The organism is Heliorestis convoluta (genome assembly GCF_009649955.1).
GTDB lineage: Bacteria > Bacillota > Desulfitobacteriia > Heliobacteriales > Heliobacteriaceae > Heliorestis > Heliorestis convoluta.
Window position 1 is genome coordinate 2,229,285 of record NZ_CP045875.1, and the last position, 57,671, is coordinate 2,286,955.

Consider the following 57,671-nt stretch of genomic DNA (forward strand, 5'->3'; position numbering starts at 1 on the left):
TTCCGGCTGTAAAAGGCCTTTATGGCCAGCCGACGGTACTGAACAATGTAGAGACTTATGCCAACATTCCTATTATCCTCAGGCGCGGTGCTTCTTGGTTTTCTTCTTTTGGAACAGAAAAAAGCAAAGGGACAAAAGTCTTTGCTTTAGGTGGCAATATCCATCATACCGGTTTAATTGAAGTTGTCATGGGAACGCCACTGCGCCATGTAATCTATGATCTCGGTGGCGGAATACCGGGAGGAAAGAAGTTTAAAGCAGCGCAAACGGGAGGACCATCTGGTGGTTGCATTCCCGCTGCCTATATTGACACAGCCATTGACTATGAAAACTTGCTAGAACTGGGATCCATGATGGGCTCTGGTGGACTCATAGTAATGGATGAAGAAACTTGTATGGTCGATGTGGCACGTTTTTTCTTAGAATTTACCGTTGATGAATCTTGCGGAAAATGCCCTCCTTGTCGTATCGGTACCAAACGAATGCTAGAACTACTAGAGCGCATTACCAGCAACAAAGGAGAAAAAGGTGATCTAGAAAAGTTAGAGCAGCTTGCAAAAACCATTCAGGCCGCTTCTCTCTGTGGTCTCGGCCAAACAGCCCCCAATCCTGTGATGAGTACCCTGCGTTATTTTCGCGCGGAATATGAAGCCCACATTGAGGAAAGAAAATGTCCTGCAGGCGTCTGTAAAGCCTTTTTGGAGTATACCATCATTGAAGAAAAATGTCGCAAATGTAGCCTCTGTGCTCGTACTTGTCCTGTCGGTGCTATTACTGGAAAAATTAAAAAGCCTCATCGCATCGATACAGAGAAGTGTACCCAATGTGGCCTCTGTATGAGCAAATGCCCTGTCAAAGCCATTGCCAAAAGGCCAAAGCAGTAAGGAGTGGTTAAGGCCTATGGATACTGTCAACTTGACGATTGATGGCCGAAAGGTAACGGTCCCAGCCAACACCACGGTCCTTGAAGCTGCTAAGAAATTAAAAATTAAAATTCCTACGTTATGTTATGTTAAAGAAATCAATGCCATTGGCGCTTGTCGAATGTGCCTGGTAGAGGTTAAAGGAAACCGTTCTTTACAGGCCTCCTGTGTTTTACCTGTAACAGAAGGTATGGAGATTAAAACGAACAGCCCACTGGTACGCACAACAAGACGAACCGTTCTAGAGTTAATCTTATCGAACCACAATCGAGAATGTACTTTCTGTGCTCGCAATAGCAAATGTGAGTTGCAAAAGCTAGCTATGGAATTGGGAGTCCGCGAAATATCTTTCCCAGGGGAAGCAGCGAATCAACCCATTGACGAAGGCTCGCCAGCCCTTCATCGAGACGGTAGCAAATGCATTCTTTGTCGGCGCTGTGTCGCCGTCTGTCATCAAATCCAGACTGTCGGTGTTATCCAAGCAACGGAACGAGGATTCAAAACGACGATAGAACCTGCTTTTGGGAAAAGTCTTGATGAAGTAGCTTGTATTCTCTGTGGTCAATGTATCCATGCTTGCCCTGTGGCAGCCTTGCAAGAAAAAGATGATCGAGAAAAAGTATGGAAAGCCTTGTCTGATCCGGCGCTTCATGTGGTTGTTCAGACGGCACCGGCGGTACGTATTGCTTTGGGAGAAGAATTTGGATTGGAAGAAGGGTCTCCAGTCACCGGTAAAATGGTAGCCGCTCTTCGCCTTCTAGGCTTTCATCGCGTCTTTGACACAGATTTTGCCGCTGATTTGACCATTATGGAAGAAGGTCATGAGCTTCTTCATCGTCTGCAAAAAGGTGGCACTTTGCCTATGATCACCTCATGCAGTCCCGGTTGGGTAAAGTTTGTAGAACATCACTATCCCAACTTGCTACCGCATCTTTCAAGCTGTAAGTCACCGCAGCAAATGATGGGTGCCATTGTAAAAACCTACTATGCACAACAAGCTGCCATCGATCCAGGCAAAATCTATCTAGTTTCTATTATGCCTTGTATCGCCAAAAAGTACGAATGCAATCGCCCTGAAATGAACGCTTCAGGCTATCAAGACGTAGATGTTGTTTTAACGACAAGAGAATTGGCTCAGATGATTCGACAGGCCGGTATCTGTTTTACTGACTTGCCAGAGGAAGACTTTGACTCTCCCTTGGGTGAATCAACGGGAGCTGGCCTTATCTTCGGTGCCTCTGGTGGAGTAACCGAAGCAGCATTGCGAACGGTTGTTGAAATTGTTACAGGGCAAGAGATGGAGACCTTAGACTATGAAGAAGTGCGAGGTCTTGAAGGAATTAAAGAAAGTACAGTAACAGCGGGGGAGCAACAGCTCCAAGTAGCCGTAGCTCATGGAACAGGCAATGCCAGGAAACTGTTAGATCAAATTCAAAAAGGAGAAAAGAAATATCACTTCATCGAGGTTATGGCTTGTCCCGGCGGTTGTATCGGCGGTGGTGGACAGCCAATTGCTCCAGTAGGATTCAATGAAAAGAGAGAAGTTCTATTAAAACGAAGTGAAGCCCTATATCAAGATGATAAAAGAAAAAAAATAAGAAAGGCCCACGAAAACGAAATGATTCAAAAACTCTATCGAGATTTTCTGGGCTCACCCAATAGCAAAAAAGCGAAAGAATTGCTTCATACACAATACTGCAAGCGGTCTCTAGTGCCAAGTGATTCGGAATAGAGGTTTATTGTAAAGCTTTGCAGTGGGGCTCAAAAGCTTTGCGTAGATTGGAATCTGAGAAGGCGATTTCCCAGCGACAAGGAAATTGCCTTCTTTATATCGAAACTATTCACTTGTCTTGATGAATGTGGCATACTTCAAGTAGAGTATATTCGCCAAAAATACATTATAACTTTATAGTAAATCGTAAGGATGGTGTCAATGAGTAAAAAAGAAGACTTAGTTGATGTTTCACTTTTATTGAAAGAACTGAAGAAAGCAAACGGTCAGATGGGGCAAGTGGTCAAGACAATTGATCAGATTACCAAAAAAACCAATCTGCTCGCATTAAATTCAGCCATTGAAGCAGCTAGAGCGGGAGAAGCGGGACGAGGCTTTCGAGTCGTTGCCGATGAGATCAAGAAATTAGCCGATCAAAGCTTTTCTTCTACGAAAGTGAGTCATGATCTCATCGAAAATATTCAGAAAAAAGCCAATGAAGTGATCGCCGTTCGTACAGCTGACGTAGCCTACGATACGATTGACAAAATCGATCGCAACCTCTTTGAACGGAACTGCGACGTGCAAGCCTGGGCCACTTTTGACAAAATTAAGAGATGCTTGGAAAATGAAAAAGCCGAATGCGCACCTGCTACAGAATTACTTCGAAAAATTATTGATGTTTATGAAGTATACTATGATCTATTCGTACTGGATCGAAATGGCACTATTGTTGCAGCGGGACATTCCCGAGATGTTGTCGGTCAGGATATGTCGCAAAGAGAGTGGTTTCGGGAAACAATGCGAACCCAAGGTGTCTATGTAACAGACCTTTATTACTCAGAGTCCTTAAAAGGCTATACGGTTGCCTATTCTTGCCCGATTCGAGATGATCAGGGCAAAATACTTGGTGTTTTTTCAACGCGCTTTAATTGGGATTACATATATGATATTCTTGACAGTGCTCGCATTGGAAGCACTGGTGATATTGTTGTCGTCAACCAATCGGGCACGGTCATTGCATCGCGAGATCGTACCGGTATACTTACAAGAGAGCTAAAGGGACTGCAAGCTGTACAAAAAGCCATTGCAGGAGAGCACTATGGTTATACCATAGAAAATGACGAAATGGGTCGAACACAGATTTTTGGCTATGCTCATACGAGGGGTTACAATGCGTACCAAGGGAAAAACTGGTCTGTCATCGTTACAGAACTGCTAGAAAATCGTCATAAGTAACAAAACTTTGGACCTTTCATAGCTTGATCTTTTGCAACGGGATCATTAGGTCTTATCATCTTTGGTTGTGCCCCCCCAGGCATGACTGGTTAGTCCGAAAATAGCTACCCTGTGGTGGGGTCAGGCGTTATGAATTCCTTCCGAACGGACTCATCCCACGCCATGAGCGGCAGCAAGCTGCCGATGGCTGAGGTCTGAAGTCCTCTCTCCAGGAAGTCATAACGCCTGACCCAGATACATCTTGCTGATTGTGACTGAGTTTTGGCCTATTGCATTGCAAATACAATAGGTAGTTGCGGATAGAAGAAAGTTTCGCCAAGCTATTCCAACGGAAGTAACAATCAGCAAAAACCTTCTGGGACTGGGCATCACGCTTTCCGCAGCGGGACTTGGGACCTCAGCTGTCGCCAGCTTGCTGGCGGTAACAGCGTGGGACCAGTCCAGAGCGGAGGAAAGCGTGATGACCTGGCCCCTCTATGAAGTAACCCCAACGTAATCAGGAAAAATTGGCCGACTCTCAAAGCGAATTCCCTAACAAATACCATATAGAAAAACTCTAAACTAGAATAGTTCCTCTAGATTCCACTGAAACTTTCAGTAAGACAAATGACAATTTGCGAATACAAGGGGGAATCAAGAAGTTATGACTTTTAGTCGCCCCAACCGCTCTGAGGCCATTCTTGCACGAAATCGTACGCCCAATTCGATTACTACCATTAGTGGGCTTTGTGCCACCTGTACCAGAGAGTGCCCTGGCCTTTGCGAAGTGGGCAAAGCCGCCTATCGTGGCAAAGAGGTTCTTTATCCACAGCCTTTTGGTGCTGTAACAGCAGGCTCTGAGAAAGACTATCCCATTGACTATTCTCACTTTAACGTGATGGGCACAGCTACTGGTGCCTGGGGTATTCAAGAAGATAGCGATCAAGCGATTTTCCCCAACGTTTCCACCAGTACATCGATTGGCGTGACGATGAATCAGATTCCTATGGAGTTACCTTTGGTGATCGGTGGTATGGGTTCTACGAAAATTGCTGCTGATTTCTGGGCTGGTATGGCTACGGGCGCGGCCATTACAGGGACAGGCATTGTAATAGGTGAAAATGTCTGCGGTATGGATCCAGAACTTGAAGTGAAAAAGGGCCGTGTTGTTCGCTCCCCTGATCTGGATCGACGGATTCGAGATTTTCTCGACTATGACGAAGGCCAAGGCTTTATTGCTGTGCAAGCCAATGTAGAAGATACTCGCTTGGGTGTACAAGAGTATGCCATTGAAAAACTGGGCGTAAAAGTGGTAGAACTCAAATGGGGACAAGGGGCCAAAAATATTGGGGGTGAAGTAAAGCTTAACTCCTTAGAACGAGCTTTACAGCTTAAATCTCGTGGCTACGTAGTGTTGCCCGATCCTGAAGACCCTAAAATCCAAGAAGCTTATAAAAAAGGCGCTTTCAAAGAATTCGAAAGACACTCTCGCGTTGGTATGGTTACAGAGGAAAGCTTCCATCGACGTGTCAAGGAACTGCGTCAAGCAGGTGCTCAATACATCTTCTTAAAAACAGGGGCCTATCGTCCCGCCGACTTGGCGCGAGCGCTGCGCTTTGCTTCCGATGCAAAGATCGATCTACTGACCGTAGACGGTGCTGGTGGCGGTACTGGCATGAGCCCCTGGCGCATGATGAACGAATGGGGTATGCCTGTTGTAGAACTTCACAGCCTTACCTATCAGTACGCGCACAAACTAAAAAGCATGGGCAAACACGTACCAGCCCTGGCTTTTGCCGGTGGCTTTAGTTCTGAGGACATGATCCTGAAAGGATTGGCGCTGGGCGCACCTTATTCGAAGCTGATAGGAATTTCTCGTCCTGCTATTATTGCTTCTTTTGTAGGACAAAATATATACGATGCTTTAAAAGCAGGCAAAGACATCAAAGCCTACAGCACCTACGGTCAAAGCTTGGACGAAGTCTTTATCTACGCCACAGAGTTACAGCAACGTTTTGGCAAAGACTTTGACAAACTTCCACCAGGGGCTATTGGCCTATACTCCTATTATCAAAAACTCAAACAAGGCCTCCAGCAATTTCTCTGTGGCTTACGCAAGTTCAACTTAGATTACGTCAGTCGCGACGACATTGCCGCTTTAACCAAAAAAGCTTCCAAAGTAAGTGGTATACCCTATATCATGGATATGGACAAAGAAGAAGCCGAGAAGATCTTGACGCATTAAAATAAATCATAAAAAAAGGTAGATGGAATTAAAAAATATCGAAAAGCTAGGAACTGAGACGCCCTTACTTCCACGATGCCTCAGTTCCTTTCTCATCCACTATCATTTCTCAAAGCACCCCGGCGGCTGAACTGAAGAGGTGATTCAGGTTGGATCAAACTCTTTTTTACATAGAATACTTTTTTTTAAGCTTCTCCTGTTGCTATAATAGAAATTAGGAGGAGGCAGCAGGAATGGAGAAAATAAAACAAGGAATTGTCGCTTTCTTCAAGCATTCTATATCCGGCACAATAGGCATGGCCGGTTTTCTTTTTTCTTTAATCGCTTTCGAGCTGGGCGTTCTACTCTCGTTGTTAAGCGGTGCTCTACTTTACGGTGGCACCCTCTATGCATTGCGTGTCCCTGCACGGATGGCTCTCCAGGCAAAGAATGCAAACCCCTATGGCCTTGAGCCAGCGTATGTAAAGCAAACATTGCGAGAAGGACAGCAAAAGCTGCGCCAAATTGGTCGACTGCGAAGAAAAATCAAAGGTTGGTTCATACGACGCAAAGTGAATCACATTCATCGGCTCGGTACCGAGATTTTAGACGTTCTACACAAAGATCCGAAGCGTATTAAGTTGGCCCGTTCTTTTTTTACCCATTATTTAGATAGCACCATCAACATTTTGGAAAAATACATTTTCTTATCATCAAAGCCCATTCATGATGCAGAGATTCGAGCCGCTTTACGAAAAACAGAAGATACACTCAATCGGTTGCGAGAAGCCTACGAAAAAGAACTGGCCCAAATATTATCAGACGATGTATTAGATTTGGATGTGGAACTTGAAGTACTCAAAAAATCCCTTCACCAAGAAGATCCAAAGAAAAAACCGTAGTTAAAAGAAACCTTGCTAGAAAGAACCATAGATGGATTCTCAGTCCTAGGGAAAGGAGACGGGAAAGACATGAATCGTGACGATGTAAACAAAGAAGGCTTTCTTCTACTAACAGAGGAGAAGGCACCGCAGTGGGAGCAAAAAGCAGCGCCCCCTTCGCCGCCTCATGAAATTGTATCACTCGAAGCTTTGCCAGCGGAACAAAAAGCAAAGGCCAAAGAACTGTCCCAACAGCTCAACCCGGCTGATCCGCAAACGCTTTTGCAATATGGTCTACCGGTACAGTCAGAACTCTCTCGCTTTGCCGACACCATTTTGGATCACATACGAACGAAAGACACGGGTCCCGTTGGCGAAGTCCTCAGCGATTTGATGGTCAAGCTCAAGGGCATTGATCCCGATCAACTTGACAAACCAAAAAGCTTTTTCTCCAAGCTACCGTTCTTCGGCTCTGCCGTCAAGTCCACAGAAAAAATCATGGCCAGTTATCAAAAAGTAGGCCACGAAGTAGAACAAATCTCACATCTTCTCGATAAAAAAAGAGTCCAACTGCTCAAAGACGTAACCTTATTAGAAAGCCTTTTTCACAAGAACAAAGAGTACTTCCAAGCCCTCAATTTACACATTGCCGGCGCAAGGCACAAACTAGAAGAACTTCGACAAACCATAATCCCACAGATGCAACAAAAAGTAGCCGCAAGCGGTGACGCCCAGGCTGTACAAGATCTAAATGATTTGATTCAATTTACCGATCGCCTGGAAAAGAAAGTCCACGACCTCCTCTTAAGTCGTACCATCACCATGCAAACAGCACCGCAGATTCGTCTAATTCAGAATAACAACCAGGTCTTAATCGAAAAAATACAATCTTCCATCATGATGACCATTCCACTATGGAAAAATCAACTCGTTCTAACCCTCTCCCTTTTCCACCAACAAAAAGCCTTAGAAGCACAACGGCACGTCACCGATACAACGAATGAACTCCTCCTGCGCAACGCTGAAATGCTACGCAGCAATAGCATTCAAGTAGCTCGAGAAAACGAACGAGGCATTGTCGATCTAGATACTTTGAAAAAGACACAAGAACATCTCATAGCCACCTTAGACGAAACCCTAAAAATCCAGCAAGAAGGTCGGACACAGCGACAAGCGGCAGAACGAGAGCTTGTACTAATGGAGCAAGAGCTTAAAGAAAAGCTACTTTCTGTGAAGAGATAATCTAGAGGCAGAAGCATAGGTTCAATACGCAAAAAAGGTGAGTCTTCATTCTCTATATAGAAGACCCACCTTTTTTCTCATGTTAAGCCGATGAACTAACCGTCTCAGGCTTCTTGTCCACTTTTTGCCTGTTCATAGCCCATAAAGCAGCTAAAATAACAAAGCCCAAAAGATCAAGCCACGTATGATGCGTCACTAGCAATAGAGCAGCCGCAAAGAGCAAAGCCCGTTGCCAAGGATTGGCCGAACCAAAGTACCAACCTTGTACAGCCGAAGAAAGAGCAAAAATCCCAATCAAAGCCGTAGCCGCACGGATGGCTACATCAACATAGGTATAACCGTAGATCTCCATTAGATTGCTGTTCATCAAAATTTCAGGGGCGTAAAAGAACATAAAAGGCACGATATAGGCTGCAATGCCCAAACGGAAAGAAGTATAGCCTGTTTTCATCGGATCAGAACCACTAATGGCCGATGCAGCATAAGAAGCCAACGCCACAGGTGGTGTAATCGCTGAAACACAAGCAAAATAGAAAACGAAGAAGTGAGCGAGAAGCGGTTGAATGCCCATTTGAATCAAGCCCGGTGCAACGACAGAAGCTGCCACTGCATAGGCTGCTGTCGTAGGCATCCCCATCCCCAATACAATGGCAATGAGCATGGCAAAGACAAGGGCTAAGAATTCACTGGTACCAGCAATACCCAGTAAAAGAGATGAGAATTTCAAGCCAATACCAGTCAGGGCGATAACACCCATAATAATACCAGCCGCTGCACAAACAGCCATGAGCTGAATAGCACCTTTCGCACCCATCTCAAGAGCCCGTAAGGTCTTCGCAAAGCCCATCCGTGAATCTTTGTTCAACCAGCTAATAACCAGGGCAGCCAATATCGCATAGAAACCGGACTTAATAACCGATTGCCCCATCATAAGCATCCCGAAAAGGATGAGAACAGGGAAAAACATATAAGCACGGCGCATTACTTCGCCAAGTGGTGGCAGTTGATCTCTTGGTACACCATACAAGCCTAGCTTGCTTGCTTCTTTATCAACCATGAAGTAAGTAGAAGCAAAGTAGAGAATCGCTGGAATAATACCGGCAATCATCAAAGTCTGATAGGGAATGCCTGTCATTTCAGCCATAATAAAGACGCCTGCTCCCATAATGGGCGGCATAATCTGGCCACCTGTTGAAGCGACTGCTTCTGTGGCCGCTGCAAAGCGAGGATTATAACCAACTCGCTTCATCAAAGGAATGGTCAAACTGCCTGTGGCCACAGCATTGCCTGCAGAAGTTCCATTCATGGTGCCCATCAAGGCACTGGCTAAAATGGCAACTTTGGCCGGCCCACCACGTAAGTGACCGCTTACAGAAAAGGCCCATTGCACAAAGTACTTGCCCACACCCGAGACAGTTAAAAAGGAGCTAAAAATAATAAATAGGATAATATACTTCGATGATATATTAATCGGAACACTAAAAATTCCGTCAAGACCATAGATATAGGTAAAGAAGCGCTCCGGCGAATAGCCTCTATGTTCAAAAATGCCTGGTAAGTAGGGCCCCAGAAAAGCATAGGCAATAAAAACCATGCTTAGAATCGGCAAGGCCCAACCACTGGCACGACGAGCAATTTCTAAGACGAGAATGGTCCCAGCTAAAGCCACATAAAAGTCCATCTGTGTCGGCATAACGCCCATGCGGAACATCAATACTTTATAGTTCAGTATGATGTAAAGCGCCACTACAATCGAAGCGGCTGCCAAAAGCCAGTCTGACCAATGGGGGTTGGTTTTACAAGCTTTCGTCCAACCGGGTAGTAAAAGAAAGCCAAGTACAGAGAGGGTCATCACGTGAATCGTTCGAAAGACCCAGGGATCTAGAGGATAGAAGACGAGACTGCCAATGTGAAAAAGAGCCGTTAAAGCAGCCATCAAAGCAATGGCTTTCCCGAGCCACCCTTCGGGCTTTCGCTGCGCTTTCAATTCGATTTCATCATCTACATCAAAATTGATTTTGCCTTTCTTCTGTTCCGCAGAGTCATTCTTCTTCAAAGCATCTTTATCTAGGCTTTTTATGTCTTTATTCTCTTCTGTCAATTGCGGAACCCCTTTCTTCGCACCGTATCTTACTAAAGAAGTCGTATAAAAAAGGTTAAAATTTTGGAGATGCCCCATGATAACGGGAACATCTCCAAAGAATCCTATTGGATTTTACACCTTTTTATTTCTTATATTCAGGTGGATAAACATTGGGGTTCAGCTCAATGCCTTGCTCTTCAAAATAGCGAATGGCGCCTGGATGCATCCACATCCAAGTATTCTTGTCAATGTTCTCAATCGCTGTCTCAGAAGCGGCACTGTGTACTTGCTGTAAGGTATTAACATTGTCAAAAATACCTTTTACAATGTCATAGACCAGATCATCATCTAAATCTTTATGAGCCACAGCCATATTCCAGACTCCAATGGTTTCTACATCTTTTTGCAAGAAGTCATAGGAGCTAGCAGGGATAACAGCAGGTGTAAAATAAGGGAATTGGGCAATAACTTTGTCTCTATCTTCTCCATCAATTCCAAACATCACAATTCTACGCTGATTGGACATTTCCAAGACACTTGCAACAGGTAGGCCCGCCGCAAAACTATTGGCATGCAATTGGCCATCTAAGTGCTGACTTACAAGATCACTGATGCCGGCATGACGAACTGTTGCATTAACACCTAGCAACTCTAAGATACGAGGATGGTATGTACCAGCTGTTCCACCTTGTGGCCCTACGCCGACAATTCTTCCTTCTAGATCACGAACAGTTGTTATGCCGGAATTTTCCGTAGCCCACCATTGTGAATAGGTATTGTACATGGGGAAAATAACGCGTACGTTGCGATGTTCCACGCCATTGGTCCAATCGCCTTCGCCATGCCAAGCTTCGTAGGCAGGACCCATCGTAACAAGACCTAATTCAAGTTGACCATTATGAATCAAGGTCATATTGTGATTGGGACCACCCGTTACTTCAACGCCCGTTGGGATTCCTGTAGCTCTCTCAATAATCTGAGACATGCCACCAGCATAAACATAGTAGGTTCCACCGATGGAAGCCGATCCAATGGTCATTGAAGAGGGTCTACCATCAATCTGGCCGCTTGTATCGCCGCATCCTGTAAGTAGCAAAGACGTTGATAGAACGGCAGCTGCAAAAAGTGTGACTGTTTTCTTCTTTAGCTGGTTGAACAAAAGCCAAACCTCCTCAAATAGTTAAAAAGTCCTAAAAGCAGAAGTGAAAAAATTTGAAATTAACAGAAAATAAAAACCCTGCTGTCCCTACTCCCCCCCTTTTTGTAGCCACTGTCATTTTTTATAAACCTGTACACTTTGAGACATGAAAAGCTACTGTTAAGTATGTCAAGTTTACCATTATCACACTTTTTAGCACAAGGTTATATGCTCCATTACTGGGTTATATAGTCACAAAATGTCGATTTTGTTGTTATTTTGTCAAATCATATTGTAACTACATTTTAATATAGGCATACCCTTCTTGTTGACGCTCTATCATTTCTACGATAGAAGAGTCCACAAGAGTAAAAATTGATTCAATCATTTCTTCTGTAATAAAATGTTTCTCCAATGCATTACGGCAAGCTACAAAAGTAACACCTCGAGCATGCAATTCGCGCGCTTGCACCATCAGATTCTCTGGTCGATTGGAACCGCATTTGGCCAAAGCTTGGGCATTGCTTTCAAGGGTGTTAGCTGTAGGACAACCACAAACACCAGGACCGTTGACAATCACTCGTACTTCTGCCTTTTCTTCTCCTACTACATTGAGAAAGTGACCGAGACCATTAAAAGCTTTCATCCAACCTACCATATCGTTGATGTGAATTAAGACTTTTTTCTTTTCCAATTTACTGCACTCCTCGCTTTTGTATTGTTATCTCTTTTTCAATCCTACTTGGATGCTTTCAGTGCCAAGAATTCTGTTCTGCCAGAAGAAGATCTACAACCCTGTGATTCCTTGGTCCTTTTGGTTTTTTTGTCCATGCATCAAATTATAGCATATCCTCGCGTGAACTTACTACAATCTGCTTTGATTCTTTTCTTCTCTCTTTGTGTTTTCTTTCCTTGAGCCTGATGCCTTGCTGTTATAAAATTGAACTTGTACTTTATGTTGGGGAGGAAAAAAATATGACCCGTATTGTTGTTGAACTGGTTCCGCGAACAGAAGAAGTGCTCCGCGGGGAGCTTGAAACGATTCAGAATCACTTCCCCATCGTGGAAGGAATCAATATTCCAGAGCTGCTTCGTTTTGATATTCGCAGTTGGGATGCCTGTGCTATCGTCAAAGACTTTTATCAAAAGGCCATTCCTCATATCCGCTCCATCGATATTAACCCCCAAGAACCACTGCCTATGGCCGAGCGCTTGGTAGATCTAGCGATTCAAGAAGTTCTTGTTGTTACAGGCGATCCACCGGCCGATATGCGCAGCAAAGTCTATCCTTGCAATTCTATCGACATGATTAAGAAGTTTAAGAGGGAATTGCCTCACATCAAAGTGTACGCTGCCATCGATCCCTATCGAAAAAGCATCTCTAAAGAAGCCGATTACATTAAACGCAAAATTGATGCTGGTGCCGATGGCTTCTTTACGCAGCCTTTTTTTGACCTTCGTTTGATGGAGATCTACGGTGAGTTATTCCAAGATACAGAAGTCTACTGGGGCTTGTCACCGGTTACTTCAGAAAAATCAGTAAGCTACTGGGAAACAAAAAACCACGTCGTCTTCCCACGGGACTTTGCGCCCACACTGGAATGGAACGTGGATTTCGCTCGAAAAGCTCTTCAGTTTGCGCGCCAACAAGGTGGTCATGTCTATTTCATGCCCATACGCCTAGACGTTAAAAGTTATTTGCAAGGCGTTTTTGCATAGACACTTTTTAGGGAGACGATTCTACTTCTTTTATTCTACTTTAACGGTTCGACCTGCTTTTTGTTGATAGCGTCGATAAGCTTCTGTAAAAAGCTTCAGATGATGTTGTTCGTCTTTGATAATTCTTCGCAAGATGGCTTTTACATAGGGATCGTCAATTTGATCAATCAAACGGCGATACTGTAATATAGCGCTTCTTTCTGCTTCCATATCAGCTGCTAACATATCTAAGACATGACGACCATAGTAGACAAAGGACGCATTGTAAGAACAGTTCTTGCTGTCTACATAGCGTGGATCGCCACCTAATTTTAAGATGAGTTCCGCTAATATTTCCATGTGGTACATTTCTACGATTGAAATTCCTTCTTCTAGTTCTGCAATGTCTTTCAGGCAAGCATGATCAAAGCGAAAGTAATGGTACAAATACTGGTTGATAGCATTGACTTCGCTTACATTGGAAGCGTAGGGATCAAGAAGCAGTTGCGCATAGAATATGTTTTTTCCGGCTACCTTGATTTCTGGATAGGGTTCCGGAATGGCAAAGCGCCCTCGAATATCGTGCAAAGACATAGCAACACCTCTCTTTCTTATTTACATCCTATGAGCAGGCTTTTGATGAATATGTTATGGAGCTAGGAATGGAAAAAAGAGGTGGTTCTTTCGAACCACCTCTTTTTTTACGAAACCACTTGCACAGTGCCTCCAGCTTTTCTAATCTGATCGACTAGGTTGTTGACATCGTTGTGGCCAAAGAGATTGCCTAAAGCAGGAATTCTTACCAATAAGCAAATACCGGCAGGAGAACTAACTTCAAGGAAGAGTAAATTAATTACAGCACCTGCTGGAATAAAAATTCTCAATAAGGTACCTGGAAGTTTCGGACAAGGTTCTACAGGTACGTGTTTGCCGGTACCACAAGCAATTGTGCTTGTCGGTAGATAATGAAAGCAACGTTTCACTTTTTTCGTTTTTTTCTTACACATTTTTGTTAACCCCCTTTCTTATTAGGTAGTTCATCCTATGTTTCCTCTTTTGAAGTCGTTACCATTTTTTCCATTTTAAGGCTTTGTCGCTGTGGATTTTCCAAGTATTTTGCTCTTGTTTGTCAAAGGAGGACTTTTTTTGGCAAGTTCATTTTTTGAAGGGGTTATTACAGGCACTTTTATTGATAGACCCAACCGTTTTATTGTCCATTGCCTCGTAGAAGGCAAAAAAAAGAGAGCCTATCTACAATCCTGGGCGGCTCTGGGAGCTTTTGTTTCCCCATCGAATTCTCTATCTCACCCCAAACCGCGCTGGCCAAAAGACAGAGTATACGGTTGTTGCGGTGGAGCGAGAAGGGCTGCCTATTATGCTTCATACCCATGTAACCAACAAAGTTGTTCAACACCTTCTTGAGACAAATCGAGTGCCCGGTCTTGAAGGCGCCACGATCACGAAGGCAGAAGCGACAGTAGGCCATCATCGCTTTGATTTTTTACTTCATCATCAGGGACGGCCTTATATGCTGGAGGTTAAGTCCTGCACTCTCTTTGAAGGTGCTATTGCCATGTTTCCCGATGCTGTTACAGAGCGAGGGCGCAGCCATTTGGAGAGCCTTGCTCAATTGGCGCAAAGCGAAGATATGGGCTGTGGGGTTCTGTTTTTGGTACAGTGGCCGAAGGGACGTTTTTTCTTGCCTGATTACCATTCTGATCTGGCTTTTTCTCAGACCTTTTACGCTTTACGAGACAAAATTGACTATAAAGCCTTGGCTGTGACCTGGAATCATGATTTAACTTTAGCGGAAGGTCAAGCTGAATTGGCTATACCCTGGGAGTTTCTATCGGAAGAAATTCAAGATGGCGGGACTTATCTTGTTATACTGCATGTTCCTGAACCATTGACGCTGTCTATTGGTAGCCTTGGTCAAAGAACCTTTCAACCCGCCTATTATGTTTATACAGGTACAGCCAAAAAGCATCTTACCCAGCGTATCAACCGTCATTTGCGCAAAAAGAAAACCCTGCGGTGGCACGTTGACTACCTCAGGGAAAAAGCAGCTTCCTGCCAGGCTCTCCCCATTCGAACGACGGAGCGCATTGAGCATGTACTTGCCCAGCGGCTCTCACCCCTTGCTGACTGGGTCGTACCTGGCTTTGGTTGCTCTGACTGTAATTGCACCAGTCATCTTTTTGCGTTTCGTGATAATCCTGTTCGTTCCCAACCTTTTATGGAAGTTTTGCAATACTTCCGCATGGGTCGAGTAGAAGAGCGGTTGTTTGCACCGATTAATCCGGAGTGCTCTGCCGATTAAAGGCTGAGTCATCGTCAAAATCTTGCGGGTTAATGCTCGATGTAGTAAAAACAGCTGTGTTGTCAGGCTTTTCCATATCCTTATTCATGGCAGGATCCAGCGCCGGAAAAGGTTCCTTGGGTTCTTCTTCGCAGGGGTTGAGCCCGATTTTTTTCTCTTTCTCCATATAATTCGCTCCTTATTTTTGCTTTCATTATTGCCTGGAATAGCGCTAAGCTATTCATAGAGCAAAAGATAGACAGTGGCAACAACATAGCCCATGAGGGTCCCCCAGTAAATGCCGTAAAGAGGATAGGCATAGGTTACTGTAAAGGAGTAAAAAGCAAGAGAAGAAAAACCAATCGGTGCCCCTTTAATAAAAGTATGGATGTACCTAGTTCCCCAGGCCATGTGCTTTTTCTTTAAGCAGCCTTTCAGCTAACTTCACCGCAGCGACAGCGTCAGGCGCATAACCGTCTGCTCCCGCTTCGTCAGCATACTCTTCTGTAACAACAGCACCACCTACAATGGTGATACAAGGTACGCCCTCTTCTTTCAGAGCTGCAATGGTTACATCGATTTCTGGCAGTGTCGTTGTCATGAGAGCACAAAGGCCTACAATATCGACTTCTTGTGCTTTTGCTTCGGCTACGACTTTTTCAGCAGGCACATCTTTGCCGAGATCGATAACTGTAAAGCCATTGTTTTCTAGCAATGCTGAAACAATATTCTTTCCAAGGTCGTGTACGTCTCCTTTAACGGTGGCCATTAAGACTTTGCCTTTGCTTGTCATCGCTTGGGCTGGGATTTCTTGTTTCAGCGTCTGGAAAGCAGCACGCATCGTCTCTGCCGCTAGCATAACCTGTGGCAAGAAACAGCGTCCGCTGCCGTAGGCTTCACCAATCTCTGTCATGGCCGCGGTGAGTCCTTCTTCGGTAAGGCGCAAAGGTTCGATCTCTTGACGCAAAGCTTCTTGGATCAGTGGAATAATGCTTTCTTTTTCTCCGCCTACGACGGTTTTGCGAATCTGGGCAAGAATATCGCCTTCTTCTGCCGGTTCTGCCCCTACTGCTGTCGTTGCTACTTCAGGGCCTTTGCCGGAAGGGAAGGTCGAGCCGCTCGCTTTTTTGTTTTGTTCATAGTTGCTATAGCGTATGCTGAAAGCTTGCCCCTGCACATCATGGCCGAGTAACACTTTGGCGCCATCAATGGCATCTCGCAACGCTTCATCGAAAGGATTCATAATCGGTGCATCGAGTCCTGCTTCAAGGGCTAGGGTGCAGAAAGTAGCATTTAAGAGATTGCGCCTTGGCAAGCCGAAAGAGATATTGCTTAAGCCCATTACGGTGGGGAATCGGAAGACTTGACGGAAGAGTCGCAGTGTTTCTAAGGTCTCTTTCCCTGCTTTTCCATCTGTTGCAATCGTTAAGACCAGCGGATCTAAGAGTAGATCTTGCTTTTGTAAGCCTGCCTCGTAGGCTGCATCGACAATTCTCTGGGCGACTTCGACCCGTTCTGTGGCCTTTTCAGGCAGTCCACCTGGTGCAATGGGCAGACAAAGGATGGCTGCACCGTATTTTTTGGCGAGTGGAAGAAATTCTTCCATACGCTCTGGCTCTGCACTGACAGAGTTAATAAGAGCTCGCCCTGGGTAGGCTTTCAAGCCTGCTTCAAGCGCTTTGACGTCTGTCGTATCAATGGCCAAGGGGGCATCGACGAGCATCGACAATTCCGTAATCGCTTTGTGCATAGCCTCGCTTTGATCGATGCCAGGTACGCCCATATTCACGTCAAGAATTTGAGCACCTGCTTCAATCTGGCCTAAGGCATCTTTTTTAACAGTTTTCCAGTTACCTTCTTTGATTTCAGCGGCTAAGGCTTTGCGACCTGTTGGATTGATTCTCTCTCCAATTAAGACAGGCGCAAAGTCTGGGCCAAGAAAGACCGTACGACTGCGGCTCGTCAGGGCTGTGTAAGAGCTGGCTACCCGCTCTGGCCGTGGTGGTGCTTGAAAGTTTTGCAGGGCCTTTTGGACAGCTTCAATATGTTCCGGCGTAGTACCACAACAACCACCGATATAAGTGGCGCCGGCTGCAGCTAGCTTCGGTGCCCAGGAGGCAAATTCTTCTGCTTTCATAGGGAATACCGTTTTGCCTTCTATCAATACAGGCATGCCTGCGTTCGGTTGAATGCTGATGGGTTTACTTGTTGAGCGAGCGAGTGTCTCGATCAAAGGCAACAGTTGGGCTGGCCCTAAAGAGCAGTTGGCGCCGATAACGTCAGCACCCATCGCCTCTAACAAGATGGCAGCCGTCTGGGGATCTGTACCTGTAACGGTGCGACCATCGGAGCCAAACGTGAGCTGACAAATCACTGGTTTTGTCGTAACTTCTTTGGCTGCTAGCAAGGCCGCTCGCATCTCTTGAATATCAATAATCGTCTCAATGATAATATAATCAACGCCGGCTCGATCTAAAGCGCCGATCTGCTCACGAAAGACTTCAACAGCTTCATCAAAAGTGAGATCGCCGAGCGGTGCAATTAATTTTCCTGTAGAGCCTACCGATCCGGCCACTTCTGTCGTAGGGCCGCAGGCTGCACGGGCTGCTTGCACAGCACCTGTACAAAGTGCTTCTACTTGATCCGATAAGCCATAGTGCGCCAGTTTAATGCGGTTGGCGCCAAAGGTATTCGTTTCTAAAATTTGAGCGCCCTTTTCTACATAGAGACGATGAATGGCTGTAACTGCTTCTGGTTGATCGATGTTCATCTTTTCTGGACATTGACCAGGCTGTAAGCCAGCTTCTTGCAACATCGTACCCATGGCACCATCGAATATTTTGATCATTACTGGGTCTCCTTTCTAGCGGGACAGTTTGGCTGATTACAGCTTTGGCAGTGATTTCGACAGTTTTTCTTGGCGATTATTTCCTTGTCCTTCATTGACTCTCTTGGAAACAAGCCAATGATAGCCGTTATTGATTTCTGAGGTTGCAACATGGAGCGACTCGTTAGCTGAAGAGGTAGCTTTGAAGCTTCTATTAAAGCCAATAAAGATGCTTGTACTTCAAGATCCCAGTCTCCATAACCAGGGCTAAAGCGCCAAGTTGCTTCATAGCCTCTTCGTGCTGCTTCTTCTTCAATCAAACGATTGGCTTGATTGGCGATGGCTTCTATGGCTGTCGTTCCTGCCGCATCAAGGAGCAGAGCATGGCTATAGCGACCGGCCGCAAAATGTTCTTCTACCGCTTCTTCTAGACCGGGACCGATGGTAGCTGCGAGTACGACCACTTCTTCAGCTTTGGCTAGGTGATGACGTATCCCTTCGCCTTGCAAAAGAAAGGGCGCCTTGCTGTCGATCGTGCCGTCTTTCCTATTATAAGGATAGCTTGTCCACGTCGCTCTTCCTTCAATGTGGAGAAGCCCTTCCTGACAAGCCGCCTCTAGCAACTTTTCAGGAAAGGCTTCTCCTGCTTTTGTCAGACCAGCATAGCGACGTGTTTCTTCGATGTCTATTTTGGTAAGAGGAAAACGGTATAAAGCCATGTTGCCACCTTCCTTCCATTCTGTTGAATTATATCTCGATTCGCTTGCTTCTGCAAAGGAATTTGTTCATTTCTGGCGAAATAATCCTTGGTGTCTTATGTAAAGAATTAGGAAGAGCAAGGGAGGTTGACTCTTAACCATGACTGCGACCTATGGTCTTTTGATCGGTAGCAAAGAGATCTTTACAGACGATCTTTTGCCTGTCCAGGACAAGTATTCCGGCGATACAATCGCTTATATTTGCCAGGCTCGTCAAGCTGATGTAAATGATGCTGTAAGGGCTGCTTCACAGGCACGCAAGGAGCCCTTAAGTCCCTATCGCAGAAGCCAGATCCTCTATGCAGCCTCTACCATTATGAAAGGTCGTCGCGATGAATTGGCTGCTATTATTGCAGCAGAAGCAGGCAAGCCTTTAAAAGATGCTTTGGTTGAAGTTGGAAGAGCCATTGAGACCTTCCGACTCTCTGCGGAAGAAGCCACACGCATTACTGGCGAAATGGTTCCCGTGGAAGCCTATCCTGGCTCAGAAAATCGCCTTGCTTTTACCATTCGAGCGCCGCGAGGCACTGTCTGTGCCATTTCTCCTTTTAACTTTCCTCTTAACCTGCTTTGTCATAAGGTAGCGCCAGCACTCGCAGCAGGCAATGCTGTTATTACCAAGCCTGCTTCCACCACACCCTTATCAGCTTATAAAGTTGGCGAGATCTTGCAAGAAGCGGGCTTGCCTGCAGGCTGGTATAACTTACTTGTGGGACCTGGTTCAACGGTGGGAGAGTGGCTTCTTGATCATCAAGAGATCAATTATTATACCTTTACTGGCTCTTACGAAATTGGAAAACGAGTGCAAGAAAGAGCAGGCTTCCGTAAGACTACCTTAGAACTGGGGTCGAACGCAGCCACCATTATCCATAAAGATGCTGATCTGGAGTTGGCGGCACCGCTTTGTGCACGAATGGCTTTTGCCAATGCAGGGCAAGTCTGTATCTCTGTACAGCGCCTTCTGGTTCACCGTGATGTTTATCAGTCTTTTCGTGATGCTCTGATCAAACATACAAAAGCCCTTGTTCTTGGCGATCCCAAAGATCCTACCACCGATGTGGGGCCTTTGATTTCTGCCAAAGAAGCGGACCGCATTATGGCCTGGATCGAAGAAGCTTGTAACGATGGTGCCCAGCTTCTTAGCGGTGGTACTCGTCGAGGTAACATGATTGAGCCCACCATCTTGGCTGATGTCAAGGGTGAGATGAAAGTATGGTGCCAAGAGATTTTCGGCCCTGTTGTTACCCTCGTTCCTTATGATTCTCTTGAAGAAGCGATTGAACAAACGAACCAATCAGAATATGGCTTGCAAGCTGGCGTTTTTACTCGTTCTATTGATGTCGCTTTCGAATGTGCCAAGAAGCTCCATGTTGGTGGCGTCATTATCAATGATACATCGGCCCATCGCACGGATTCTATGCCTTATGGCGGTGTGAAGAATAGCGGTACAGGTCGTGAAGGCCCTAAGTATGCAGTTCAGGAAATGACAGAAAGCAAAGTCATTGTAATCAATCACCGCATGTAATAAGTATAATAAACCTAGTAAGAAAAAAAGACCTCTCTACCTTGTGCTGTAGATGGTCTTTTTTCTTACTATAGGTATGGTCATAAGGGAAGCGCTATAGGTTCTAAGGCGTAAGTAAACTTCAGCAGACGATTGTATTTATCGATTTGCGAAAGGAGCACTTCTACTACATTTTTATCTAATTTATTCTGCATGGCTTCGCTTTGTAAAATCTTTATGATCTCACTTTGCTTCATGGGACCTCGGTAAGAGCGCTTACTTGCTAAAGCTGCATAGACATCAGCAACGGCTATGATCCTAGCTTCGAGAGAAAGTTCTTTCGCTGTAGCTCCCATAAAATAGCCACTTCCATCTAATCTTTCGTGATGAGAGGCAGCCCAGCGACTGATGGAGCCTAACTCGGGAATGCGATCAAGAATAAGTGCTGTAAAATAAGGATGTCTCTCGATGATCATGCGTTCTTTTGCCGTGAGGGGGCCTGCTTTTTCTAGAATCTCCTTGGGTACTACGACTTTTCCCAAATCATGAAGCAGTCCGGCTAGATAGAGCTCTTCTTCTTTTTGTGGGCCAAGCCTAAAAGACCGAGCCAGCTTTTTGGAGACAACAGCTACGTCTCGACTATGATTGACCGTACCGATTCCTTTGTAGTCTGTAAAATGAGCAAAGAGCACACCTACAATTTTGAGACTATCAACAAAGATAGGTTGTTCTTTTTCTAAAAAAGGCTTCCACCGCTCTAACTGACCGCCCCGTGATATATCTAGAATAAAGCGATACTCTTTGATCAAAGCGATAGCAACTACGATAATGGAAGGATCAAAGATCGTCCCTTTATATTTTTGGAGATAACTCTCTGTCCAGTGACGCCAGACTAGATAATCTCTGCTTGAGTCCCAGACTTCTGTCATAATCATGGCTACTGAAATAATTCTTGAGAGTAAGGGAATTCTTTCTCCGCTGAGCCCAAGTGGCCCCGATCCATCCCAGTTTTCCTGCGCCTTCAGTACAATATCTTCTACCTCAAGTAGTAACGGTAAAACATAGGCCTCCTTCTGATCTTCCTCTTGAATTTTCTTAAGTCTATACTTATCGCCATCGTCACATAAGATATGATGCAAAAGCCCTGCATAATAGAGCAAACGCTGTTCTTCTCTCGGTAACGCTAACATCTCTCCAAGGGAAGAGGCTATAAAAGCCATGTTTTTCGCATGTTCCGTTGGCTTTCCTTCTGCCAAGTCGCCAGCTAAGGATAAGCCTTCTAAGAGGTTGATCAGTTGTATCCCTTTTGTAACACTTTGCCACGGTGGGCTTTTGTGTTGATAATGGGTTGCCATTTTTACTCATCCTCCTTTGTAAACACCTGAAAAAAAGCAAGTAGATGTTTTAATCTATCTATTTGAATCGAGTCCCTTCTTGCTTACTTTGTTTTACAAGTTCCATGGTAGGAAGATGTCTCTTGAATGTCAATAAAAGTGCTGAATTATTAACGCATTGTTCAAATACATAATCGAAGAACACCGCAGGACCGTTTTGCTATGTTATTAGAGCACGGATGGCCTGGTGGATTTTGATTTTCATTCTCTATTGTCTTTTTGTTAAATTATATCTTACCTATCGTGGAATAACAAGTAGTCATGTGAGATTTATCACATTTAGCTTTTTTCGTATTACCTTCATCATTGGTAGGGTACAAACCACCAACGATGAAGTCTGTTTTTGTCTATCATTTCTGATCATTGTTTCGTAAATATCGAATTCCAAAATTCGGAAACACCATTCTTTCCACTACCACTTTCACAATAAAGCTATTACAATAGAGAGAGAAAAAACTTTTTATTACATAAAGAAAGAGGCGAGCCTGTATTGTTACGTACATATTCGATGGTTGCTCTGGCAGCTTCGATGTTATTACTTTCTGGTTGTGGTGCATCTGAACCAGAGCAACTTGTTAGAGAAGAGCGTCAAAAAGTAATTTCTGTTCTTGAATTGAATGAAGAGCATCAACAGACCACGTTGTCGGTTGCTGGCTTTGTAGAAGGTAGAAACGAAAGTGCACTTTCGTTTGGAACTTCTGGAACGATTACAAGAGTCAATGTGGAAAAAGGAACTCGAGTCAGCGAGGGTCAGTTGTTAGCTGAGGTAGAAAGCGTTGACTTGTATGCTAGAGCAGAGCAGGCAGCGAGCGCCATGGTTGATCTTGCCCAAGATAACAAGGTCCAGCGAGCTACGGGGGAAAGCGTTGAGAATATTGAAAGACAGCGTATCCGCGTTGCTGAAGCAGAGCGAGATCTGGAGTTAGCCGCTGCTGACTTGGAGCGTTTCGAAGTTCTTTTTGAAAGTGGCGCTCTCTCGAAGAAAGACTTTGAAGATCAACAAAGTCGATATGTTCGTGCTGAATCTGCGTTGGAAAGAGAAAGGATTACACTAGATGGTATGTTAAAAGGAGATCCTCAACTGCTTGCTTCTGTGGAATCTTCTGTGCTTTCTAGTTACAACACACTGGCACAAGCCCAAAGAAATGTAAATGCCGCACAAATCCGCGCCCCTTTTTCCGGTGTTGTCGCCGAAGTTTCGAAAAAAGTTGGTGAACAAGCTTCGCCAGGTACAGCCATCATTCATCTTGTTGACTTGGCTGAAGTAAAAGTGGTACTGCAAGTCGATCGAGATCGAATTGATTATTTTCGAAAGGGTCAGCAAGTAGAGGTTCAGGGAGAACGTGGTGCTGTAAGCAAAGGAACGATTGCTTTTGTCTCACCCACTCTTGATACGCGCAGCGGGAAGTACACTGTAGAAGTTAGAGTGTCCAATCAAGACGGACAATGGCGAAGTGGCATGGTAGCTCGTGTTTCTCTACCACACCGCTCTTCTGGGTACTGGTTGCCTTTAAGTGCTGTTGGACTTGGCTCAGAAGGACGTTATGTTATGGCTGTGGAAGAAGGTAAAACAGTTCGCCGCAGCGTAACAGTCGGTTTGCTCATTGATGACAGAATTGAAGTTCTTTCTGGTGTGGACAAAGATGATTGGATTATTACTGCTGGCATTGCTTTTCTAACAGAAGGTGAAGAAGTAGAACCTCGCTTTGTAGATTGATCAGGGAAAGGAATGAGGTAAACTTTTGGATAAGTACATACAACTTATCTTGCGTCAAAAAGTTATCATCTACATGTGCACTCTTTTGCTCTTTGTCGCTGGTGTTGGTTCCTTGCTTACTTTTGATCGCAATTTGACACCAGAAGCGAACTTGCCAGGCATTCGAGTGCTTGTAGCCGGAGGCTCTTTGCCACCGGAAGAGATGGAAGATAAGGTTACAGAGCCGATTGAAAAAGAAATCGAATCGTTAAATGGTGTGGAACGTTTTTCTTCTTCTACGAGTACAGGACGAGCTAGTATTTACATACGCGCTTATGAAGATAAAGGCGAAGAAGTACGGCAGGAAGTACAAAGCATTGTAAGTCAACTGCGCAATCGCTTTCCTGCTGAGATTACGACCGTAGAAGTGGTCCAAGATAGTTACAGCATGGACTGGCTGATGAGCCTTTCTATGAAAGGCGAAGATTTGCCCATGCTTTTTTCACTGGCTCATACGCGAATTAAAGATCGCATTGAAGAAATCAGTCAGGTAAAACGAGTAGACGTTATGGAAGCAAACGTCAGCAACAAGATTGACGTCTCCCTAGATCCCCTGAAGCTTTCTCTGTATCAGCTTACGCCACTTGATGTAATCAATCAGCTTCGCAATAGCAATGTGAAACAATCCATTGGCCTTTTGAGAAACGATGGCTTTGATACAGTCATTGAAATTGATCGCTCTTTTTATTCTGTCCAGCAAATTGGCGAGACGATGATACAGACTTCTCGGGGCAACGTAGCTCTGAAAGATCTAGCAACAGTAGAAAATCTGCGTGGTCAGAGCATTGATGCTTTTTTTGTGTATCAAGATATGCCTTATCTACAGTTGATTGTCTATAAAAGCGCCGGCGGCGATATCATTAAGATTTCTGAAGAAGTTCGTGCTGTTATTGCAGAGCTCAACGCCGAAGCAGAAGGACTTTATGAATTGGCCCCGCTTATGGATGGCGCTGACTTTATCCGCTCTTCACTCAGCAATCTTACACGGGATCTGGCCATCGGGGGTATACTCGCTGTTTTGGTTCTTTTCATTTTCTTACAGAACTGGCGAGTAACACTCGTAATTGCCACCACCATTCCCCTCTCGATGCTGATGACTTTCATTGGGATGAAAATTGGTGGTTATAACATTGATTTGATTACCTTGCTGTCGCTCAGTTTATCGATTGGTTTAATCGTTGACGCTGCCATTGTCGTCTTAGAAAGCATTTACGCTTTTCGAGAAAAAGGTGAAAAGTTAACAAAATCAATTGTTCTTGGAGCTCGTGAAGTAATTACACCTGTTTTTACTTCACAACTTACCGTAATTATCGTCTTTCTGCCCCTGGTTCTTGCCAACATTGGCGGGACAGACATGCAACCAATTATGATCACCCTTGCCTTTACAGTGACCGTAGCCATTGTATCAGCGACACTCTCGGCTTTTATTTTTGTCCCTGTCTATGCCCGAAGTTTTCTAAGTACCGATAGAAGTAAGGGCCAGAGTGAGAATCGAATGCACAAAATGATCGTAGGTTCTCTAGAAAAAACGCTTACTTTGGCTTTACGACACCGCTGGAAGACAGTGATCATTGCTTTTTCTGTATTCTTCTTGTCGATCACCTTATGGGGCATGGGCTTTGTAAAGTCGACGGTGCAAATGCCCATTGACAGCTCTTATATGCGTATTGCTTTGATTATGCCACCAGGCACGAAAGTCGAAGAGTCTTTGTCAGCGGCTCGTGAAGCAGAGGCACTTATCAGTGAGCTGTCTGAAGTAGAGCGCATCTATATTGATAGCCGTAGTAGCCACTCTTACCTTCACATGCTCATCAAAAGCAAAAAAGAAGTAAAGTTCGATAATGATGAATTAATGGATCGGATGAATCTGTTGCTTGATACTGTTAAAGGGCCAGAGCGAGTCGAAGTTGGCTTTGGTTCTGGTGACGATTCGATCATGGTTTCTTTCGAAATTACAGGCCGAGATATGCAAGAACTGGAAAGCTTATCGAATAAGCTGGAAACATTGATGGACTCACTGCCTCAAGTTATGCGTAACCCTCGCAGTGATTTTGAAGAAGGCATTGATAAGTTGGTTTTCTTCCCCGATGATCAAGCGCTGATTCGCTTTGATGTCATGGCTGATACCTTGACACGCTCCCTATCTTATTACATGGGTGAGCACACCGTTACGACCATGACCATAGATGATATCGATATTGATGTGAAAGTGCAGTATCGAGATAGTGCCATGCAACATCCCGATCAGTTCCGCAATCTCTTAATTGCCAATCGTCAAGGCGATTTGATCCCCTTAGACCAGCTAGGCCAATGGCAAGTAACAAAGACCCCGCAGGTCATTCAGCGGAGCATGGGCGATCGGATCATTACGGTTAGTGCTGAACTTGTAGGCACCGACTTAGGCGCTGCCGGTCGAGCGATTGAAGAACGCCTCCATGAGCTACAGGCGCCTGAAGGATACCGTATCTCGCCATCCGGCGCTTTGAAGCAACAAGCTGAGACGGTAACGGGTACGATATACGCTTTCTTGGGTACGATCTTCTTGATTTATCTAATCATGGTTGCCCAGTTCCGTCGTCTCAGTCATCCCTTTATTATTCTATTGACGCTACCGATGGCTGTAATTGGTGTTGTCTTTGGTTTGATTGTGACACAAAGACCGATCAATCCCCTTGGCTATGTGGGGCTTATTATGCTGGCTGGTATTGTTGTATCGAACGCCATCTTGCTCATTGACCGGATCAATCGTTTGCGTTCACGTGGCTGGGCCCTAGAAGAAGCGATTGTTGAGTCGGCTCGCAATCGTGTTCGCCCAATTTTGATGACAGCGTTGACGGCCATCTTGGCTCTGCTTCCGCTGGGGTTAGGGCTCTCGGAAGGTTCAGACTTACAGACATCATTGGCAACGGTGGTTATCTTCGGTCTCGCTTTCCATACGGCTGTTACCCTCATCCTTGTGCCTGTTCTCTATTCACTCTTTGACGGCATGAATCAGCGGTTCTCATCTTTTTGGAAAAAGCTATGGCGTCGTAAGCGCCCTCCGGCGAAAAAGTCTGATTCTAGTTCCTTGAAGGTATAACACGATAAAAAAGGTGATCGACTTATTTTTGAGTCGATCACCTTTTTTCTGTGATATTTGGTACTGTTATTTTTGTTGCTTTTGCTATGCTTAGACTGGCTAGTAGCGAATGACTTCGGCTTGTCTTTGTCGATAGGTCACAACTTTCAAGTTACATTGCTCGGCGATTTCTAATGCTTCTTTCATGCCTTTTCCTACGTCGGCAGCTTTATGAGCATCGGAGCCGAGGGTGACCATGGTACCACCAAGGGTGCGGAAGCGTTTGTAGATGGGGATCAGGGCTTCTATGATTTCTCTTTTGGTAAGTCTTCTTGTATTGATTTCGATGGCTTTTTCTTTTTGTGCCACTGTCTTTAAGACGGCGTCAATATGTTCTTGCAGCTCATCGTAGTATATTTCTTTGTCAGGGTAGCGGGCATAGCGGGCGACGTAGTCAATATGGCCGAGGCTGTCGATGCTATCATAGTTTTCTAGACAGCAGTTCATCGCTTGAAAGTATTTTTCATAGACTTTTCTTTTGCTGCCAAGGCGTGAGAACTCTTCTGTGTGAACTTCTATCATATCAACAACATGAACAGAGCCGATGACATAGTCAAAGGGATAGGCCTCGATAATTTGTTGGTTCTGGTCATGCAAGCCTTCGAGCATGCCAATTTCTACGCCTAAGCGCAGGCTTTCTCCCCGATAGCGCTCATACTCAGAAAAATACTCGTCAAGATCGAATAGGAAAGAGCCTGGTTCTGGATATTCTAGGTCAAGATGTTCTGTAACAATTAGGCCAATGCCTTTTTTCTCTGCCACTGCGATGGCTTCTTCAATGGTCATGGTTGAGTCAGTGGAAAAACGCGTATGAATATGGGTATCAAAAAGCATAATAGAAACCTCCAAGGTGGTTTTTGGTGATGAGTAAAGGAAGAATTGAACGAGAAAAGCAGACGGTGCAAAAGATGATTGAACTTTATTGTGACCATCATCATGCATCAACATGCAAAGAAAAGGACAGTGCAACGTTATGTCACGATTGTCAAAGTCTTTTTGACTATGCCATGGCGCGCTTGGCACGCTGTCCCTTTGGTGAGAAGAAGTCCACTTGTGGGAAATGTACGGTCCATTGTTATAAGCCTGATCAGCGCGAGAAAATCATTGCCGTCATGCGTTATGCGGGACCAAAGATGATCCGCTATCATCCTATCTTGGCATTATACCATCTGATTGACGGATGGAAAAAATAACTTTTTTTTGAAAATTGCCCATTGACGTCAGCCATCCTTTATCTTAAGATGGTGCCATAGGATCTGGTACAGAGACAAATCGATGAAGAGAAAGACTCAACGGCGAGTAGTGACCTGATTGGTCCACTGCCCCGTTGAGTCTTTTTTCTTTTTCTGGTTCTGGCCATCCTTGAAAAAATTGCAAGGCAGGTGACCAGGTGATGAAGCCTTTTGTGGCTACACTACTTCTTTCGTCTTTACTTTTTACAGGCTCTCATGAGCTTACAGTAACATGGAATGTTGATACGTTGAAAGCCAACGGAGATTGTACCAAAGAACAAGGTGCAGGGAGAGCCAAGCGCGCTGTTGTGTGGGAAACAAAGACAGTCGGTTTTTCTAGAGAAAAAGGCTTTGTCGACCTACGGGCTGGTCGACCTGTCTAAGGAAAGCGCGTGATCGTTGGTGTCACTCTTTCTCTTTCCGTTGCTTCTTTTTCTTCAAGTAGAGCAATGGCACGGAGGGCGATTTTTTCCGCTTCTTGAAGTTTATCAGCCATTTGGTGAAGCAGTTGAGCCAGTTCTTCTTCATTGCGCCTACTTTGAAAATACTGAGCTACCTCTTCCGTGTCGTGAAAAAGTCGGTGATTGCGACCTCTCAGCTGCTTAAGGATGAGCTGTAGCTCTCCTGAATAGGTCTCCGTTGTGCACATTTATGTTTTCTCCTTTCTAACATATCCTGGGCAGGGGATCGCCTGCTATCATATCAAGAATGCGATGACTGCCGAAATGGGTCTTTACGTACAACTGGCCTTTGTGGCTCTTTTTCTCTTCTACCTTGCCAATAACTGCGCTGTTATGACCGTGAGGAAGTTCTCGCATCGTTGCTAGAACTTCCTCTGCTCTTTCACCATCAACGATGATGATCACTTTTCCTTCATTGGCCATATATAAAGGATCAAGGCCTAAAAACTCAGCAGCACCAGCAACAGTTTCCCCAATCGGCAAGGCTTCTTCATCAAGTATCAAGTCTTTCTCAGAAGCTAGCGCAATTTCTTTGGCTGTTGTGGCTACACCACCGCGGGTAGGATCGCGCATAAATTTAACAGCACCGGGGCAAGACTGTAAAATTGCTTCGATCAAGTGATTCAGTGGCGCGCAGTCACTAGACAGCTCTGTATCAAAAGCAATGCCTGCGCGTGTAGAAAGAATGGACAAGCCATGATCGCCTATGGTGCCATTGATGATAATTTTATCACCTGCTTGAATCTGGTGATAGCCTAGATGGCGCTCTGCAGGCATGTAGCCTAGGCCTGTCGTGTTGATATAAATACCATCACCGTGACCTCTTTCTACTACTTTTGTGTCACCTGCTACGATGGCGACGCCCGCTTCTTCTGCTGTTTTTGCCAAAGAAGCTACGATTTTTTCTAGGTCTGAGATGGGGAGCCCTTCTTCGAGGATAAAAGCAACGGTTAGATAAAGGGGAATTGCGCCTGTTACAGCAATATCGTTAACGGTACCCGCTACAGCAAGCTTGCCAATATCACCACCGGGAAAAAAGTAGGGGCTGATGACAAAGGAGTCTGTCGAAAGGACAGGCGGTCCTGATAAGGCTTTTAGAAGTGCACCGTCATTTTGTGCTTGCAGCGCTTCATGCTTAAAATGTTGGAGAAACAAATCTTGCACAAGCTGATGGGTTAAAGCGCCACCATCTCCATGGGCCAATAAGATAGGTTTCTCTTTGACTTCTTTCACGGCACCCTTCTCCTTACTAGACAGTTCTTTCATATTTGTAGTAAATAGCACAAGTTCCTTCATGGGACACCATGCAAGGGCCCTGGGGCCGAATGGGATTACAGCGATGGGCAAAAAGTGGACATTCGAAAGGTTTTTTGAGTCCTTTTAAGATTTCTCCACAAAGACAAGGTGACGGTTTGCCTTGTGGGATCGAAGGTAAGGGAAAGACTTCTTCTGCATCGTACGCTTTATATTCTTTTTTGAGTTTATAGACGCTTTGGGAAATGGTACCGAGTCCGCGCCAAGGTCCATCTCGAAGTTCAAAAAGATGATCCATCGCTTGCCGGGCAATGATATTGCCTTCTTCTTGAACGGCTCTGCCGTAAGCGTTGCCCACTTGCTTCGATGAATTTTGGATGCGAGAGCATAGATCCTCCAAAGCGATCAATAAATCCAAAGCTTCAAAGCCTGCGATAGTTCCTTGCAAGTTATAATCCTTTGTGATTACATCCCATTGACGACGACCTGTGATAATCGCCACATGACCTGGTAAAAGGATGCCATCTATATTCGGCAGGTTCGTCGAGAAAAGGGCTTGTAGGGCCGGCGCTGTGGCTTTATGTAAGGAATAGAGATAAAAGTTATTGACGCCCTCTTCCATGGCTTTGCGCAAAGTCATGGCGGCTGTAGGCGTTGTCGTCTCAAAGCCAACACCAATAAAGATGACAGGTCGGTTGCTATTTTTTTTCGCGATTTCTAAAGCTTCTAAAGAAGAGTAGACGATGCGAACATCGCTTCCGCAAGCTTTTTGTTCTTGTAACGTCTTTTCTGTTCCTGGCACTTTTACCATATCGCCGTAGGTTGTAATAATCACGTTGGGAAGTTGACTGTAGGCGATTACTTGATCGATATGGGAATCTGCCGTTACACAGACGGGACAACCGGGCCCACTTAATAGATTTACATCTTCTTTCAGTTCTTCTCGTAAGCCTGTTCGCGAGAAAGCGGCTGTGTGGGTGCCGCAAAACTCCATAAAAGTGGCTTTATAGCCAAGATGGGCTTGCAGTTCTTGCAAGCTTTTTTTTACTTTGTCCAGCATCTGCCGGGCCAACTGGGGTTCTCGAAAACGCTTTAGTTGTTCTGAGAGCACAATATTTCCTCCCACAGGCGCAAGCTTTCCTTCGCATCTGCTTCATCGAGAATCTGAATGGCATAGCCAGCATGAACGAGAACATAGTCTCCCATTTTCGCTTCTGGAACCATAAGTAAAGAGACCTTCCTTTTGTTACCGAAAGATTCCACTTCGGCCATCATAGAAGCTTCTTCAATTCGAGTGATTCTTGAAGGTGCTGCTAGACACATCTTCAACACCTGCCTTTTCCTCGTTGACTTGTTGATGGTGCCAGTATGCAATAGCAGCCTGGCCGTAAGAAAGGCCCCCATCGTTTGCTGGAACCCGTTGAGGCCAGAGCACTTGCAAGCCCTCTTGACGCAAAAGATAGTGAACCAGGGTAAATAAGTAAGGGTTTTGAAAAACACCGCCACCGAGTGCTACGGTGCTTCTCTTTTCTTTTTGTGCAACTTTACATACTGCCTCTCGAATCAACAAAGCAAAGCTATTGTGCAATCGACTCGCTAGAATAGACCTATCTACACCTTTTTCTAGATCCTCTAAAAGACCTGTTAGTACTGGAGAATAATCAAAATACAAAGACGCGTCTTGAGGAAGCAAAAAGGGATAAGAGCCAAGAGCCAATGTTTCTTCAATTTCATGGTTATGGGCTTTTCTGCCAGCAAGACCGAGGCGATAAGAGGGGGCTTCTCCGAGCTCAATGGCAGCTTGGCCATCGTAGGTGCTTTCTTTGCAAATTCCAAGCAAGGCCGATAGAGCATCAAGAAAGCGACCTGCACTTGAGACAAGAGGGCTATTTAGTTTTTGTTGAACGAGTAGACGTGCTAGCGCAATCTCTTTGGCTTCTGCAGGAAAAAGTTCTTTGGCTTTTTCCCATCCGGGATCACCAAAAGCTTCCCCTAGAAAAGCAGCTGCCGTTATGTAAGGTTTTTTCACAGCCCTTTCTCCACCAGGCAAAGGGACAGGGCGTAAGGCATAGTGACGTTGGTAGCTTTGTAAGTCTCCTGTCATGATTTCAAAGCCCCAGATGGTACCGTCATCACCATAGCCTGTTCCATCCATGATAACACCGATGCAAGGTTGCGTGCAGCCGTGATCAGCCATGGTTGCAGCGAAATGGCCGTGATGGTGCTGTACTGTCAGCAAAGGCTTGGACAAGCGATGGGCTAGATGAACACTGTGGTAGTGAGGATGTCCGTCACAGGTGATACTCGCTGGTTCTAGATCAAGCAACTTTTGTAAATGCGTCAAGCTTTCTAGGTAATTCTTTTCTCCTTCTCGTGTGTGCAGGGTCCCCATGTGTTGACTTAGTACAGCTTCTCCATCTTTGACTAGAGCAAAGGTATTTTTCATATCGCCACCGACTGCCAACATAGAAGCACTCTGCAACGGCGTTGCTGAAGGAGCCGGTAGAGGCAAGCTTACAGGAACAAAGCCTCTAGAACGACGATACAAATGCCAGCTTCCGTCTATCAAGCGAAGTACAGAGTCATCGGCTCGGCTGACGATAGGTCGATTATGAAACAAAAAAGCATCGGCTATGGAAGAGAGCTGCTCTAAAGCTTCTTCTTCTGTTCTCGCTAAGGGAAAGCCAGAAAGATTGCCAGATGTCATCACGAGTACGTCAACATCATCAGCAAAGAGTAAGAAATGCAAGGGGGTATAGGGCGTCATCATACCGAGTGTTTTCACGCCCGGTGCTAAAAGATCGATGCTAGGCAATTGCTGTGCAATGTCTCGCCTTTGTTCTAAAACAACGATAGGGCTTTGAGGCCCTGTTAACATTTTTTCTTCTTCGTCGCATAGAAGGCATAAGGCTTGCACGACTTTGATTCCCTGGCCCATAACGGCAAAGGGTTGGTGAGGGCGCTTTTTTCTTTGCCGTAATGTTGTAATGGCTGTAGCATTGCGGCCATCACAGACAAGGTGAAAGCCACCTAGACTTTTTACCGCTACAATTTGGCCTCCTCGAATCCGCTTGTGAAAGTTTTCCTGCCAGGCACCTTGTAAGGGACGGCCCTGCCTATCGCTCATCCAAAGGTGTGGTCCACAAGTTGGGCATGCAATGGGCTGGGCGTGAAAGCGGCGGTTGAGAGGATCCATATATTCTTGACGACAAGCCAAACACATAGCAAAAGAAGCCATCGCTGTCCGAGGCCGATCGTAGGGAAAAGTCTCTATAATGGTATAGCGAGAGCCGCAATTGGTGCAATTGGTAAAGGGATAGTGATAATAGCGACTGCCCTTGTTGCATAAGTCTTCATGACACTGAGGGCAGATCGCAATATCAGGAGGGACAGGCGCCAATCGAGCCTGTCCCTCTTGGCTTGGTCGAATGGTAAACTCTGTATACCTTTTCCACTCTTGTTCGGAAAGATTGACTTGATCAATGCGACTTAAAGGAGGCGCCTTGGTCGTAAGATCTTGTAAGAAGGCTTCCATATCACTGTGAGTACCTTCTACAACGATGACAACCCCTTCTGCATTGTTACAGACCCAACCACGCAGATTCCACTGGTGCGCAAGTTGATAGACAAAGGGACGAAAGCCTACGGCTTGTACCAGCCCTTTTACTTCAACTTGCAGACTCCTCATGGTCTTACCGATGACGATTCCCTTCTTTCTTGCATTTTGGTTAGGAGCCAGTCAATCCAGGCTTCTAGCCCTTCGCCAGTGCGAGCTGATACAGGAAAGGTCGGTAGCAATGGATTGATCTTTTTCAGATCCCTTGCTACTTCCTCGAGACTAAAATCGGTAAAAGGGAGTAAATCAATCTTGTTAATCAGTAAACCGTCGGCTTCTCGAAACATCAGCGGATATTTGGGGATCTTATCATTGCCTTCCGTTGTGGAAAGCAAAACGACTTTGGCTGCTTCTCCTAAATCGAATTCAGCAGGACAGACCAGGTTCCCTACATTCTCCGCAATCAACAAGTCAAGCTGATCTAGATCAAATTGATCCAATACCGATTGAATCATCGTTGCATCTAGATGACAAGCACCATGGGTGTTGATTTGAACCACAGGGACTTTAAGGGCGGCGATTCTTTCGGCATCTCGAAGTGTGGCAATGTCACCTTCAATGACCGCAACAGCAAGGCGCTCTTTGAAGAGAGGCAAAGTCTTTTCTAGAACCGTTGTCTTCCCGGCACCGGGCGAGCTCATTAAGTTCAAAAGAAAGACGCCTTTTTCTTCCATGCGCTTTCGATTTTCGGAAGCAACCTTTTCATTGGCTCCTAGTAGCTTTTGGTTCAGGTGAATTTGCATCTTTTGTTCCCTTACTCCCCTTCAAAATAATCAATTGAAAGCTCCCGACCTGCAATAACCTTAACGGTAAAAGATTGGCATTGAGGACAAGTAAAAAGCTGCTCCCCTTGCACCTCAAATTCTAAGGTGCAACTGTTGCAATAAGCTCTTGTCTCTATCCACTCAATTTCCAAAAGAGCCTGGGGAGAAAAAGGAGGTTCTTCTTTGACTACGGAAAAAGCAAATTGCAATGCATCGGGCAAAGCATGGGTCAAAGCGCCGACTGACATTTTCACTTTGGTGATGCTTTGAATCTTGTTCTTTGCTGCTTCTTCCTGCAGCAAGGAGACCATACTTTGCATTAAAGCCATTTCATGCAGGAGGGCTCCCTCCTCTTTACTCGATTTTTAGGGGCATGGCATCCCATTCTCTCAGCTGTTCAAGCAAAGCCTCTTTTAGCGTTGGCAAGGCTTGGTAAATAGGAGCAGACAACTCCATGCCAAAATCAAAACTGGCCGGTTGTAGCCCTAGTAAGACAATTTTTTCTGGCAAGGTCCCACGTAGACGCGCTAAAGCGAGTACTTCTTGAAAACCTAGTTGATGTTGTGACATTTTGATCCCTACATAGTGTGGAAGTTCTTCTCTTTCCATTCGTATCAAAGTGCCCGGCTCTTCTCCACCGTTGACGGCATCAACACAGAGAAAGTAGTCTGCTTCTTCTAGATATTCTAATAGAAGCAAGCCTTGGGTTCCACCGTCTACAACTTCTACATTATCAGGAAAGAAGTATTCTCGTTGCAAAGCCTGCACAACTTGAACGCCCAGTCCTTCATCGGAGTAAAGCAGATTGCCGATTCCTAGTAGAACAATTTTTTTCATGCCTATTGATACTGACGCCTTTTCCCCTGCCTTTGCAAAGCAATCACGCCGACAAGGTAAAAGGCGCCTTCTCCCCTTTCACGATAATAATGGTAGGCCCATACCGTAGGATTGATTATTTCTCTACATCAAACTTATAGCCACTAAAAATGGATGACATAGTGCCATTTCTAGCAAATACATCGTGACGTATTACCATGTAAAGGTGAACGAATATAAAGGAAACCATCAACCATGCGCCAAGGCGATGCAGCATGTGTACTTCAAAGCTTGAGCCAAGAAGTGGGATTATCCAGCCAAAATGACTGAACATAAATCCATCGGGATGAAGTTCTCCATACATGGCAAAGCCCGTAACTGCCATGAAAGCAGAGCCAACCATAATGAAAAAGAAATAGGCCAAGTTCGCCAGTGGGTTATGTCCTAGGTGGTGAGGTTCATCCTTTTTAATGAAGAGATAGTGCAACAAAGTATCTCGAAATTCTCCCCAATAGGCTTTTTGCCAAGGCCAATGATGGGTACGAGCATATTCATTGCCTACAAAAGCCCAGTAGATACGAAAAAGATAGTTGGCTGTAAAAAGGTAAGCCACCGCCATGTGAACAGCTATGGCATCACCCATCCAAAAAACCGTGGTGGCATCACCGGTAACGACAGTGGGCCGTAAAAAAGGCGTTCCAATGTAGATACCTGTTGCAAAAAGAAGTACCATACAAAGCGCATTTACCCAGTGATAAATGCGTACAGGCAGTTCCCAAACGTAGACAGGCTTGAGCTTTCTCATCCTTGTCCCCCCTTCGGATTCAGTCGCAAGGGTTTTATCGTTGTACTTCGACGGTTGTAACTTTCTGCTTTTCTTTGTCGACGAGGTGCACGGCACAAGCAAGGCAAGGGTCAAAAGAGTGAATGGTGCGCAACATTTCTAGAGGTTCATCTTCTTTAACGTAGGGTGTGCCAATTAAAGCTTGTTCCATAGCCCCGCTGACGCCTAGATGATCTTTTGGTGATCCATTCCAGGTGGTTGGAACGACACATTGATAGTTGGCGATTTTGCCGTTTTGGATATGAACCCAGTGTCCAAGGGCACCGCGAGGTGCTTCGGCCCAACCTACCCCTTTGGCATCTTTGCTCCATGTCTTAGGTTCCCATTTTTCTGGACTAAAGGTACGTTGGTCACCCTTTTTCACATTGTCGATCAAGTCTCGGTAAAAGCGCTTTAACCAGTGCGCAGCAAGTTTTGATTCAATGCCACGTGCAGCCGTTCGACCTAGTGTGGAGAAGAGCGCTTCTGGTCCTACGCCCAGCGTACTGAGGACATTGTCTACTTCTTCTTTTACTTGATCGTGGGCCAGTGCATCTTTTTTCGCGTAAGCTACGAGCATGCGAGCCAGCGGGCCTACTTCCATCGGCTTGTCTTTCCAGCGTGGTGCTTTGAGCCACGTGTATTTGTTGTTAAATTGACCGCTCTCATCAAGGGTGTAGTAGGGTGGCTTTGGTCCTGTATACTTCATTTTGGTCTCTCCATCCCAAGGATGAAGGCCGCTCTTGGAGTTGTCGTACCAGGAATGGTCGGTATATTCTAGGATCTGCTCAGGGTCCCGAGGATCGACAGCGAGCACTTCGTTGAGGTTTTTATTCAGTATGACGCCTCTTGGCAAAAGATAATTGGAGAAATCATCAATGTTTGTAGTAGGTAAGTCACCAAAGCAAAGATAGTTGCCTACGCCACCGCCGTATGATGCTGTATCTTTGTAGAAAGAGGCAATGGTCATTAGATCTGGAATGTATACTTGCTCAACAAATTCAATGGCTTCATTAATTAGCTTTTCAATCATATTGAAACGTTCGATATTAATGGCGTTGTCACCATTAATATCAATAGAACAAGCCATACCACCGACGAGGTAGTTGGGGTGTGGGTTTTTACCACCGAAAATCGTGTGAATCTTGACGATTTCTTTTTGCCAGTTCAAAGCTTCTAGATAGTGCGCCAGGGCCATTAAGTTTGCTTCTGGTGGTAATTTGTAGGCTGGGTGGCCCCAATAGGCATTGGCAAAAATACCAAGCTGTCCACTTTCCACAAAGCTTTTTAGCTTATTCTGTACATCGCGGAAGTAACCTGCTGTGGATTTGGGCCAGTTCGATATGCTCTGGGCCAATGCTGCTGTTTGCGCTGGATCGGCTTGCAAAGCGTTGGGGATATCGACCCAGTCGGCAGCATGAAGATGATAAAAGTGGACAACGTGGTCTTGTACATATTGAGCGCAGAACATAATGTTGCGAATCAGTTCCGCGTTGGGAGGAATTCGAATCGCCAAGGCATCTTCTACGGCTCGAACTGAGGTAAGAGCATGAATGGTTGTACATACACCACAGATGCGCTGCACCAAAGCCCAGGCATCGCGAGGATCGCGATTTTGTAGAATGATTTCTAGACCTCGAATGGCCGTGCCTGAACTGGCAGCATCAATAATTTTTCCGTTTTGAACTGTTGCTTCTACCCGTAAATGGCCTTCTATACGAGTGACAGGGTCAATTACAATCCGTTCAGCCATTTTGTATTACCCTCCAATGCTTTCGTCTTCCTTGTTCTTTGACGGTGTTGTTGTTTCATTTTTGGATTCGTGCATTTTTTTCGTTACAGCCGAAACAGTTGCGTGGGCGGCTGCACCAGCAATAGCACCGCCAACAACGATAGCGCCAAATTGGTCAACATTTTTGCCAATTTTCAGGCCTGGTACATCGGAAAGATGAGAGTAAATGGATTGCCCACCTGTGTAGTCCCAGAAGCCTTTCTCGGAACAGGCAATACAGGGATGGCCTGATTTAATGGGATAACTTACACCGCCGTTAAAGCCAATGTTCGAGCAGTTGTTATAGGCGTTCGGGCCTTTACAACCGAGCTTGTAGAGACACCAGCCTTGCTTGGCTCCTTCATCGTCAAAAGATTCCACGAACATGCCCGCATCGAAATAAGCACGGCGATTGCACTTATCATGAATACGGTGACCATAGAAAGCTTTCGGCCTTCCTTCACCATCTAACTCGGGCAAGCGTTCAAAGGTAAGGACATGAGTGATCACACCCGCCATAACTTCTGCAATGGGAGGACAGCCTGGTACATTGATGATCGGCTTGTTCTTGATGATGTCTTGCACAGCCACAGCACCTGTTGGGTTCGGCTTGGCTGCTTGTACACAGCCATTCACAGCACAGGAACCCCAGGCAATGATGGCTTTGGCGTGCTGGGCTTCTTCTTTGAGCAATTCCAGAGCACTGTGTCCGCCTACACAACAATAGATACCACCATCGGCCATGGGAATGGCGCCTTCTACTGCAAGTATGTAGTTGCCTTTATGTTCTTCCATTGTCTTTCTAGCCATGGCTTCTGCTCGTTCACCGGCTGCTACCATCAGTGTTTCATCATAATCGAGAGAAATCATTGACATAATAATTTCAGAAACAATGGGGTGTGAAGTACGGATAAAAGATTCGGTACAACAGGTGCACTCTTGAAAATGTCGCCAAATCACAGGCATTCTCGGTCTTGACTCTAGGGCTTCTGCTATGGTCATGGCTCCGCTAGAGCTTAAACCAAGAGAAGCGGCCATAACCGTGCAGAACTTCAGAAAGTCCCGCCGACTGACACCTCGCTTTTGTAAGGCGCCGTAAAATGTGTCTTTTTCCTTAACGTTCATAGGGCTATCCCTCCTTATAAGTCCTACTTTTCTGCTATTTTCTTGCTTGTTCGACAAGAATAGAAAATATTCTTGCATTATGAAAATTTGTACAAAGCAATTTCTCAGGCCCTTTATTTTTTGATAATTTCTAGGGCAGGCTGGATGAATGTTACTTTCTCTTATTCCAATTGTTCGAAAAAAGTCCTATTAAATCCTTCATTAAATGCATTTTTTTGTATGTATACAATAAAAGCCGCCAGAAACGTAGCTGTTTCTGGCGGCTTATTAGAGTCATTTATTGTTTGCTTCGATCTTGAGGATGTAAAATGGCTGAGCGCGTCTTGCGAAGGGGTATGGGTGCACGGAAAAGTAAGTCCAAAAATGCTTTCCAGTCAAAAGGCAAGAGGGGCCAGAGATAAGGCATTCCCAGCGATCGTGTTGTTGCGAGTAAAAGAAACCACAGCAAAACAGCCACAAGAAAACCATAGACCCCAAAAACCGCGGCTGCAATTAAGAAAAGAATGCGAAAGATTCGATTGGCTAGGCTTAATTCATAGCTCGGCGTTGCAAAGGTACCAACTGCCGCGACAGCAAGATATAAAATGACTTCACTGGTAAAAAGGCCTACTTCTACAGCCACTTCTCCGATTAAGATGGCGGCCACAAGACCCAAGGCCGTCGCTAAGGCACTGGGCGTGTGGATGGCCGCCATGCGTAAGATCTCCAAGCCAATCTCAGCAATGAAAAACTGCCAGAAAAGCGAGACTTCTCCTACCTCTTCCGGACCCATGAACTTCCAGTTTTCTCCTAGCAACTCCGGGTTGGTGGCTACAAGATACCACAGAGGCAGTAAGAAAAGTGATCCGATAACAGCGACAAAGCGAGCCCAGCGCAAGAAAGCACCAATGACAGGCTTTTGTCGATATTCTTCGGCATGCTGTAAGTGATGCCAGAAGGTTGTAGGGCAAATCATAACACTGGGCGATCCATCGACAATGATAATTACATGGCCTTCCATCAGGTGGACAGCGCTGGTATCGGCTCTTTCTGTATAGCGAACCATGGGATAGGGGTTTAGGTGACGGCCAAAGATAAATTCTTCAACTGTTTTCTCACCCATTGGTAACCCGTCAATGGAGATTTGATCAATTTTCTTTTTAATAGCTTCTACCAGATTGGGGTCGGCAATGTTATCAATATAAGCAATGGCAATATCTGTTTTTGATCTTTCTCCGGCTTGCATGTATTCCATGATTAAGGAGCGATCACGAATTCGCCGTCGTATCAAGGCACAGTTAAAGACAATCGTTTCAACAAAGCCGTCTCGAGGCCCCCGTACGACGCGCTCTATATCGGGTTCATCGGGAGAACGGACTGGGTATTCACGAATATCGAGTAAGATAACTTTTTGACAGCCTTCTATGACGAGCGCTGCTTGGCCTGCAAGGACTTGGTTAATGACTTCTTCTAAGTCTTCTGATGTCTCTATTTCCAGATAGGGTATAATAGTTCGTGTAAGCTTCTCGATAGCGTTGCCTTCGAGTTGACTTTCTTCTAGTCTGCTAAGTTCTTTCATGATGAACGTCATAGACTCATCTTTAGCAAAGCCGTCGATAAAAAAGAGGGCTAGCTTCTTACCGCTATACTCCATCTTGTGATGGATGATATCAAAGTTTTTTTCGATGCGCAGTTCTTTGAGCAGATAGTCGATGTTTTCATCATATTGAGAAGAGAGTGGCTTTTGCGTTCCTTTTTTGCCCATTGGCAATACATAACCCCTTTCCCCATTGTCCATGCTTAGTTTGCTGGTTTGGGGAAGGGGTTATGCTTTTATGCTCTGCGAAAAGTAGGCAGGGTAGAAGGAAAGTACGCGAGCAGTTCATGTACCTTTTTTCTGCGATCTCCTTGACAACTGATTGTACGTTGTACGTTAAAGACTTCTAGGTGACTCTTTCGATAGAGGGCAAGCATTTCTGCTGTGGCATGATTGGAGATAACGATGTCGATGCCTGCTTGGCTTTTTTCGTAAGCTTGTTGTGCTAGTTCTACTTGGGCATGGTATGTAAAAGCTTGTCCATCGTAGGCTGTGAAATCACTGGTTGCTGAAAGCGGTGCATAAGGCGGGTCACAGTATATAACATCGCCTCTTCTCGTCTGTGCAAAGGTTTCTCGAAAGTCTGCGATCATAAAAGTGGCTCGTTGTGCTTTTTCATGAAAGTGATGCATCTCTTTTTCGGGGAAGTAAGGTGCTTTATAACGTCCAAATGGGACGTTGTAGATTCCTTTTTTATTATAGCGACAGAGGCCGTTGTAGCCATGCCGATTCAGGTAGAGAAAGAGGGTGGAGCGTTCCCAGGGATCTAGGCTTTCGTTGAATCGCTGTCGCAAGGCATAATAGCGCTCGGCGCTGTTGTTTTCTGGTTGAAAGAGTTTTTGGCATGCTTTAATGAAGCTTTTATCTTTTTGTAGGCATTGGTAGAGATTGATTAGATCGGCGTTGGTGTCGGCTAGAAGATATTCCGCATAGTTTTCCGTGGCAAGGAAAAGGGCACCTGAGCGACAAAAGGCTCGACGAGTCTGCGCCCTTGTGGTAGGATTTTTTGAATTCTTTGGACCAATTTATGCTTGCCACCAGGCCATTTTAAAAATGGACGCAAGAAAAAGCACCCCCTTCTTGATGCATTCTACCTTTTTGCGCAGGTCTTGACAAGGAGGGTACGGAGAGGGATTCAAGAGCTAGGAAAGTTTAAGTATAAAGCCTTTTCAATCGAACGGTAACGGTTGTTCCATGGGGCGAGGTATCGAATTGAATCGTTCCGTTGTGCCTGGCTGCAATGCCGTAACAGACGGCCAAACCTAGTCCTGTTCCGTTTTCTTTTGTCGTAAAGAAAGGAACACCTATGTTTTTCAGGATTTCTTCGGGAATACCTGGGCCCTGATCTTGGAAGATGATCAGGAGATTCTGATCTTCTTTCAATGTTTTGACAACCATTGTCCCACCTTCAGACATGGCGTCTACTCCATTTCGAAATAGATTTAATATGAGTTGACGGATCTCTTTTTCGTCTACCATAAGGTCCTCTATGTTCTGATCCAATTGGAAGCTTACTTCTATCTTTGAATTTATTCCATCGGCTTGTAACAAGGGCTCTAGCTTGCGAATGATTTCGTTGATGTTCTTTAGCTCTTTCTTAGAGGTTGATTTTTTGCTGATCGATAAAAATTCTGTAATTATGCCGTTGGCTCGGTCGATCTCATCAATCATTACATCAAAGTGGTCCTGATAGATAGCCAACTCGTTTCTAGCTTTTAAAAACTGTAAGTATCCTCTGACACACGTTAAGGGATTTCTAATTTCATGGCCTATGCCGGCCGACATCTGACCAATGACATTCAATCGAGCCAATTGCAAAAGTTCTTGCTCGAGCCTTTTCTTTTCGGTAATGTCGTTGACTTGAAATAAAAAGCATCTACGTCCTTGTATGGTGATACTTTCTGCAGAAATAAGGGCAACCATCGTTTCTCCTGATTTTCTACTAAGTTTTATCTCAAGGTTTTGATAACGACCTTTTATACCGAGAAGGTTCATGGAACCATTACGGTCTTCTAGATCATAGTAAAAGTCGAGGTCTACAGCAGTTTTACCTATCATTTCTTCTCGTAAATATCCTGATGTATTTTCAAAGCTTCGATTCACAGCAAGAATTCGTTTGCTGTCGGTATCAACAACACATAATGGAATGGGACTCTCTAAAAATACCATGCGAAAACGTTCTTCTGAAAGACGAAGATCTTCTTCAAATCTTTTTCGCTCTGTAATATCTTCGCTCGATATGAGCACACAGGGTTCATCATTAAATTCAATCAGCATGGCTGAGCACAACATGGTGCGCTTTTCACCTGCTTTTGTTGTAATGTTCAATTCTAAGCCGTCAAAGCGCTCGTATTGAAGGAGTTTTTCTTCTAATTCCATGAGATTATCAGGCTTGTCTGCTATAGCTAAATCTTCGCATTTATTTCCTATGACTTCACCCCTAGAGTAGCCCGTAACCTCTTCAAAAGAATCATTCACAGCCACAATCGTCAGATCCGATAACTTTAGAACATGCTTAGATAAGGGGCTTTTTTGAAAAACTTTTCGAAACCGTTCTTCAGAACGGATTAAAGCTTCTTCTGCCTTTTTCCGTGATGTAATATCTCGAAAGAAAAATAGGTAGCCTGTTGATACAGCGTAGATGAGGACTTCATGCCAGCGGTCATTTTGTTTTGAGTATTCTTCGAGCACTGCCGATAATTTGCATTTTTTTCCCCGATTTTTGATTGCTATGAGCGGCTCCGCATATTGAGGGTAATAATCTGTGATTTTCTTGCCGATGACCTCTTCTTTTTCTTTGGAAAGAAAGCGATAAGTCGCTGCGTTAATATATATGTATCGCCATTCATGATCGACTGCAACGAGGCCATCTGTAATACCTTCTAGGATGTGGTATTTTTCGTGTAGTAGTTTTTCTAGTTCTACTATCACTCGGCTGTTGTCAATTAGCTTTTCGCGCAACCGATAGTTCTCTTCTTCTAATGACTCGATACGCTGTAGCATTTCGTTGGTTGACATTTCTTTCATAAGCATTGTGTTCAGAGTCTTCTCCTCACTTTTCTGTCTCATTTCCCTTTCTGAAGAATGTCTGGTTAATGTATATTTTATTTCAAAAATCTGTTTATTCCTACACATTTTTTAACATTACCCCAAGAAAAGTAGTAAAACTGGGAATTATAGCTCCAATCAAAAAGCCTTGCTCCAGTTCGTCTGAAGCAAGGTCTGGCAAAGATTCTTTTTTCCTGCAGCTTCGACGAATTGGCTACCCTTTCATTGGAATAATAAAGGAAAAGGAGGCTTGCTACTATGTCGATGTTAGCTGTACCCGTAGAAGGCGATCAAGTGAGTGACCATTTTGGACATAGCAAATCTTTCGCCTTTGTTTATCTAGAAAATGGAAATCTCGTTAAAAAGGAAGTTCATGCAACGCCGCCTATGCAAAACAGACACGACGAATTTCCCAAGTGGTTTTTATCGAAACAAGTTGATAGCGTCATCGTAGTCCGTATTGGTGGTGGAGTCTATAGAACCTTAAAGAGTCGGGAATCGAAATATACAAAACGGCTCCCGCAACTCTCGAAGAAGTTGTTCGGGCCTTCGCAGAGAAAAAGTTAGAGAAGGTACAAGAAGCTGACCTTGTCTCCTGTGGTCACAGTCATCATAAATAAACCCATAGGAGGTTTACTATGCAAACCTTTAATTTGTCAAGTAAGATGGTGTACTCTGACAAATCGTTAACGAAAAAAGTGGTTTATAGTGATAGTAGTATCTTGTCTTTTGTCCTCAACTTTAAACCAGGACAAGTCTTACCCCCTCATACTCATCCCGGAATGGTTACAATCATTCAAATATTGCGAGGAACGGCTACATTTACAGTGGACGGAGAGGATACTCAGCTTGCAGTAGGTGAAGGGCTGGTGTGTCAGGAGCAAGAATTGTTGGGCTTGAAAAATACTGGTGATGAAGAGCTTTCTCTTTATGTAACCTTATCACCGGGTCCAAAAGATAAGATGTTTGCTGAGGAATTCTAGCTAGTTTTCAACTTGATTTATGCCGAATAGTCATCAATGAACCCCCGGTACAACTTATCGTACCGGGGGTTCATTCATACAAGCTAGTTCTATCACTTTCCACTGGTTGCGTAGTTCGAAAACGTCCATTATCGACAAGTTTATATAAATAAACTATAATCATTATAGAAGCATGCGCAAAAAAATACATGAACAAATAAAGGATGATGCTCATGTCGATTAAACGGCTGTTTCAGATTATGTATCTAATTACAGGGATTCTACTGGCAACTTTGATGGTTCTCATTTTTTTGCTTTACCAAAATCAAAAAGATCTTTTACTTAGTGCAGAAGTGAGGTACCAATCTTATTTGCTCGCTGATGAACTTCGACAAAGTTCTGATGACCTCACTAGAATGGCTCGTACATACGTTATAACCGGTGACGATAAATATGAAAAAATTTATTGGACGATTCTCGATATACGTAATGGAAAACAACCTCGACCACAAGGTTATGAACGTTCATATTGGGATTTTGTCGCTGCTAATGACGAGTACACACGTTCTGATGGTGAAACAATCTCATTAAATGATCAAATGAAACAATTGGGATTTACTGAAGAAGAATTCGGCTATCTACAGCAAGCTGAAGAAAATTCAAATAACCTTGTAAAAATAGAAGAAATGGCAATGAATGCTATGAAAGAAATGATCCGACCTGAAGAAGTACAACTGATGAATCCAGGTGAAACAAATGAAGAGTTTGCTCGGAGAATCATGCATGATCAGCGTTATCACATAGAAAAAGCAAAAATCATGGAACCAATTGATCAGTTTTTCATAAAATTGGATCAACGAACTAGTTTAGAAGTCGAGGGATTCACAAAACGACAACAGACCTATCTACAAGTAATTATAGTGATTCTTCTTGCTTTATTAGGAAACATTATTTTGGCGTTTTGGCAGATTCATCGAAAAGTAAATACTCCACTTTCAATTTTGTACGAAGATGCTTGTCGAATTAGTAAAGGCGATTTATCACGAGTCATTCAGTATAAATCAGATGATGAGATCGGGCAACTGGCATCAACATTGAATCAGATGCTTCAGAAGATCAACTTTATCTCTCAGATCAAAGAAGCTTCACAAGAATCACTAGCTTTTGCAGAAAAGTTATCAACTTATTCTCATAAGTCTACAGAGTCAATTAATCAAACCATCATTGAAATGGGTAACGCCTCTGAAGTTACTGATATGCAGGCCAATAAAGCGAATGAGAGCATGCAGGCCATCGAACAGTTGACGATTGGAGTTCAACGTATTGCTGAATCGGCATCCTATATTTCTGGTGAATCAGAAAAAATGGCTACAGATGCGAAAAACGGTCAACGAACCATAGAAAATGCAATGGACCAAATGACTACGATCCAAGAAAGCGCTCAGCAGACAGTAGATGTTATCCAATTACTTCAAAAAACAGTGGCTCAAATCGTTGAATTTACCAATACCATCTTATCTATTTCCTCTCAAACGAATTTATTGGCGTTAAATGCCGCCATCGAGGCAGCACGTGCAGGAGAACAGGGGCGTGGATTTGCCGTTGTTGCAGAAGAAATTCGCAAGCTAGCTGATGGTACTTCTCAATCTGCTTCTCATATTGAACAATTAATTGCAGAAATTCAGACGAAGACGGCAGAAACTGTAAAAATGGTTGAAAGTAGTAAGCAAGATGCTGACCATGGAATTGTAATGGTACATGATGTACGAAAAATGTTCTTAAATATTGTCCAGGCAATTCAAAAAGTAACGGAGCAGCTTGAAGATATGTCTTCTACTTCTCAGCAAATGTCTGCTAGTTCTGAAGAAATCGCTGCAAGCTCAGAAGACATTTCTCATTCAGCGAAAGTATCTGCTGAAAGGATACTACAAGTGCTCGAAACCAACAAGAATAACCTCTCTGGTGTAAAAGAGATTTCTGTTCTTTCCAATCAATTGACTGTTCTAGCGAATAACTTACAAAAGCGGGTTGATGAGTTCTCTGAATAATAAATCGAGAAAAGCGTAGCCCAAGTAAGAATACGTAGCAAATTAAGGCCAAGGATTGAGAAGTCCTTGGCCTTTTTGTGAGATGCAGCTTTTTTAAGGGTATTTACACTTCTTCCTCAAAAGAAGTAATCTCCTGAATGATTTTAGTCCATGTTTCTTCGTTAAATTCCCCTTCTGGAAAATCAAAAGTAAGATAATCATATCTCATTGCATACCCACACAGAAGGTTTTCTTCTGCTGAGATGGTGTATGAATAGTGATCGTTCTCTATGTACAGATTAACCCTTTGATTTTGTTCGATTATCTCATACTCATACTTCATACCTGCGATAATTGGCGTAGTAGCTCGTAATTGTTCCAAACGCTCTTGAATTTGTTCCATTGTCTTTTTTTCTCCTTAATTTTTTCCTCTACTGCGATGTGTCGACAGAAGCTGTGGAAAATCAGCACCAATCTAAACTGTAGTCGCTGCCTTTATCTTCTCCGCTAACTCACCGATATCCTATTTCATCTGATAAGAAATATAACAAACAGAAGAAACTAACGACAAAAAGACCAGAAAGCGATATCTGGTCTTTTTTGAATATTATGGCATTTTCCCAGTTCTTCATTAATTCATCTCTGTGAATCTCACACCATGCTAAGACAAGCTTTAATTGTTTAGATGGTTCAAAACAAAAGAGGCATGACAATAAGTTGATTAAAAACGTGGGTCAGCATGTGTGCTAAAATTGCATAGGCTAACCCACTTTTCCAATAAAGATAGCCAAATCCAATACCTGCAAGGCCGTTTAATAGAAATGCTCGAATAATAATCGGCGTTGATAGCCCTAGCAGGACCGACGTAGCTGGCAAATGACCAGCAGCAAAAATCAACGCTGCTAAAAGTATTGCACTTACATAGATCCAGGAAGGAATAGACTCTTCTTTATTAGCTCTTGCGAATAATCTCCAAAGAACAAAGACGATTAAAGATATTAAAAAGAGTCTCATCATTAATTCTTCAACAATACCACCGTATAAAACACTAGAGATAAAGTACCACAGTGAAAAACGATAAGTTTCGATCTGGTGAGGTAGATATGGAGCAAATACATACTTATCAAAACCGGACAACGTGATAGCCAAAACCGTTGCAATTATGAAAGCTATTATTACACTATTTTTTTCATATCTAAAATTTAAGCTTAAATGTACTTTCCTGGCCAATTTAAGTCCAACAAATGAAGAAATGAAAGCATATATAGCTGTTTGTACTGTGGAAATGACTAGCAGTATTTCTGTTGAGCCAAGTTGAGCCACAATCTGTTGTCTTACTTCTTCAGTCGCAGCTGATAGTTGAAAATATCCTAAAGAAAAACCTGCAGCAAGTCCTATCAGTGTAAAAAGAAGGCTTATCTTTAGATCGTTGTTTTTCATAGTTCCGTTCTTTTCCTCCAAATAAAACGATTCTTAGTTAGGCCTGTGTACCAGAATCCCTTTTTATGTGAATATTGTGCTAAAAAAGGAAATATTGAGCCAAATCATACCAACCCTTCTGTTTATCCCAGGGAATCGCTGTTTGAGCGACTAACGTAGCCTCTAAGGCATCACCATCGGGACCGGCAACAATTCGTGGTCTTTTCTGTTCGGTCATTACATTCACCTCTGCAAGTAGGATACCCGAGCTAGTTTAGCTTATCAGTACATCTTCAGATAGCTTAAACCAATTGATCGACCCTTCAATTGGAATGATAAAAGCGAAGGGTGAAAGATCGACTCATGCTGTTCTGGCGGAATACCGATGCTGCCGTATCTCCTAGTCCAAATGAGATGACCCTTCTCTCAATATTAATACAAAGGTCACAGGTTAAAAATCTTCTTAACCTGTGACCTTTTATGCATTAAGGCTCTCTATCTTGAAATTTCGCTTTTTAAGTATATGCACAACACTTCTTGTATTTTTTCCCACTGCCACATAGACAGGGATCATTCCTGCCAACTTTTTTGCTACTTTTAGCCTGTTCACTAGAATGGCCTGCCAAATTAGGCCTTTTCGTTATATTTAATATTTCTTCCGGTGTATGGCCGTTGTTTTCACATAGCCTTGTATTGTTGGCCAAATCGATGACAAGCTGCATCACTTCAGATACCTGATCTCTATTTTTAAAGATTACATTTCTACGGTTAAAGACATCAATAATGTTTTCCATTGAGAAATCATACTGGCAGGTGCCTTGAATATCTGAACAAAGATTTTCTGCTTTGAAAAAATCACCTTTAAAGATGTTCTTGCTTAGATAGTTTAATAAAGCTTTGTATTGTTTCGTAATCTCGTGGTATGATTCCTCTTTGTATTTTAGTAACTCTTCTTGCTCTGGAACGTAAAAAGGCTTACCTATCCGTTGCCTAAGTTGTTCTTCGAACTCGTCATACTCTATGATTGTCTCTTCCACAAAGTAATCGTCAAATACTACAACAAAATTATTTCTTAATTCTAGTGGCGCCACTCGAGCAATTTTGGCAAGGGTGTCTGAGTTAACTTCGGCATTATTTTGCCGGTTATAAATCTCAACCACCTTGTCTTTGTGGACTATACCATAGAGGTGGGTGAGGGATATGGCATAATCGAGCAATAACTTGTTATTTTTGTAGAAAATAGCCCGCTTGGCTTGTCGGTCTAATAACTGTCCGATTCTACTAGTTGACAGCTCAAACTGGGCTGCTATCTCTTTATAGGTCATTCCCCGCAAGAACATTTTAACGATCTGCTTACTCTTTTTATTGCCAGATAAAATATCGGTATCTGTAATGCTATTAAAGGCCGCAAGTTTTTCTGCTTTGTTCATGAATGTATCTCCCTATCAGAATAGCTTCGATAAGTAATATACCACATTTCTACACCATTTAGTTCACTCGCTAGATATGTTATTCTTTCACTTGTATCATGGGGTACATAGACTACCAAACAACAAAAAGACCAGAAAGCGATATCTGGTCTTTTTGTCATCCATTCCGTTTCCGCCACCTACTGATACTTCCGCGTAACCTTCTCGCCATTATAGGTAAAAAGAACTTTCTTCCCATCAATCATCGTCTCTAGATGTACCGGCCTCTGCCAAAAGGTATAGAGATAAGGAATCGTTCTTTCCAAGTAAGGAATATCCAATTCTACGCCTTCGTAGGCGTGTCGCAAATAGAGTTCTCCTGCTCGGTTAAAATCACCATCTTCCACGTAGATGGTCGGGAAGCCGCCATTGGTTAATTTGTCTACCAATTGATCGCGGACTACTTCCCAGTTCTTTTCGATCACTTGCCACTGGTTGCCGACTTTTTTGTAGATATATAAGTCAAGGTCATGGACTAGTTCTTTGGTTAGGTAGTTGCGTAAAAAGGATTGGTCTGTTTCCACTTCCCGCACTTCAAACATCTTCTCTCGGCCATAGCGCTTCTCAATGTCTTCAAACATTTTCAAGCCTACATAGTAAGGATTGATCGATAAGCGAGAAGGCTGCACGACCTGGGCATGCATTTTGGCAAATTCCCAGGCATCGTTTTCGGTCATCTCCATTTCTCGCATGATCCGTAGGTGCCAGTAGGAGGCCCACCCTTCATTCATGATCTTCGTCCGCAACTGCGGCCAAAAATAAAGCATTTCATCACGTATGATCGAAAGAATATCTTGTTGCCACTCTTCCAGAAAGCGTCCTTCTTTCATCAGAAAGAGCAATACATCTTTTTGGGGTGATAGTTTTTTTGTAGAGCTTTCATTTTCTTCTTTCTTCTCATTCGTTTCACTATGTGATAAAATTTTTGACTTACTATCGCTGCTTGTTTTTTCTTTGCTAACTTTGGCTTCATCTCTCTCTTTTTTTGCAAGCTTATCTTCGAGTTGGAATAAGTCATCATAACGGCTTGACTGTGGGGGACTTTCTTTTTTCTCTTTCACTTCTTTAATCGTACGATGATAGGGATCGATATGTTCTTGTAAAGCCAAAGCTGCATCTAGAAACTTCTCTACTTCTTGCCGACCCTGTTCTAACTCGTACTTCCGAATTCGCTCTGCCGAAGAAGCCATAGACTCGACCATAAACCGCGAAGTACCTGCATAGGCGGCGTTATTCTTGAAAAAGTCACAATGGGCCAACACATGGGCACTGACAAGTTCATTTTGAATTGGTCGATTTCCTTCTAATAAAAAGGCATAGCAAGGGTCTGAGTTGATCACCAGTTCATAAATTCGCGATAGGTTATAATCGTAAGACATCTTCATTTTCTGAAATGTCTTACCAAAAGACCAGTGAGTAAATCGAGTCGGCATTCCGTAGGCTCCAAAAGTATAAAGAACATCTGCCGGTACGACTTCAAAGCGCATCTCATAAAAATCAAGTCCATAGTCTTTTGCGATGTCCATCAACTTGGGAATGGATTGAGCCAGCCGATCCAAGTCTCGATCTAAAGGGCTTTTATGGGAATTCAAAAGGAATCTACCTCCTTGTACTTCACTTCCTTTTCAACATATGTATGTCGTCCCTAAATCAATATGTAAATATTATGAAAAGTAAAGAGAACGCCCGATTACTGGCGTTCTCTTGCTGTTAAGCTACTGCTATAGCTGCTTTATGGTACCTTATGGTTGCTTCAAGGCTGCTTTGTGAAGTTCTATATATTTCATTACTTGGTTAAAGGAATCGGTCCTTTAATCGGCTCTGACAACAGCCACAAAATGAGGCAATACACGAAAGCGCAGGCGATCCCCTTTTTTGACACTTTCTTCAGGATGGATATGAACTAGAATTTCTTGCTTTCCACCATCAGCTAATTCCGCTTCAATCAAAGCATCAATGGCTTCCCCGGTGTAGGTCCATTGCATCAAAGTCCCGCACACCATACCTTCTGGATCTAGTTCCAGACTATCTGGTCGAATGGAGATATAAGCCTCTTCGCCAGGGGAAAGGTTGTGGGTGTGATTACAGGCAATCGTACCTAACGAAGTAACGACGGAGCGTCCATCGTCACCAATTCTACCTTTCATTAAATTAGATTGCCCCACAAAAGTGGCGACAAAGCGATTGGACGGATACTGGTAGATCTCCCGTGGTGTACCGAGTTGTTGAATCACACCATGACGCATTACAACGATACGGTCGGAGATAGCGAGCGCATCTTTCTGATCATGAGTAACAAAAACAGCCGTTGCGTTCGCTTCTTTGATAATATCTTTGACTTCAACGCGCATCTGCGTACGAAGATCAGCATCTAAATTACTAAAAGGCTCATCGAGTAGAACTACAATAGGTCTGCGTGCTAACGCTCTTGCTAAGGCAACGCGCTGCTGCTGTCCCCCTGATAGTTCATGGGGGTACCGCTTTTCATAACCCTGCAGATCCACAATCGCTAAGACTTCGCGGACCCTCTCTGCTTTGTCTCGCTCGCGATAGCCAAAGCCCACGTTATCAAAGACGGTAAGGTGAGGAAAAAGAGCATAATCTTGAAACACCATGCCAATGCCTCGTTTTTCCGGTGGTACCCAGTTGCTTTTGCTGCTAACAATGCGTCCACCCAGGGAGATCGTGCCCTGATCAGGCCGCTCGAAGCCTGCGATCAAGCGCAATGTCGTCGTTTTACCACAACCACTTGGGCCAAGCAGTGTTACGATCTCTCCTTTTTCCACGGCAAGGGATAAATTCTTCACCGCTGCTTCTGTAGATCCTGGATAGGTCTTATATAAGCCTTGCAAATCAATATGATACAAAAGAAAGTCACCACCTTTATGTTTATGCCTTGGTTAATATTTTTTCAGCATCCACCGTAAAGGAATAATCGATAAGAGCACAAGCAACAAAGCGGCTGGTGCAGCAGTCTGATAAAAGCCTTCACTCGCATCAATCCAGATTCGAACGGCCAGTGTATCCATCCCAGGGGGCCGCAAAAGAAGTGTCGCTGGCAACTCTTTGATAGCACTGACAAAGACAAGAGCACTGCCTGCCAAAAGACCTGGCGTGATCAGAGGCAAGGTCACTCGCATCATCACTTGCCAGGGTGAGTAGCCGGCCATACGTCCTGCTTCATCGAGTCGTGGTGAGACAGCCGTTAAAGCCGCTTCAGCCGCTTGCATGTTCTGGGGCAAAAAGCGAATCACATAGGCCACAATCACCAAGGCCGCTGTGCCGTAGAGAAAAGGAATATACTGATTGAAAACAAAGATAATCCCCAAGGCGACAATAACACCTGGCAAAGCATAGCCTGCATAAGCAAGCTTATCTACAAAAGTACTGACAATAGAAGGATTTCGAGACTTAAGATATACAACGGGCAATGCTAGAATCATACAGAGTACGCTGGCAGAGCCGGCCATAAAGACACTATTCCAAGCAAAACCCCAGAAGCGAGAATCAATGGCACCACGAGTAATGCCCACAGAGGACCAGTAAAAAAGAACAGCCAAGGGCAAGACTACGGCCAGCGTGAAGATAGCAATGACATAAAAGAGCAGAGGCAGCTTATAGTGCCCTAGCTCACTAACAGGCGCTTGTCGCGGTGTGCCTTTCGATTGATAGAAGCGTTGTTTTTCTCTTGTTTTCGCTTCTCCCCAGATAAATACCAGGGTAATTGCAATTAAGAGTACACTTAAGATGGCAGCGGCCACTTGATCATAGTTGCCCATCTGAAAATAAATGGCTGCCGTAAACGTTGTATAGCGTAAAGCAGCGACGGCACCAAAGTCCGAAAGAACATAAAGGGCCACCAAAATAGCGCCTGCCCCCATGGCGGGACGTAAAAGCGGCAACGTCACTTTCCAGAAAACTTGTCCGTAGTGAAGGCCCGCAATTCTGGCTGCTTCTTCATAATTTAAGTTCGATCGTTTTAAAGCAGCAGAGGTAATCAAGTATACATAGGGATAGGTAAAGAGAATCAGAACAAAAGCGACACCCCAGAAAGAATAGATGTTAAAAAGAGGGCTTCCAAGCCAATCACGGATCCACCCCGTAGGGCCAAAAATTATGATATAGGTAATCGCTCCTACATAAGGGGGAATTAAAAGAGGCAACGCAAGCAACCATTGCCAAGCTTTACGTCCTGGCAGATCGGTTCGAATGACCAAAAAAGCCAAGGTTACGCCAATGAACAGGGCAAAGAAGGTTACTACAAAAGTCAAGCTGAGTGTGTTCTGCAAAAGAATAGGAATTCGTGTATCTAGTAGTCGAAGCCAGCGATCGGCACCACCTTGTATTCCCCGTATAACCACATAGAGAATGGGTACTAGCATGGTTAGTGCTGTCACAATGGCAACAGTGAGGAGACCAAGGCCTGGTGGATTGCCGCGCCACAGCTTTAACCAGAAGAAGGAAAAGGCCCCTGGTAGATCAGGGACCTTTTCCTGGGATTGTTCAATTGTTTCAGGCGGTACGGACTTTTTCGGTATACTTTCCAATATCTACAACCCCTAGCTTAGACCATTATCTTTACAGGTTCAAATCTAGACCAGCATCTTCAATCAATTGTTTTACATCAGACCAGACAGGGCCTAGTTCTTGTAATGGCATATCCATTACTTTGTATTCATCAATCTTTTTCGCAAAGCCAACTGCTTCTACAGCAGGATTCAGAGGAACTTCCATGCTATTGAAAGCAAATACTTTTTGTTGTTCTGGTTCTAAGAGCCAGTCAATAAAGGCTTTCGCATTCTTCGTATTGGGAGCGTCTTTGATAAGTGCTACGCCTGCAGCGTTGACAAAAGCACCGATGTCATCAGAGCCTTGATCCGGGTAGATAGCACCTACATTGTTATCTTTGTCTTCGTTGAGCTGCAAGTGATAGTAGTAGTTGTTAACAAGACCAAACTTAAATTCACCGGCACCCACAGAGCGACGAATGTCACCGTGACCATTTACAACAGCGCCTGCATTTTCTCGAACTTGCTCAATCCATTCTTTGGTCTTCTCATCGCCCCAAGCGGCACGTAGCGCTGCAACGTGAGCAACCATAGAACCATTGCCACCGCGGGTAATCATAAACTCTCCTGACCACTTCGGATCCGTTAATTCCCATAAGGCCTTGGGCATTTCTTCTTCTGAAATAAGGTCTTTGTTGTACATCAGAACGCGAGTTCTGGCAGAAAGACCTACCCAGGAGCCATCCACAGCGCGATACTTGGGATCAATGACTTCTAACGCTTTAGAATCGTTGCTCGCTAAAAGGCCTTCTAAACGAAGATATTCCATGGCGCCAGCATCATTGGAGAAAAAGATATCAGCTTGTACATTGTTTCTTTCTTCGATAATCTTGTTCACACTTGCTTCGTTGCCACTGAGCATGCGAACTTTGATGCCTGTCTGCTCCTCAAAGCTTTCTACAAGAGGCTGTACAAAGGTTTCGTTACGGGCCGAGTAGATAACAAGCTCCTTCGTTTCCTTGTCTGCATCTGCAGCCGTTGAAGTACTTGAAGACGAGGAACAACCGGTAACGAACAAAGCGGTACCAAGCAAGGTAGTCATCAGCAATTTACCTAGAGACTTCTTCATAACTCTTAGGTCCCTCCTATGATTCGGTCGTTTTTATGTATAGAACCGGAGCAATTCCGGATACTACCGAAAATTGTAATTTCCTTTACTTGTGTCGGTTTTTGGTGATAATGATTTGCGATTGCATTTATATACTACTGTGCTAGCCTCTCGGTGTCAACACTCTTTTTACAGAAAATTTTCACAAAGCAGTCTCTCTTAAAAACTAGAAAAAGATAGGTTTGCTTATGGTGTAGCAAACCTATCTTTTTCGCTAAAACAATCTTGTCATGTACCCGGGGCCGGTCTTCTTCATTTACTGCCAAGCCCTATAAAAGCTTGTTATGTACATACTTTGTTATTCTACACGGTTCCGTCCCTTTTTCTTCGCATTGTAAAGAGCTCGATCCGCTCTTTCTAACAGCGATTTCGTTGTTTCTTCAGGACCTTCATATTCTGCAATACCAAAACTGGCGGTAATGGGAATCTTAAAATCTTCAGAGACGATGACAGGCTCTTTTTCAATGGTCTTTCGTAATTTCTCGGCTAGTTCAAAAGCGCCGTGGCTATCTGTCTCAGGAGCAATAATGCAAAACTCTTCACCGCCGAAGCGGCAAACTGTATCGGTCGATCGTACTTTTAATTGCAGACGACCTGCTAGATGTATAAGAATTTTATCACCGACAAGATGGCCATGGCGGTCATTGATTTGCTTGAAAAAGTCCACATCGGTCAGTAAAACAGAAAAGGTGTGTCCATAGCGCTTTACCCTCGCCAATTCTTCTGCCATCTTTTGATCAAGATATTGGCGATTATAGAGGCCCGTAAGAAAATCTCGAATAGAGCCAGCACGCAAAATTGTTTCTCTTCGTTTTAACTTGTCTATAGATTGTTTATACCGCAAAACAATTTCTAAACGCAAAAGCAGTTCATCAAAGTCCAGCGGCTTCACAAGATAGTCAAAAGCACCACAGCGGAAAGCTTCTAGCTTATCTTGCTTGTTGTTATTGCTTGAAGCAATAATAATCTGAATCTTTTGCGTATCTACATCTTCTTGTAACAGGCGAGCTAATTCTAGGCCGTTCATCCCAGGTAAAACAATGTCACAGATAATGACATCGGGCTCAAAGCTTTTGGCCATTGACAGTCCTTCCTGACCACTGCGGGCCACATTGACATGATAGCCCTGGTAGGAAAGCAAATCGAGCATAATTCTTCCTTCTAAGGAAGAATCATTGATGATCAATATCTTTTGTTGCAAATGCTTCACCTGCCCAAAATAGAATAGAAAAGGAGCCTGCCTAAAAGCAGACTCCTTTTCTGGTCCAGAAACTTCCCCGAGGACCAGCCAAACGTCCTGCCGTTCCTCATTATACTCCTGCACAAGAGCAGGTATCGTTTGCAGCCAGTTGACCGCTCCTCTTGATATTATTGTAACTCTCTTGTTCAGAAAAGTCAACCTATAATCGTAAGTAATTTTTTCCCATGATTATATTAGCTGTCATTGCTGCGCTTTGCTCTTTTGTCTCTATTCGTTCGTTGTTTTCCAGAAACGAACCAATCCCGTTACAGCCGCGGCACCTGCTCCAATGGCGATAATGCCTGTAACACCATGAACAAAGGGTTCAATCATTTGCACATATTCACCTTGAACGAGTGTATAGGTAGCCTGAAAGAAGAAAAGTCCCGGAAGAAGCGGAATGATACCACCAATGACAAATAAAGTAACAGGCACTCGATAGTACCGTGCAAAAATTTCACTAAAAATCGCAACAGCCAAGGCGCCCCAGAACATGCCTAGTAGGGGTGAACTGCCCATAGCAACGGTTCCTGCTAAAACAGAGCGACTTATAAGACCAACAAGACCGGAAGCTAGCACCGTATTGCGCGGTGTGTTCAAAGCCATAGAAAAAAAAGCTGCAATGAAAAAGCCAAATAGCATCTCCATCGCCAAGCCATAAGACGATGAGACGTTTACATCTTGGATATAACCGTTTCCTATGGTTGCTAATATTAAGCCAGCACCACCAAAAAGTGCTACTGTAAGACCTGTTGCTTCTAAGCCTCGGATTGCTCCGGCTAAAAGATCGCCCGCTACGATATCACGAACAGAGTTAACCATATAGGCGCCGGGAAAAGCAGAAAGCAACAAGCCTATCAGTATCGGTACCATGTCAATCTCTAGAAAAGCTTTCGTGAGCAGAACGAGAAGCATGCCGAAGGCGCCTAAGGTAAATTCTCTAAGAAATGGTGTGTTCATAAAGACTTTTGTCTTAACCATAAAGTAACGAAGAGACAAGCTGACGAGCAAAGCAACGACAAATTCTAAGCCCGTTCCGCCGTTGAGCATGGCCAAAATGGCTGCGACCAAAGAAATGCAAAAAACTTGCCAGTACCAGTGATAGGGCTCTTTTTCTTTTTCAATTCTCTCTAGTCTCGTTAAAGCTTCTTCAACGGTCATAGAGCCTTGTGAAAAAGTTCGAGCCAATTCATTGACTTGAGAAATTCTTCGTAGATTGATGGCTCTCTTGAAAACACGGCGCACTGCTGTGCGCGGCTCTCCAGTTTCTTCTGTGTAGCCCACGAATAAGCCCGTTGGCGTGCAATAGCTTTGCACTTCTTTAAGCTGTAATGCTTTGCCCAATCGTATGATCGTTTCCTCGACTCTATAAATCTCAGCGCCTGACTCCATCAAGATGCGACCACTTCGAAGTAAAAGTGTAAGTGACTTATCCAAAGGTCTATTGCACTGCCTTTCAAGAAAAGTAAAAATAACAAAAGCCCTCTTGCCTCAATCTAAGTTCAAGAGAGCTTTATTCTCTTTGAATCCATCATAGGATATAGAGAGCTATTTTTCAATCATCATTCCGTCTTTGGGGTGATATTTTTTCTATGGGTAACCATTTTGCAAGCAAGAT

At 44.2% G+C, this 57,671-nt stretch carries 51 protein-coding genes and 2 pseudogenes (2 of these 53 cut by a window edge); 16 read left to right on the forward strand and 37 right to left on the reverse strand.

Features of this window, described 5'->3' with window-relative positions:
* The 6 genes from nuoF to FTV88_RS10705 form a co-directional block, all read left to right on the forward strand.
* Positions 1–884, forward strand: partial view of an NADH-quinone oxidoreductase subunit NuoF gene (nuoF, locus tag FTV88_RS10680; RefSeq protein ID WP_153725610.1) — the 3' portion only. It extends 946 nt beyond the left edge of the window; only the last 884 of its 1,830 coding nucleotides appear in the window; the start codon falls outside the window, past its left edge; the stop codon is at positions 882–884.
* Positions 885–900: 16 nt separating this feature from the next.
* Entirely contained in the window at positions 901–2,655 is a 1,755-nt protein-coding gene (locus FTV88_RS10685; RefSeq protein WP_153725611.1) for an NADH-dependent [FeFe] hydrogenase, group A6, read from the forward strand.
* Between the two features lie 201 nt (positions 2,656–2,856).
* Positions 2,857–3,873, forward strand: a complete 1,017-nt coding sequence (locus tag FTV88_RS10690) for a methyl-accepting chemotaxis protein (RefSeq protein WP_153725612.1) — start codon at positions 2,857–2,859, stop codon at positions 3,871–3,873.
* Positions 3,874–4,516: 643 nt separating this feature from the next.
* The gene (locus FTV88_RS10695) at positions 4,517–6,097 is read left to right on the forward strand and encodes an FMN-binding glutamate synthase family protein (RefSeq protein WP_153725613.1); all 1,581 of its coding nucleotides are present in this window, start codon (positions 4,517–4,519) and stop codon (positions 6,095–6,097) included.
* 233 nt (positions 6,098–6,330) lie between these two features.
* Positions 6,331–6,978: a 5-bromo-4-chloroindolyl phosphate hydrolysis family protein gene (locus FTV88_RS10700; protein WP_153725614.1), complete on the forward strand. Its 648-nt coding sequence runs from the start codon at positions 6,331–6,333 to the stop codon at positions 6,976–6,978.
* 69 nt (positions 6,979–7,047) lie between these two features.
* Positions 7,048–8,199, forward strand: a complete 1,152-nt coding sequence (locus FTV88_RS10705) for a toxic anion resistance protein (protein WP_153725615.1) — start codon at positions 7,048–7,050, stop codon at positions 8,197–8,199.
* An 82-nt stretch (positions 8,200–8,281) separates the two neighbouring features.
* On the opposite strand, the gene FTV88_RS10710 is transcribed toward FTV88_RS10705, so the two are convergent.
* The 3 genes from FTV88_RS10710 to FTV88_RS10720 form a co-directional block, all read right to left on the reverse strand.
* Entirely contained in the window at positions 8,282–10,300 is a 2,019-nt protein-coding gene (locus FTV88_RS10710) for a TRAP transporter permease (protein WP_243137092.1), read from the reverse strand.
* Positions 10,301–10,424: 124 nt separating this feature from the next.
* Positions 10,425–11,441 (reverse strand): TAXI family TRAP transporter solute-binding subunit, encoded by a 1,017-nt coding sequence (locus tag FTV88_RS10715; RefSeq protein ID WP_153725617.1) that lies wholly within the window; start codon positions 11,439–11,441, stop codon positions 10,425–10,427.
* Positions 11,442–11,718: 277 nt separating this feature from the next.
* Complete coding sequence (locus FTV88_RS10720; protein WP_153725618.1) at positions 11,719–12,114, reverse strand: DsrE family protein; 396 nt, start codon at positions 12,112–12,114, stop codon at positions 11,719–11,721.
* 281 nt (positions 12,115–12,395) lie between these two features.
* Here FTV88_RS10720 and FTV88_RS10725 point away from each other — a divergent pair, with 281 nt between their 5' ends.
* Entirely contained in the window at positions 12,396–13,139 is a 744-nt protein-coding gene (locus tag FTV88_RS10725) for a methylenetetrahydrofolate reductase (RefSeq protein WP_153725619.1), read from the forward strand.
* Between the two features lie 30 nt (positions 13,140–13,169).
* Here FTV88_RS10725 and FTV88_RS10730 read toward each other — a convergent pair whose 3' ends face one another.
* Both FTV88_RS10730 and FTV88_RS10735 read right to left on the reverse strand, forming a co-directional pair.
* Entirely contained in the window at positions 13,170–13,712 is a 543-nt protein-coding gene (locus FTV88_RS10730) for a ferritin-like domain-containing protein (protein ID WP_153725620.1), read from the reverse strand.
* Between the two features lie 107 nt (positions 13,713–13,819).
* Positions 13,820–14,125: a hypothetical protein gene (locus tag FTV88_RS10735; RefSeq protein WP_243137093.1), complete on the reverse strand. Its 306-nt coding sequence runs from the start codon at positions 14,123–14,125 to the stop codon at positions 13,820–13,822.
* 368 nt (positions 14,126–14,493) lie between these two features.
* On the opposite strand from FTV88_RS10735, the gene FTV88_RS10740 reads away from it, so the two are divergent.
* Positions 14,494–15,438 carry a DNA/RNA nuclease SfsA gene (locus FTV88_RS10740; protein WP_243137095.1) on the forward strand — a complete coding sequence of 315 codons (945 nt, stop codon included), beginning with the start codon at positions 14,494–14,496 and terminating at the stop codon, positions 15,436–15,438.
* Here FTV88_RS10740 and FTV88_RS10745 read toward each other — a convergent pair.
* The 4 genes from FTV88_RS10745 to FTV88_RS10760 are packed head-to-tail and all read right to left on the reverse strand — an operon-like array spanning position 15,413 to position 18,963.
* A complete protein-coding gene (locus FTV88_RS10745) occupies positions 15,413–15,604 on the reverse strand; it encodes a hypothetical protein (protein WP_153725622.1) in 192 nt (63 codons plus the stop codon). The two genes, FTV88_RS10740 and FTV88_RS10745, sit on opposite strands and share 26 nt — an antisense overlap.
* 50 nt (positions 15,605–15,654) lie before the next feature.
* Positions 15,655–15,828: a hypothetical protein gene (locus tag FTV88_RS10750; RefSeq protein ID WP_153725623.1), complete on the reverse strand. Its 174-nt coding sequence runs from the start codon at positions 15,826–15,828 to the stop codon at positions 15,655–15,657.
* Complete coding sequence (locus FTV88_RS10755) at positions 15,812–18,265, reverse strand: homocysteine S-methyltransferase family protein (RefSeq protein ID WP_153725624.1); 2,454 nt, start codon at positions 18,263–18,265, stop codon at positions 15,812–15,814. The genes FTV88_RS10750 and FTV88_RS10755 overlap by 17 nt, the downstream gene beginning before the upstream one ends.
* The gene (locus FTV88_RS10760) at positions 18,265–18,963 is read right to left on the reverse strand and encodes a methionine synthase (protein ID WP_153725625.1); all 699 of its coding nucleotides are present in this window, start codon (positions 18,961–18,963) and stop codon (positions 18,265–18,267) included. Before FTV88_RS10760 ends, FTV88_RS10755 begins: the two co-directional genes overlap by 1 nt.
* A 139-nt stretch (positions 18,964–19,102) precedes the next feature.
* Here FTV88_RS10760 and FTV88_RS10765 point away from each other — a divergent pair, with 139 nt between their 5' ends.
* Positions 19,103–20,527, forward strand: coding sequence for an aldehyde dehydrogenase family protein (locus FTV88_RS10765; protein ID WP_153725626.1), 1,425 nt, complete (start codon positions 19,103–19,105; stop codon positions 20,525–20,527).
* An 80-nt stretch (positions 20,528–20,607) separates the two neighbouring features.
* On the opposite strand, the gene FTV88_RS10770 is transcribed toward FTV88_RS10765, so the two are convergent.
* Positions 20,608–21,861 carry an HD domain-containing phosphohydrolase gene (locus FTV88_RS10770; RefSeq protein ID WP_153725627.1) on the reverse strand — a complete coding sequence of 418 codons (1,254 nt, stop codon included), beginning with the start codon at positions 21,859–21,861 and terminating at the stop codon, positions 20,608–20,610.
* 529 nt (positions 21,862–22,390) lie between these two features.
* Here FTV88_RS10770 and FTV88_RS10775 point away from each other — a divergent pair.
* The gene (locus FTV88_RS10775; protein ID WP_153725628.1) at positions 22,391–23,617 is read left to right on the forward strand and encodes an efflux RND transporter periplasmic adaptor subunit; all 1,227 of its coding nucleotides are present in this window, start codon (positions 22,391–22,393) and stop codon (positions 23,615–23,617) included.
* A 25-nt stretch (positions 23,618–23,642) separates the two neighbouring features.
* On the forward strand, positions 23,643–26,735 hold the full coding sequence (locus tag FTV88_RS10780) for an efflux RND transporter permease subunit (RefSeq protein ID WP_153725629.1): 3,093 nt from the start codon (positions 23,643–23,645) through the stop codon (positions 26,733–26,735).
* A gap of 99 nt (positions 26,736–26,834) precedes the next feature.
* Here FTV88_RS10780 and FTV88_RS10785 read toward each other — a convergent pair whose 3' ends face one another.
* Positions 26,835–27,608: a histidinol phosphate phosphatase gene (locus FTV88_RS10785; RefSeq protein ID WP_153725630.1), complete on the reverse strand. Its 774-nt coding sequence runs from the start codon at positions 27,606–27,608 to the stop codon at positions 26,835–26,837.
* 29 nt (positions 27,609–27,637) lie between these two features.
* On the opposite strand from FTV88_RS10785, the gene FTV88_RS10790 reads away from it, so the two are divergent.
* Together FTV88_RS10790 and FTV88_RS10795 are read left to right on the forward strand one after the other, a co-directional pair.
* Complete coding sequence (locus FTV88_RS10790; protein ID WP_153725631.1) at positions 27,638–27,967, forward strand: nitrous oxide-stimulated promoter family protein; 330 nt, start codon at positions 27,638–27,640, stop codon at positions 27,965–27,967.
* A gap of 200 nt (positions 27,968–28,167) precedes the next feature.
* Positions 28,168–28,389 (forward strand): hypothetical protein, encoded by a 222-nt coding sequence (locus FTV88_RS10795; RefSeq protein WP_153725632.1) that lies wholly within the window; start codon positions 28,168–28,170, stop codon positions 28,387–28,389.
* Here FTV88_RS10795 and FTV88_RS10800 read toward each other — a convergent pair.
* From FTV88_RS10800 to FTV88_RS10865, 14 genes and pseudogenes are all read right to left on the reverse strand, one after another.
* Positions 28,386–28,655, reverse strand: coding sequence for a hypothetical protein (locus FTV88_RS10800; protein ID WP_153725633.1), 270 nt, complete (start codon positions 28,653–28,655; stop codon positions 28,386–28,388). The two genes, FTV88_RS10795 and FTV88_RS10800, sit on opposite strands and share 4 nt — an antisense overlap.
* 16 nt (positions 28,656–28,671) lie before the next feature.
* Positions 28,672–29,700, reverse strand: a complete 1,029-nt coding sequence (gene hypE, locus FTV88_RS10805; RefSeq protein ID WP_243137097.1) for a hydrogenase expression/formation protein HypE — start codon at positions 29,698–29,700, stop codon at positions 28,672–28,674.
* Positions 29,701–29,716: 16 nt separating this feature from the next.
* Entirely contained in the window at positions 29,717–30,832 is a 1,116-nt protein-coding gene (gene hypD / locus FTV88_RS10810) for a hydrogenase formation protein HypD (RefSeq protein WP_153725635.1), read from the reverse strand.
* Entirely contained in the window at positions 30,814–31,044 is a 231-nt protein-coding gene (locus FTV88_RS10815) for a HypC/HybG/HupF family hydrogenase formation chaperone (protein ID WP_153726623.1), read from the reverse strand. Before FTV88_RS10815 ends, hypD begins: the two co-directional genes overlap by 19 nt.
* Positions 31,007–33,409 carry a carbamoyltransferase HypF gene (hypF, locus tag FTV88_RS10820; RefSeq protein WP_153725636.1) on the reverse strand — a complete coding sequence of 801 codons (2,403 nt, stop codon included), beginning with the start codon at positions 33,407–33,409 and terminating at the stop codon, positions 31,007–31,009. Before hypF ends, FTV88_RS10815 begins: the two co-directional genes overlap by 38 nt.
* Positions 33,406–34,080, reverse strand: coding sequence for a hydrogenase nickel incorporation protein HypB (gene hypB, locus FTV88_RS10825; protein WP_153725637.1), 675 nt, complete (start codon positions 34,078–34,080; stop codon positions 33,406–33,408). The genes hypF and hypB overlap by 4 nt, the downstream gene beginning before the upstream one ends.
* An 11-nt stretch (positions 34,081–34,091) precedes the next feature.
* On the reverse strand, positions 34,092–34,430 hold the full coding sequence (locus FTV88_RS10830) for a hydrogenase maturation nickel metallochaperone HypA/HybF (protein WP_153725638.1): 339 nt from the start codon (positions 34,428–34,430) through the stop codon (positions 34,092–34,094).
* Positions 34,431–34,455: 25 nt separating this feature from the next.
* Positions 34,456–34,938 (reverse strand): HyaD/HybD family hydrogenase maturation endopeptidase, encoded by a 483-nt coding sequence (locus FTV88_RS10835; protein ID WP_207707859.1) that lies wholly within the window; start codon positions 34,936–34,938, stop codon positions 34,456–34,458.
* A 115-nt stretch (positions 34,939–35,053) separates the two neighbouring features.
* Positions 35,054–35,722 carry a Ni/Fe-hydrogenase, b-type cytochrome subunit gene (gene cybH / locus FTV88_RS10840; RefSeq protein WP_153725640.1) on the reverse strand — a complete coding sequence of 223 codons (669 nt, stop codon included), beginning with the start codon at positions 35,720–35,722 and terminating at the stop codon, positions 35,054–35,056.
* A gap of 34 nt (positions 35,723–35,756) precedes the next feature.
* A complete protein-coding gene (locus FTV88_RS10845; protein WP_153725641.1) occupies positions 35,757–37,493 on the reverse strand; it encodes a nickel-dependent hydrogenase large subunit in 1,737 nt (578 codons plus the stop codon).
* Positions 37,494–37,499: 6 nt separating this feature from the next.
* Entirely contained in the window at positions 37,500–38,636 is a 1,137-nt protein-coding gene (locus FTV88_RS10850) for a hydrogenase small subunit (RefSeq protein WP_153725642.1), read from the reverse strand.
* A gap of 277 nt (positions 38,637–38,913) precedes the next feature.
* Positions 38,914–40,380 (reverse strand): spore germination protein, encoded by a 1,467-nt coding sequence (locus FTV88_RS10855; protein ID WP_153725643.1) that lies wholly within the window; start codon positions 40,378–40,380, stop codon positions 38,914–38,916.
* 68 nt (positions 40,381–40,448) lie between these two features.
* Positions 40,449–41,275 (reverse strand): annotated as a pseudogene (locus FTV88_RS10860) (Dam family site-specific DNA-(adenine-N6)-methyltransferase).
* Between the two features lie 89 nt (positions 41,276–41,364).
* Positions 41,365–43,245 (reverse strand): PAS domain S-box protein, encoded by a 1,881-nt coding sequence (locus tag FTV88_RS10865; protein WP_162008000.1) that lies wholly within the window; start codon positions 43,243–43,245, stop codon positions 41,365–41,367.
* 273 nt (positions 43,246–43,518) lie between these two features.
* Between FTV88_RS10865 and FTV88_RS10870 the strand changes: the two genes are divergently transcribed.
* From FTV88_RS10870 to FTV88_RS10880, 3 genes are all read left to right on the forward strand, one after another.
* On the forward strand, positions 43,519–43,827 hold the full coding sequence (locus tag FTV88_RS10870; RefSeq protein WP_153725645.1) for a NifB/NifX family molybdenum-iron cluster-binding protein: 309 nt from the start codon (positions 43,519–43,521) through the stop codon (positions 43,825–43,827).
* Positions 43,828–43,898: 71 nt separating this feature from the next.
* Complete coding sequence (locus FTV88_RS10875; protein ID WP_153725646.1) at positions 43,899–44,243, forward strand: cupin domain-containing protein; 345 nt, start codon at positions 43,899–43,901, stop codon at positions 44,241–44,243.
* A gap of 212 nt (positions 44,244–44,455) precedes the next feature.
* The gene (locus FTV88_RS10880) at positions 44,456–46,270 is read left to right on the forward strand and encodes a methyl-accepting chemotaxis protein (RefSeq protein ID WP_162008001.1); all 1,815 of its coding nucleotides are present in this window, start codon (positions 44,456–44,458) and stop codon (positions 46,268–46,270) included.
* A 103-nt stretch (positions 46,271–46,373) separates the two neighbouring features.
* Here FTV88_RS10880 and FTV88_RS10885 read toward each other — a convergent pair whose 3' ends face one another.
* The 12 genes and pseudogenes from FTV88_RS10885 to FTV88_RS10940 all read right to left on the reverse strand — a co-directional run.
* Entirely contained in the window at positions 46,374–46,652 is a 279-nt protein-coding gene (locus FTV88_RS10885) for a hypothetical protein (protein ID WP_153725648.1), read from the reverse strand.
* 208 nt (positions 46,653–46,860) lie between these two features.
* Positions 46,861–46,938 (reverse strand): annotated as a pseudogene (locus FTV88_RS16175) (DUF4160 domain-containing protein); the annotation flags it as partial.
* 1 nt (position 46,939) lies between these two features.
* The gene (locus FTV88_RS10895) at positions 46,940–47,689 is read right to left on the reverse strand and encodes a CPBP family intramembrane glutamic endopeptidase (protein WP_153725649.1); all 750 of its coding nucleotides are present in this window, start codon (positions 47,687–47,689) and stop codon (positions 46,940–46,942) included.
* A 79-nt stretch (positions 47,690–47,768) separates the two neighbouring features.
* Positions 47,769–47,906, reverse strand: coding sequence for a hypothetical protein (locus tag FTV88_RS10900; protein WP_153725650.1), 138 nt, complete (start codon positions 47,904–47,906; stop codon positions 47,769–47,771).
* 277 nt (positions 47,907–48,183) lie between these two features.
* Positions 48,184–49,098 carry an SEC-C metal-binding domain-containing protein gene (locus tag FTV88_RS10905; protein WP_207707860.1) on the reverse strand — a complete coding sequence of 305 codons (915 nt, stop codon included), beginning with the start codon at positions 49,096–49,098 and terminating at the stop codon, positions 48,184–48,186.
* 179 nt (positions 49,099–49,277) lie between these two features.
* A complete protein-coding gene (locus FTV88_RS10910) occupies positions 49,278–50,663 on the reverse strand; it encodes a SpoVR family protein (RefSeq protein ID WP_153726625.1) in 1,386 nt (461 codons plus the stop codon).
* A 285-nt stretch (positions 50,664–50,948) separates the two neighbouring features.
* On the reverse strand, positions 50,949–52,004 hold the full coding sequence (locus tag FTV88_RS10915; protein WP_153725651.1) for an ABC transporter ATP-binding protein: 1,056 nt from the start codon (positions 52,002–52,004) through the stop codon (positions 50,949–50,951).
* Positions 52,005–52,037: 33 nt separating this feature from the next.
* Entirely contained in the window at positions 52,038–53,684 is a 1,647-nt protein-coding gene (locus tag FTV88_RS10920; protein WP_207707861.1) for an ABC transporter permease, read from the reverse strand.
* 31 nt (positions 53,685–53,715) lie between these two features.
* Entirely contained in the window at positions 53,716–54,774 is a 1,059-nt protein-coding gene (locus FTV88_RS10925) for an extracellular solute-binding protein (protein ID WP_153725652.1), read from the reverse strand.
* A gap of 337 nt (positions 54,775–55,111) precedes the next feature.
* Positions 55,112–56,014 (reverse strand): diguanylate cyclase, encoded by a 903-nt coding sequence (locus FTV88_RS10930; protein WP_153725653.1) that lies wholly within the window; start codon positions 56,012–56,014, stop codon positions 55,112–55,114.
* 267 nt (positions 56,015–56,281) lie between these two features.
* A complete protein-coding gene (locus FTV88_RS10935) occupies positions 56,282–57,490 on the reverse strand; it encodes a threonine/serine exporter family protein (RefSeq protein WP_279236772.1) in 1,209 nt (402 codons plus the stop codon).
* 118 nt (positions 57,491–57,608) lie between these two features.
* Positions 57,609–57,671, reverse strand: partial view of a PAS domain-containing hybrid sensor histidine kinase/response regulator gene (locus FTV88_RS10940; protein ID WP_153725655.1) — the 3' end only. The gene runs 1,596 nt beyond the window's last position; 63 of the gene's 1,659 nt are visible here — the last part of the coding sequence; its start codon lies off the right edge, out of view — the gene reads right to left on this strand; the stop codon is at positions 57,609–57,611.

Excerpts from the sequence above, each read along its gene's own strand:
- FTV88_RS10735 (WP_243137093.1), bottom strand. The coding sequence starts at position 14,125 with ATGTGTAAGAAAAAAACGAAAAAAGTGAAACGTTGCTTTCATTATCTA.
- FTV88_RS10880 (WP_162008001.1), top strand. The coding sequence starts at position 44,456 with ATGTCGATTAAACGGCTGTTTCAGATTATGTATCTAATTACAGGGATT.
- FTV88_RS10900 (WP_153725650.1), bottom strand. The coding sequence starts at position 47,906 with ATGACCGAACAGAAAAGACCACGAATTGTTGCCGGTCCCGATGGTGAT.
- FTV88_RS10885 (WP_153725648.1), bottom strand. The coding sequence starts at position 46,652 with ATGGAACAAATTCAAGAGCGTTTGGAACAATTACGAGCTACTACGCCA.
- FTV88_RS10800 (WP_153725633.1), bottom strand. The coding sequence starts at position 28,655 with ATGTGCACAACGGAGACCTATTCAGGAGAGCTACAGCTCATCCTTAAG.
- FTV88_RS10850 (WP_153725642.1), bottom strand. The coding sequence starts at position 38,636 with ATGAACGTTAAGGAAAAAGACACATTTTACGGCGCCTTACAAAAGCGA.
- FTV88_RS10690 (WP_153725612.1), top strand. The coding sequence starts at position 2,857 with ATGAGTAAAAAAGAAGACTTAGTTGATGTTTCACTTTTATTGAAAGAA.
- FTV88_RS10835 (WP_207707859.1), bottom strand. The coding sequence starts at position 34,938 with ATGAAAAAAATTGTTCTACTAGGAATCGGCAATCTGCTTTACTCCGAT.
- FTV88_RS10685 (WP_153725611.1), top strand. The coding sequence starts at position 901 with ATGGATACTGTCAACTTGACGATTGATGGCCGAAAGGTAACGGTCCCA.
- FTV88_RS10855 (WP_153725643.1), bottom strand. The coding sequence starts at position 40,380 with ATGGGCAAAAAAGGAACGCAAAAGCCACTCTCTTCTCAATATGATGAA.
- FTV88_RS10895 (WP_153725649.1), bottom strand. The coding sequence starts at position 47,689 with ATGAAAAACAACGATCTAAAGATAAGCCTTCTTTTTACACTGATAGGA.
- FTV88_RS10815 (WP_153726623.1), bottom strand. The coding sequence starts at position 31,044 with ATGTGTCTAGCAGCACCTTCAAGAATCACTCGAATTGAAGAAGCTTCT.
- FTV88_RS10705 (WP_153725615.1), top strand. The coding sequence starts at position 7,048 with ATGAATCGTGACGATGTAAACAAAGAAGGCTTTCTTCTACTAACAGAG.
- FTV88_RS10925 (WP_153725652.1), bottom strand. The coding sequence starts at position 54,774 with ATGAAGAAGTCTCTAGGTAAATTGCTGATGACTACCTTGCTTGGTACC.
- cybH (WP_153725640.1), bottom strand. The coding sequence starts at position 35,722 with ATGAGAAAGCTCAAGCCTGTCTACGTTTGGGAACTGCCTGTACGCATT.
- FTV88_RS10750 (WP_153725623.1), bottom strand. The coding sequence starts at position 15,828 with ATGGCCTGGGGAACTAGGTACATCCATACTTTTATTAAAGGGGCACCG.
- FTV88_RS10700 (WP_153725614.1), top strand. The coding sequence starts at position 6,331 with ATGGAGAAAATAAAACAAGGAATTGTCGCTTTCTTCAAGCATTCTATA.
- FTV88_RS10745 (WP_153725622.1), bottom strand. The coding sequence starts at position 15,604 with ATGGAGAAAGAGAAAAAAATCGGGCTCAACCCCTGCGAAGAAGAACCC.
- FTV88_RS10755 (WP_153725624.1), bottom strand. The coding sequence starts at position 18,265 with ATGATCAAAATATTCGATGGTGCCATGGGTACGATGTTGCAAGAAGCT.
- FTV88_RS10870 (WP_153725645.1), top strand. The coding sequence starts at position 43,519 with ATGTCGATGTTAGCTGTACCCGTAGAAGGCGATCAAGTGAGTGACCAT.
- FTV88_RS10795 (WP_153725632.1), top strand. The coding sequence starts at position 28,168 with ATGAAGCCTTTTGTGGCTACACTACTTCTTTCGTCTTTACTTTTTACA.
- FTV88_RS10905 (WP_207707860.1), bottom strand. The coding sequence starts at position 49,098 with ATGAACAAAGCAGAAAAACTTGCGGCCTTTAATAGCATTACAGATACC.
- FTV88_RS10785 (WP_153725630.1), bottom strand. The coding sequence starts at position 27,608 with ATGCTTTTTGATACCCATATTCATACGCGTTTTTCCACTGACTCAACC.
- FTV88_RS10760 (WP_153725625.1), bottom strand. The coding sequence starts at position 18,963 with ATGGCTTTATACCGTTTTCCTCTTACCAAAATAGACATCGAAGAAACA.
- FTV88_RS10845 (WP_153725641.1), bottom strand. The coding sequence starts at position 37,493 with ATGGCTGAACGGATTGTAATTGACCCTGTCACTCGTATAGAAGGCCAT.
- FTV88_RS10765 (WP_153725626.1), top strand. The coding sequence starts at position 19,103 with ATGACTGCGACCTATGGTCTTTTGATCGGTAGCAAAGAGATCTTTACA.
- FTV88_RS10695 (WP_153725613.1), top strand. The coding sequence starts at position 4,517 with ATGACTTTTAGTCGCCCCAACCGCTCTGAGGCCATTCTTGCACGAAAT.
- FTV88_RS10730 (WP_153725620.1), bottom strand. The coding sequence starts at position 13,712 with ATGTCTTTGCACGATATTCGAGGGCGCTTTGCCATTCCGGAACCCTAT.
- FTV88_RS10725 (WP_153725619.1), top strand. The coding sequence starts at position 12,396 with ATGACCCGTATTGTTGTTGAACTGGTTCCGCGAACAGAAGAAGTGCTC.
- FTV88_RS10875 (WP_153725646.1), top strand. The coding sequence starts at position 43,899 with ATGCAAACCTTTAATTTGTCAAGTAAGATGGTGTACTCTGACAAATCG.
- FTV88_RS10770 (WP_153725627.1), bottom strand. The coding sequence starts at position 21,861 with ATGGCAACCCATTATCAACACAAAAGCCCACCGTGGCAAAGTGTTACA.
- hypF (WP_153725636.1), bottom strand. The coding sequence starts at position 33,409 with ATGAGGAGTCTGCAAGTTGAAGTAAAAGGGCTGGTACAAGCCGTAGGC.
- FTV88_RS10830 (WP_153725638.1), bottom strand. The coding sequence starts at position 34,430 with ATGGCTTTAATGCAAAGTATGGTCTCCTTGCTGCAGGAAGAAGCAGCA.
- hypB (WP_153725637.1), bottom strand. The coding sequence starts at position 34,080 with ATGCAAATTCACCTGAACCAAAAGCTACTAGGAGCCAATGAAAAGGTT.
- FTV88_RS10740 (WP_243137095.1), top strand. The coding sequence starts at position 14,494 with ATGCTTCATACCCATGTAACCAACAAAGTTGTTCAACACCTTCTTGAG.
- FTV88_RS10865 (WP_162008000.1), bottom strand. The coding sequence starts at position 43,245 with ATGCTTATGAAAGAAATGTCAACCAACGAAATGCTACAGCGTATCGAG.
- FTV88_RS10910 (WP_153726625.1), bottom strand. The coding sequence starts at position 50,663 with ATGGACATCGCAAAAGACTATGGACTTGATTTTTATGAGATGCGCTTT.
- FTV88_RS10790 (WP_153725631.1), top strand. The coding sequence starts at position 27,638 with ATGAGTAAAGGAAGAATTGAACGAGAAAAGCAGACGGTGCAAAAGATG.